Origin of the sequence: Paractinoplanes maris (assembly GCF_023544465.1) — a bacterium.
Taxonomy (GTDB): Bacteria; Actinomycetota; Actinomycetes; order Mycobacteriales; family Micromonosporaceae; genus Actinoplanes; species Actinoplanes maris.
Map to the genome: position 1 here is coordinate 518,581 of NZ_JALPVL010000006.1, position 57,671 is coordinate 576,251.

The window sequence follows — 57,671 nt, forward strand, 5'->3', positions numbered from 1 at the left end:
GGTCTGGTCAATGAGAAGCAATCGGTCCTGGGAGTGATCGAGCTGCCCTTTCTGGGCAGCCGATACTCCGCAGCCGAGGGCCACGGCGCAGAGTCCGACGGTCAGCGCATCAGTGTCAGCGGCGCGAGAGACGTCAGCGAGGCTGTCGTGGCGATTGGTGACTACGCCGTCGGCGCCGGTGCCGAGGAGAAGAACGAGTTCCGATTCGCGTTGACGCATCGGCTTGCCGCGCGGGTCCAGCGCATCCGGATGCATGGGTCGGCGGCCATCGATTTGGCATGGCTCGCCGCCGGAAAAGTAGACGCCGTCGTCATGTTGGCGAACAAACCGTGGGACACCTCGGCCGGAGTCGTCATCGCGCGCGAGGCCGGCGCGTTGACAGTTGACCGCGATGGAGCCCCCCACAGCTTGGACGCTCGGGCTACCGTCGCCGCCAACTCCCACATCTTGCCGTCGATCCTCGCTCTGATCGCCGGCGACAACTCATCCGAGTACAAACCGCAAACCATATGATCCGGCCAGGGCGCGGACCTGGCGGCGTACGGGATGGCTCAACCGCGGTTGAGCGGGATGCCGTGGGTGGCGGCGGTGGTCAGCACCTGGTGGATCTGTTCGGCTGAGATGCCTCGGGTCGGGATCTGGACGAAACGCCCGCTGCCGATGCCGAGCACCAGCTGGCCGGGCAGGTGGTCCACGTGGGTGAAGGCGTTCCAGGCGTACGCGTGCCGGCTCTCGACCGTCGAGCAGGCCACACCGTCGGCGCTGACTTCGATGGTTGTCGGGCCGCCGTCGCGCAGGGCTCGCCGGGCGCCGCCGTTGAGCAGGAACATCGGTACGACCACGGCCAGAGCGACGCCCGCGAGCAGCAGCGTGTAGTTCAGTCCGTCACCGTGCAGGTGGCGGAGCAGGGCCAGGCCGAGGAGAGCCCACCCGGCCAGCCGGGCCAGCAGCACCGGCCGGCGGAGTCTGTGGCGCAGGGCTTCGGCGGTCAGGTGGGGGTCCGGTCGCACGATGATCTGCAAAAACACTCCCAAAAGGTAACTTTCGGCAAGCGTTGACAGGCATCGGCTGCTCGGCCGACCGGGTCCGGCCGGTCGGCCGCAGGTGAGTGCTTAAGCGCCGAGCTTCCATGAGAGGGTGTGCGCTATGGGCGCGATCAAACCATGGCATCTGCTGATCTTGATTTGTCTGTTCGTGGCCGTGACCGCGCTCGTCACGGTGATCATGGTGACGCTGGCCAAGCGCCGGAAATAGATCAGAGCAGGGCCTGGGCGACGGCTCGCCACTCCTCCCGCGGCAGGTGCGGGCTGGGCTGGGCCGAGAGCACCTGCACGGCCACCTGATCGGCGCCGGCCTCGAGATGGGCGTCGACGCGAGCCCGGACGGCCGCCGCGTCGCCCCACGCCACCGCCCAGTCGACCAGGCGGTCACTGCCCTCGCCGGCCAGATCATCGTCGGTGAAGCCGAAGCGGCGCCACGAACTCGTGTAGTTGGGCAGCGACAGGTACGGCTTCAGCACCCGCCGGGCCACCGAGCGCGCCACCACCGGGTCGGTGCCCAGGAAGACCTTCTGCTCCGGGATCAACAGACGGTCGGCGCCGAGGATCTGGCGCGCCTGGGCCGTGTGCTCGGGCGGCATGAGATAGGGCAGCGCCCCCGCCGTCAGTTCGCGTGCCGTTGCCAGCGCCTTGGGCCCCAGGGCGGCGATCATCAGCTCGCCCGCCGGCACCCGGCGCAAGCCGTCGGTGAGGAACGCGCGGAGCTGGGTCAGCGGCTTCGCGTAGCTCCGTCCGACTGAGGCCGCGGTGGGTGCGTGTCCCGAACCGACGCCCAGGTAGAAGCGGCCCGGGAACTGCTCGTGCAACCGCTCCTGACCGGCCGCCAGCGTCTCGGCGTGGCTGTGCCAGATGTCGACGATGCTCGTGCCCACGACCAGGCTCGTCGTGGCGGCCAGGATCGATTCCGGCAGGTCGAGGTTGTCGGGCGGGCTGCCGCCGATCCACACCGAGCCGTAGCCCAGGCTCTCGATCTCCAGCGCCGCCGTGGCGACGAGATTCGGATCCTGGGGCCAGATGTGGCGGGAGACCCAGATTCCGTACCGCCCGAGGTTGTTCACGACTTCGATCGTACGATTACGGACGACCTGACACGCCGGAGAGGAACCCGCTCGTGTATCTGATGATCTCGAAGTATCTGGTGCCGCTCGAGCAGGTCGACGAGGTGCGGGACGCGCATCTGGCCTATCTGGAGGGTCTGGAGGCGCAGCACCTCGTGGTCACGGCCGGCCGCCAGGACCCGCCGGCCGGCGGCGTCGTGCTGCTCAACGTCGACGACGAGGCCCGTGCCCGCGAGTTGATCGCCCAGGACCCGTACGTGGTGCGGGGTGTCGCCGAATACTCGGCCACCGGCTGGCTCCCGACCCGGGGCGCCCTCAAGGATTTCCCGAAACCCTAATCGGGCTCGATGTCGTCCCCCGTGAGCAGCCCGCGCAGGGTGAGCTCGCGGGCCACCTCGGGAGGGCACTCATCCACGATCACCGCGGTGCCGACGTAGGCGGCGCCGAACAGCGAGCGCAACGCCCGGGCCTGGGCACCGGTGGCGGCCCAGTCGTCCACCACGAGCACCCGGTCGTCCGGTCGCACCAGCTCCTGCCGGACGCCCAGGTGCTGGGTCTCACCCCGGTGATCGGCGGGGACCTCGGCCCAGATCATCGGCTCGGCGATCGGACGCCGCGCCCCGGCGCGGTAGGCCTCGACGAAGCCGGCCCCGAGGGCCCGGGCCACCAGCGGGCCGACCAGGAACCCGGTGACCTCGGGCGAGACCACGACGGTGGGCCGCTCGGCGCGGAAGAGGCCGGCCAGCCCCTCACCCAGTCCCGCGAGGATCGCCGGATCGCGCCACCAGCCGGAGCGATCGCTCACCAGATAGCCGCTGCCGTCGCCCGGGTCGGTCCAGCGGAACGCCGCCCGCAGATGATCACGCAGATCGGTTGTCACGCGGACATCCTGTCACTGCCCGGTCGTCCCCTTCGGCCGCGCGGTCAGAACCCGCTCAGACTAGGGGTCAAGTTAGTGCCGTCGGTCGCCTCGATCGTGCATGCTGTGTCGCGTAGCCATGCCTGACCTGCCGCCGGGCCGACGCCCGCTCAGCCCTGGATCCCGCGCCGGCCTCGGCGCGGCTGTCGTGCTGCTCGCCGCCGTGTCCGCGGTGGAACTGCTGGACGGCCGGGCGGCCGACTTCGTCGGGCTCTTCGCGGCCGTCCCGTTTCTGGCCGCCGTCTTCGCTTACTGGCAGACGGTGCTGCTCGTCGGAGTGCTGGCGACGATCGTCGGCATGGTCTTCGTGGGCACCGCGGGCCCGCTCACCATCTCGGGCGCGGTCAACATCGTCGGCATCCTGCTCGCGACCGGTATCGCCGCCGCGGTCGCCACGATCCGGCAGCGCCAGGCCGAGCGGATCGTCGAACTGCAACGGCTGGCCGCGGTCGCCCAGCAGGCCGTGCTGCGGCCGGTCGGTCCCCAGGTGGGCGCGCTCGCGGTCGCGGGCCGCTACATCTCGGCGACGGCCGCGGCCGACATCGGCGGCGACCTCTATGAGGCGCTCGATACGCCGTACGGGGTCCGGATCATCATCGGTGACGTCCGGGGCAAGGGCCTCGACGCGGTCCGCCTGGCCAGCATCGTGCTGGGCTCCTACCGGCACGTGGCCTACGAGCGGGCCGACCTCAAGACGATGGTGACCGACCTCGACCGGGCCGTGGCCCGCAGTGTCGGCGACGAGGATTTCGTCACGGCGGCGCTGGTCGAGGAACGCGGCGGCACGCTGACGATCGTCAACTGTGGACACCCGGCGCCGCTGCTGCTGCGACGGGGCAAGGTCATCCCGCTGGAGCCGCCGGCACCGGCGCCCCCGCTGGGCTTCATGCCCGAGGTGAAGGCGCGGGTCGAGCGGCTCGAGCCGGGCGACCGGCTGCTGCTGTTCACCGACGGACTGGGCGAGGCGCGACGTGACGGCGAGTTCTTCCCGACCGCCGACCGGGCGTGGCGGCTGCTCGGCCACGGCACGGTCGGCGACGGTCTCGCTTCGCTCGAGACGGCCCTGGTCGACTGGGTCCACGGCCGCCTCGAGGACGACATCGCGCTGGTGCTGCTGGAGTACGCCGGCCCGGACGACGGCGCGACGGTGCCGATGCCGAGCTGGGAAGTCGGCGCGGCCGGAAGCTAGGCCGCGGGTGCTGCCGGTTCGGGCTCCGCGGGAGCGGGCTGGCCCAGAGGAGCCGGCGAGACCGGCGCCGACGCCAGTTCGGGACGGCGGTGCCGCCCGACGTAATGGCGTGGCTGGCTCGCCTGGCGGGGCTCCGGAATGAGGCTCTTGATAGCGGCGAACATGGCGCGCCCCCTTGGCGGCTCGTCGAAGCAGAAAAGCTTCGTGTCTATCCGGAGCAACGAGCCGCATTCCGTGCCGATACGTCAGGGGCGCATGGGAGTCCGCAAATAGCCGAACGGCCATCCTGCTGGCCACCCGATCGGAGGCGTTTGATGTGCGAACCGACGGACAGGCCCCTCGCGAGGGTGGTTGGTCACGAAACGGCTCGCGGGTTGTCCGTTCCTACCGATCAGTAATACAGTGGCTGTTACTGACGGGTAACTCCAGACCGGCGGCGTTCGGAGAGCGGGGCCAAGCACCATGACTCACTACAAGAGCAACCTTCGGGACCTACAGTTCAACCTGTTCGAGGTCTTCGGGGCTGACCAGGCGTTCGGTCAGGCGCCGTATGAGGACATCGACGCGGACACCGCACGCGATGTGCTGACCGAGGTCAACCGCCTCGCCACCGAGGACCTGGCCGCGAGCTATGTCGAGGCCGACCGCAATCCGCCGGTCTTCGACCCCGCCACGCACACCGCCCCGCTGCCGGAGGCGTTCAAGAAGTCGTTCGACCAGTGGATGGCCAGCGAGTTCTGGCGCCTCGACCTGCCGGCCTCGCTCGGCGGCACGCTCGCCCCGCGCGCCTTCTGGTGGAGCCTCGCCGAGAACGTGCTCGGCGCCAACGCCCCGGTGTGGATGTATTCCTCCGGCCCGTCGTTCGCGTCCGTCGTCGACGCCGAGGGCACCGAGGAGCAGAGGAAGTGGGCCAAGCTCTTCGTCGAGAAGCTCTGGGGCTCCACAATGGTGCTGACCGAGCCGGACGCCGGTTCCGACGTCGGTGCCGGCCGCGCCCGGGCGATCCCGCAGCCCGACGGCTCCTGGCACATCGAGGGCGTCAAGCGCTTCATCACCTCGGGTGAGCACGACCTGAGCGACAACATCATCCACTACGTGCTGGCCCGTCCGGTCGGCGTCGAGGGTGTGGGCGGTCCTGGCACCAAGGGCCTGTCGCTGTTCATCGTGCCGAAATACCACTTCGATGCCGAGACCGGTGAGCTGGGCGAGCGCAACGGCGTCTACGCCACCAACGTCGAGCACAAGATGGGCCTCAAGGTCTCGAACACCTGCGAGCTGACCTTCGGCGAGCACGGCACCCCGGCCAAGGGCTGGCTGCTCGGCGACAAGCACCAGGGCATCCGCCAGATGTTCATGATCATCGAGTACGCCCGGATGATGGTCGGCACCAAGGCGATCGCGACGCTGTCGACCGGTTACCTGAACGCGCTCGAGTACGCCAAGAACCGCGTCCAGGGCGCCGACCTCGTGCAGAACGACGACAAGGCCGCCCCGCGCGTCACGATCACCCACCACCCCGACGTACGCCGGTCCCTGATGCTCCAGAAGTCGTACTCGGAAGCCCTGCGCGCCCTGGTCATCTACACCGCCACCTGGCAGGACAAGGTCGCCATCGCCCAGGCGGCGGGCGACCTCGAGGCCGCGAAAGAGGCGAGCAAGGTCAACGACCTGCTGCTTCCGCTGGTCAAGGGCGTGGGCTCCGAGCGGGCGTACGAGTTGCTGGGCCACGAGGCGCTGCAGACCTTCGGTGGTTCAGGCTTCCTGCAGGACTACCCGCTCGAGCAGTACGTGCGCGACGCGAAGATCGACACCCTGTACGAGGGCACGACGGCGATCCAGAGTCTCGACCTGGTCTTCCGCAAGATCGTGAAGGACCAGGGTGTCGCGCTGGCCTCGCTGGCGTCCGAGATGCAGGCCTTCGTCGAGAGCGAGGCCGGCAACGGTCAGCTCAAGCTCGAGCGGCTCGGTCTGGGCAAGGCGCTCGGCGAGATGCAGCAGATCCTCGGCGCGACCATGGGCTGGCTCGGCGCAGTCCAGGGTGGCGAGGCCCGGGAGCTCTACAAGGTCGGTCTGAGCTCGCGGCGCGTCCTGCTCGCCCTGGGCGACGTGGTGCTCGCCTGGCTGCTCCTGCGCCAGGCCGACGTCGCGCTCAAGGCCCTCGGCGGCGACGTCTCGGCAGCCGACAAGAACTTCTACGAGGGCAAGGTGGCGGCCGCGCGGTTCTTCGTCCGCGAGGTGCTGCCGCGGGTCGGTTCCGACCGGCGCATCGTCGAGAACGCCACGCTGGACATCATGGACCTCTCCGAGGACGCCTTCTAAGACCTTCGCGGGACGGGCGACGCCCCTCGTCCTTCCCGCTGCATATGCAGTTCCCCCCAGGAAAAGGCCGGCCGCCGCCGGCCTTTTTCCGTTGCCCCCTCAGCCGCGCGCGGTGTGCCGTTCGAGCAGGCTCATCGAGCGCGGCTCGAAATCGGCCCACGATCCCTCGCCCCGGTGGACGGCCAGGCCGGCCGTCTTGAGCTCGACCAGCCCGCCGTCGTACTGGTCGTCGGGGATGAGCATCAGCGACACCTCGGAGACCGTGGGATTGTGGCCGACGACGAGCACCGTACGGATCGTGTCGGGCACCTTGCGGACCAGGTCGAAGACCTCGGTCACCCCACCGTGATAGAGCCCCTGGTCGTAACGCACCTCGGGCGCCCCGCCGCCCGGTTGCGCCTGGGCCAGCGCGATCGACGCGCCCTGCCACGTCTGCCGGGTGCGGGCGGCTGGCGAGCACAGCACCAGGTCCGGATGCAGCCGCTCGTCGGCCAGCCAGGCGCCGGCCGCGTCCGCGTCGGTCTCCCCGGTCGTCGTCAGCTTCCGATCGAAATCGGGGAGATCGTCCGGCCGTTCGGCCTTGGCGTGGCGCAGGATCACAAGGGTCCTCAGGGTCATGCGTCCAGCTTGCCTGATTGAGTTTTCCGACGCGTGGGTAAACCGGGTCTGGAAAAGCATTGACCACGGTGAGGATCAAGGAGGCCCGCGATGGGCATCGGCGGAAGCATTTTCCTGCTCGCGTTGGGCGCCATCCTGGCGTTCGCCGTCAACGCTGACATCAGCGGGATCGACATCAACATCATCGGGTGGATCCTGATGGCGGCCGGCCTGATCGGCCTGGTCATCACGCTCTGGTACTGGAACAGCCGCCGGCGCACCGTCGTGACGCGACAGAGCGCCGCCCCGGTCGCGGGCAACCCGGCGTACCCGAACCAGCAGGTGCGCAGCGAATACCGCGAGACCCGCAGCGAGGACGCCCCGCCGCCCCCGCCCCCGGGTTACTGATCTCCTGACTCGCGACGCCGGCAACCGCTCATCCCCCTGGCGGTTGACCGGCGTCGCGCTGTGTCAGCCCTGTGCGGCGGCCAGCTCAGCCTTGATCGACGTGGCCAGCGGCGTCGCCGGACGGCCGAGCAGCTTCTCCAGGTCTTCGCGGGGCACGTGGAGCGCACCCTGCGAGGCGGCCCGGTCGACGTCGGCCAGGATTGCGGCGAATCCCTCGGGCACGCCCACGCCGACGAGCATCTCGCGGTACTTGTCCTCGCCCAGATCGGTGTAGGTCACCGGCCGGCCGGACTGCTTGGCGATCTCGGCCGCCAGCTCGGTCAGGGTGAACGCCTCGCCACCCAGCTCGTACACCTTGCCCTCATGGCCCTCGGTGGTGAGCACGGACGCGGCCGCTTCGGCGTAGTCGGCCCGCGGGGACGCACTGATCTTGCCGTCGCCGGCCGCGCCGAAGAGCCCGTGGGCCAGCGCCTGCTCGACGCTGTAGTTCTCGACGTACCAGCTGTTGCGCAGGAACACGTACGGGAGACCGGCGTCCTTGATCCACTGTTCGGTGGTGAGGTGCTCGGCGGCCAGCTTCATGTCGGTCGTGTCGGCCTTGGGCGCGCTGGTGTAGACGACCACACCCACGTTGGCCGCCCGGGCGGCGTCGACCACGTTGCGGTGCTGGCCGAGCCGGTTGCCGGCCTCGCTGCCGGAGATGAAGAAGACCTTGTCGGCGCCCTCGAACGCGGCCCGCAGCGCCTCCGGGTCCTCGTACGCGACCTGCTTCGTGGTCACCCCGAGGTCGGCGATCTTGTCGATCTGACGGCCCAGACCGACGATCTCGCTCGCCGGCACGCCTTTGGCGAGAAGCGACTGGATGGTGAGCCGGCCGAGGTGCCCGGTGGCGCCGGTGACGACGATGGTCATGCTGTCCTCCATGGTTGTTCTGACAACAACTAGCCAACGTCGCTGCTCAGCGGTCACTTCCCGATGGATAGAAGGCACCTTGAAGTGCAGTACTCACCCGAGGGATAGTAATCCGGTGGAAGCCAGCGCGTACGCGAAGAACTGTCCCAGCCGGCAGATCCTGGACCGGATCGGCGACACGTGGAGCGTCCTGGTCGTGATGATGCTGGCCGACGGCCCGCAGCGATACACGGCGCTGTCCCGGCGGATCGAGGGGGTGAGCCCCAAGATGCTCACGCAGACCCTGCGCGGCCTGGAGCGCGACGGGCTGATCGGCCGCACGGTGCACGCCGAGGTGCCGCCGCGGGTCGATTACGCGCTGACCGAGCTCGGGCGCAGCCTGCTCGATCTGGTCGGCGCCCTCGAGAAGTGGGCCGAGCTGCACATCGACGACGTGCAGGCGGCCCGGGTCGCTTACGACAACCCGGGCGTACGGATGACGTCCCGCTCGCTTTGACCGCTCGCTTCGGCCGCTCGCTCGCTTCGGCCGCTCGCCGGCCGCTCGCTTGACCGCTCAGGCGTAGAGCGCGAAGTAAATGGCGATGTGGTGGCAGAGCGCCGCGACCAGCGTGCAGGCGTGGAAGAACTCGTGGTGGCCGAAGACCTCGGGCCACGGGTTCGGGCGGCGCAGGGCGTAGAAGACCGCACCGACGCTGTAGATCACTCCACCCACGGCCAGCAGCACCAGGCAGGTGACGCCGCCGCGGTGCAGCACGTCGGGCAGGATCGCGACGGCGCCCCAGCCCAGCGCCAGATAGAGAGGTGCACCGGCCCAGCGGGGCAGGTGCGGCCAGATCGTCTTGAGCGCCACGCCGCCGAGCGCGCCCCCCCAGATCAGGCCCAGCATCAGCGTCGCCTTGCCCTGCGGCAACAGCTCGAGGCAGAACGGCGTGTAAGTGCCGGCGATGAAAATGAAGATCATCGAGTGATCCAGCCGGCGCATGATCTGGTAGCCGCGCTCGGTCCAGGTCCGCCGGTGATAGAGCGCGCTGATGCCGAACAGTCCGCACACGGTGATGCTGTAAACCAGGGTGCCCAGGAACGGCTCGATGCCCGGTCGAGTGAGGGCGATCGAGCACAACACGATGCCGCAGACCAGCGCGACGAAGAACGCGTATTGATGCAACCGGCCGCGCAGCCTCGGCTTACCGAGGTCGGCCGGCCTCATCCGGAACGGGGCGGAGGTCGTCACGTCATTCAGGTTACGGTATCGTAAGTTACTCGTCAGTAGTAAGTGTGGCACGTCGCATTCGATGATGCGCGGTCCTACTCCGTCCCGCCCGGAAAAGGCAGGATGTCGCCATGAGGGTGAGACGCGCCGGGGCTTCCGCGGTGCTGCTGGAGTGCGCCGGCGGCGACGAGGTCGAGGCGTGGCGCCGCGAAATCGTGAGGCGGCGGGCGGCGGGCGAGCTGCACGTGATCGACATCGTTCCCGGGGCGGGCACGCTGCTGCTGGACGGCGTGGAACCGGATCTGGCCGAGGCGCTGGCCCACTGGCCGCCGCCGCCGGTCACCGCACAGCGGCCGGGACCGTTGGTGGAGATCCCGACCGTGTTCGACGGGGACGATCTGCACTACGTCGCCGAGCTGTGGGGGCTGTCCGTGTCAGCGGCTGTCGCGCGTCTGACCGAGACGACACTCACCGTGGCGTTCTGCGGGTTCTCGCCCGGTTTCGCGTACATGCGAGGTCTGAGCGGCGAGGTGCCGCGGCTCGACGCTCCGCGGCCGCGGGTGCCGGCCGGGTCGGTCGCTCTGGCCGGCGAATACTGCGGCATCTATCCCACCGCCTCGCCAGGTGGATGGCGGCTGGTCGGCCGCACCGAGGTGACCCTTTTCGACGTACGGGACGATCCGCCGGCCCGGCTCAGCCCGGGCACCAGGGTGCGCCTGGTGATCGCGTGATCACGGTCGTTCGGGCAGGCCCGCTGACCACCATTCAAGATCAAGGGCGTTCCGGGTACGCCCACCTCGGGGTGCCTCGCTCGGGCGCCCTCGATGCAGCGGCCCTGCGGCGGGCGAACAGCCTGGTCGGGAACCCGCCGGAGGCTGCCGGTCTCGAGACCACGCTGCTGGGGTGCGCGCTGCGTTTCGACGAGCCCGCCGTGGTCGCGGTGACCGGCGCCCACGCCGTGATCAAGCTCGACGGGCTGTCCGTGCCGGCCGGGGTGATCGAGGTGGGGGCGGGCTCCGTGCTCGACGTGGGCAAGGCAACCCGAGGCGTACGGTCCTATGTGGCCTTGGCCGGCGGCCTGAACGTCGAGCCGGTGCTGGGCAGCCGCTCGACCGACACGTTGTCGGGGTTGGGTCCACCCAAACTGGCGAACGGCACAATCCTCGCCCTCAGCCCACACCACTCACCTTTCCCCTCGCCCCCAGCCGCCCCCTCTCTGCCCGCCCATTCACCACCTCCGGCCGACGGGGAGAACGGGTTGCTCGCGGATGAGGTGGTGCTCGGGGTGTGGCTTGGCCCGCGGGATGACTGGTTCTTGGCGAGCGAACTGTTCGAGAACGCGTACCAGGTCAGCCCGATGAGTAATCGGGTCGGATGCCGCCTGACCGGCGCGCCCGTGACGCGGGTCCGGGAGGGCGAGTTGCCGTCGGAAGGTGTGGTGCTCGGGGCGATCCAGGTTCCCGCCGATGGGCAGCCGCTTGTCTTTCTGGCCGACCATCCGACCACCGGCGGCTACCCGGTGATCGGGGTGGTCGACGATGTGACGGCGCTCGCGCAGGCGCGCCCGGGGAGTACGGTGCGGTTTCGTGAACTCCGTTGATCTGAACGCCGACCTGGGCGAAGGCTTCGGCCGCTGGGCACTGGGCGACGACGACGCGTTGCTGGGCGTGGTGACCTCGGCCAACGTCGCGTGCGGGTTCCACGCGGGGGATCCGTCCACGATGCACCGGATCTGCGGTGCGGCGGTCGAGCGGTCGGTGGCGATCGGGGCACAGGTCGGCTATCGCGATCTGGCCGGATTCGGGCGGCGGCGGATCGACTACGACCTGGACGAGCTGCGCGACGACATTCTGTACCAAATGGGGGCACTCGAAGCGTTCTGCCGGGTCGCCGGCGGGCGGGTGGCCTACGTGAAGCCGCATGGCGCGCTCTACAACACCGCGGCCGTCGACGAGGGTCAGGCCGGCGCGGTGGTGGCCGCCGTCCGGGCCTACGACGCGGCCCTGCCGGTGCTGTGCCAGCCGGGTTCGGTCTTGTCGCGCCTCGCCGCTGGGGCCGGGATCACCGTGGTCGGGGAGGGCTTCGCCGATCGCGGCTACCGCGCCGACGGAACACTGATGCCGCGTTCACTGCCGGGCGCTGTTGTGCACAACCCGGACGAGGTTGTCGCCCGCGCGGTACGGATGGCGGTCGAGCAAGTGGTCGAAACCGCCGACGGCGAACTGGTGCCGGCGCCGGTGGCCTCGATCTGCGTACACGGTGACACCCCGGGCGCGGTCCAGCTGGCCACCCGGGTCCGCGCCGGACTGACCCGTGCCGGCTTGGTCGTGGAGCCGTTCCGCCCGTGACGCCTGTGGATAACTCACGCTGACGGCTTGACAACCAGGTAGCTTGGGCCCGCCCCCTGGTCGGGCGGGGTGGGCTGGTTGTTGGGGGTGCCGGCCGGACCGGTGCGATCAGGCGTCGTCGAGGCCGCGCAGGATGAGCGGGAGGCGGTTCGGGCCGTCGGGGGTGACCACGATCGGGACGCCCCAGTCCTGGCGGGTCAGGTGGCAGGCGGCGAATTCGACGTCGACGTCGCACGTCGCGGCCTGGGCGACCACCTGCAGCACACCCTCCGTGACGTTCGGATTGATCACCAGGGCGCGGGACAGGTCGGTGGTCGAGCCGGCGCCCTCCAGCAGCAGCTCGGGTGGCGACGCCGAGACCTCGAGCCGGGTCGACGGGCCGAACTGGGTGTCCAGCTTCTGGCCGGGCGCGGGGGTGAACACCACGTCGAGGGTGAGCGGGCCGGGAGCGACCGGGGAGGCCGGGCGCTCGGTGCGGTGGCGCTCGCCGGTGACCGTGCGGACCGCTCCGGGGGCGAGCCGGGTCAGGCGGTGCGCGCCCGACTCGACCACGAGTACGTCGCCGGTGCTGGTCACCAGGACGTCGCTCGGCTCGGCCAGGCCGGAGTCGACAGTGGAGACCTCGTCGGTCTGAGGGTCGAAGCGCCGGATCGCGCCGTTGTAGGTGTCGGCGACCAGCACCGAGCCGTCGGGGAGTGCGGCCACCCCTAGCGGGTGCTGGAAGAGCGCCTCCTTGGCCGGGCCGTCCACGTGGCCGAAGTCGAACAGGCCCTGGCCGACGGCGGTGTGCAGGACACCCCGCTCGATGTAGCGCAGCGCCGAGGTCTCGCTGTCGGCGATCCACAGCCGGTCACCGCCGACCGAGAGGCCGGAGGGCTGGGCCATCCAGACGTCGGGGATCGGGCCGTCGCGCAGCGATTCGACCGTCGTGCCGGCGTAGACGCCGACCGTGCGCTTGATCGGGTCGAACCACCAGAGCTGATGGATGCCGGCCATCGCGACGATCACGCGGTCGTCGTACCAGGCGACGTCCCACGGGGAGGAAAGATCGGTGGCCAGCGCGTCGTGGGCGTGTTCGTCGACGGCCGTCCGCCACGGGCGGCCCGACCCGGCGACCAGGGTGATCTCGCCGTCGGCCAGGCGCAGCCCGCGCAGCTGGTGGTTGACGGTGTCGGCGACCACCACGTCGTAACCGGCGACGGACGCGACCTCGGGCGGCAGCAGGAGCAGGCCCTGCGGCTCGCTGAACGGGCCGCCCCGCTCGCCCGTGCCGAAGCGGCGGACCAGCGTCTCGCCGTCGGCCTCGACCTCGACGATCGAGTGCCGGGCGGTGTCGCTGACCAGCAGGTGACCGCCGGGCAGCTCGAGAGCCTTGCCGGGGAAGCGGAAGACGGTGTCGGCGGCGGGCGGCGGAACGTACGGGCCGTCGCCGCGATGCAGCGTGCCGTCCGCGGTGTGCTTGGCGATCAGCTCGTCGACCAGCCGGGACAGGCCCTCGGCGTGGCCCTCGCCGGCCATCGACGCGACCAGGTAACCGGTCGGGTCGACCACCGCCAGCGTGGGCCAGGCCTTCGCCGCGTACTGCTGCCAGAGATGCATGTCGGCGTCGTCGACGACCGGGTGGTGCACGCCGTACCGTTCGACGGCCGCGGCCAGCGCCTGGTGATCACGCTCGTGCTGGAATTTCGGCGAGTGGACGCCGATCATCACGACGGCGTCACCGTATTTCTGCTCCAGCGGGCGCAACTCGTCCAGCACGTGCAGGCAGTTGATGCAGCCGTAGGTCCAGAAGTCCAGGATGACGATCTTGCCGCGCAGGTCGGCCAGGGTCAGCTCCCGGCCACCGGTGTTCAGCCAGCCACGGCCCCGCAGTTCGGGCGCCCGCACACGTGCAGTCATCGCACCATCGTGCCGTACCGGATGGTCCGGTACGACACGAAGGTGGTCAGGATGACAGCGTCAGGAGTTCGGCTTGAGGCAGAGGACCTGGTTCTTGCCGTCCGAGGTCTTGTTGACCACGTACGGCTGCTGCGGGTCGGCGCACTCACCCTTGTCGGCCACAATGGACACGACCTGGAACGCCGTGGCGTCCGAGCACTCGGACTTGATGGCGGCCTCGCCCTCGCGCTTCACGCACTCGCCCTGGATGACCGACAGCGAGTTGTCCTTGCCGCCCGCCACCAGATAGACGATGCCGAACACGATGCCCAGCAGCAGCAGCGCGCCCACCACGACCGCGATCAGGATCGGAAGCACGCGGACGTGCGGTGTCTCGGCCTTGGCCGCCGCAGGCTTCGCCTCGGGCTTGAAGCTGTCGAACCGGCCCTGGTCGGCCTCGACGCCCGGCCAGCTGGTCGTCTCCTCCGGGGTCGGCGGCGTGACCGTGGCCCGGCTGGTCGAGCCGGGGAAGTTGTCGAATCCATCCGGCGACTGCGGGCTCGGGCCGAAACCGTCCGGCGACGGCGGGCCGAAGCCGTTGGACCGAGGCTGGGTGGCCGGGTCGAAGCCGTTGAGACCCGGGGGCATCGGCGGCAGCGCCGGCGCCGGCACGTAGGGCTGCTGGTCGCGGCCCGCGATGTCGGTGGTCAGCTCGCTGAAGGGCTCGCCGGGCCGGGGCCCGGGCGCACCGGGCCGGTCGGCATAGGGCGAACCGGGCGGTGCCGGCTCCGGCGCCGCACCGGGCATGGCCGGCGCCGACGGCATACCGGTCGGCGGGTTGCCGGGGCCGCCGGCCGGGATCACCCGGGCACTCGCCGAGGCACGAGCAGTGGCCCGGGCGGGCGACTGCGGCGCGACACCGGGTGCACCGGACTCGTTGGCGTCGTTCGACGACCCCGGGTACGCCGGCGAGCCGAACGCGCCGGAAGCCGGCGCGGAACGGTCCTCGCCCGGCCGGGGGCCGAACGGGGAATCGGCCGGGAAAGTGCCGCCCTGGTCGTCGCCGCGGGCCGGCGGCTCAGCCGGGGCGTCGTCGCCGGAGTCGTCGGCGGGGGCCGGACGGCCGTAGACCCGAGCCTGGGGCGCGGCGGACGGCGGCGGGATCTCGGACGGGTCGACCGGAGTCGCCCGGCCGGGCGTGGGCACCGAGGCGCTCGCGGCGACCGGACGGGCCGAGCCCAAAGCCGGCGGGTTCTCGGCCGGGTCACGCGGCGCCGGCACGGCGCCGTTGCGCGACTCGGCGGCCGCGGAGGAGCCCAGGGCACCGAGTGCGGCACCCGGCACCCGCTGCGGATAGCCGCCGGGGTGGTCGTCGGACTGTCCACCCGGCCGGCCGAAGACCTCGTCACCGGACTGCTCGGCGCGCTGTCCGAAGACGTTGTCACCCTGCTCGGCGCGCTGTCCGAACGGGTTGCTGTCTTGCTCGGGTCGTTGTCCGAACGGGTTGTTGTCCTGCTCGGATCGCTGCCCGAAGACGTTGCCACCCTGCTCGGGCTGCCGCCCGAAGGCGTTGTCACCCTGCTCGGGCCGCTGTCCGAACGGGTTGTTGTCTTGCTCGGACCGTTGCCCGAAGACGTTGCCACCCTGCTCGGGCTGCCGCCCGAAGGCGTTGTCACCCTGCTCGGGCCGTTGTCCGAACGGGTTGCTGTCTTGCTCGGGCCGCTGTCCGAACGGGTTGCTGTCCTGCTCAGGCCGCTGTCCGAAGACGTTGTCACCCTGCTCGGGGCGTCGCCCGAAGACGTCGCCGCCGGGGTGGTCGTCACCGCCCGGGCCGAAGGAGCCCTCGGACCGCGCGGCGCCGTAGGCGGCACCCGGCTCGCGCCGCACGCCGAACGGCGAGGGCGGCTGGTCGGCGCCGGCGTCCGGCCGGTTGCCGAACGGCGACTGCTCGTCGTCCCCCGGCTGGTCGGCGCCGAACGGTGAGACCGGACGGGCGGACCCGTACGTCGGCCGAGGATCACCCTGGTCAGCCGGGCGAGCCGAGCCGAACGCGGGACCGCCGCTGCCGGGAGCGGCCGGTGCCACTTCGTTGTCGGTCGAGCCGAACGGCGAAGCCGAGCCGTAGGACGTGCCCTCGTTGTCACCGCCGTAGGGCGCGGCGGGCCGAGCCGAGCCGTAGGTGGGGCTGCCGCTGCCCGGTGTGGCCGGACCGGAGTCGTTGTCGGAGCCGTAGGGCCCGGCGGGACGGGCGGAGCCGTAGGTGGGGCTGGCTGGACCGGAGTCGTTGTCGGAGCCGTAGGGCCCGGCGGGGCGAGCGGAGCCATAGGTAGGGCCGCCGCTGCCGGGAGTCGCCGGGCCGGAGTCACCCTCGGACCGGCCGAACGGGGAGTCGGGGCGGGCGGACCCGTACACCGGGGCGTCGTTGTCAGCGCCGAAGCTGGACTCGGGACGGCCGTACGACCCTGGGCGGGCCGAGCCGAACGCGGGCGAGCCGCTGCCCGGAGCCGCCGCGGCCGGGTCACCCTCGGGCTGGCCGTAGGGCGTGGCGGTGCGGGCGGAGCCATAGGTAGGGCCACCGCTGCCGGGCGTGGCTGGGCCGGACTCGTTCCCGGACTGGCCGAAGGGCGGCGTGGGGCGGGCCGAGCCGAACACGGCCGGACCGTCGCCGGCCGGCCGGGCGCTGCCGAAGACCGGACCGGCGGGCGCAGCCTCATCGGAGCCGGAGCCGGAGCCGGAGCCGGAGCCGGAGCCGGAGGTGCGGCCGAACGGGTCGGGCAGACCGCCACGCTCGGAGTCGGCGTCCCCAGGGGTCGGGCTGGGCGGCTGTGCGCCACCGTCGGCCGGGGACGAGGAACGGCCGAACGGGTCGGCGAAGGGCTCGGACCGACCGTACGGGTCGGGTGCGGACTCCGGCGCGGGCGCGCCGAAGGCGCTGAAGCCGTTGGACCCCGCAGAACCGGCAGCCGGCTGACTCGGGTAGCTCGCGGGGGGCCCGAAGGGCGTCTGCTGGCCGCGAACCGGCAGCTCACCGGCCGCGCGGACCGGCAGCTCGTCGGACGGTGCACCGGTGGCCCGGACCGGCAGGTCACCGGCCGCGGGCGAAGGCGGGGCCCCGCCCTCGCTGCCGCGGCGGATCGGAAAGGCCGAGCCGCTGCCGCCACCGCGCAGCGGGAATCCACCGCTGTCGCCGGGACGACCAGGCGGCGGGGCGTCGGGCAGATCGGTCAGCGTGGCCCCGGGAACCCGGACGCGCTGGTCGCCGAACGGGGAGAGGCCGGGCGACCGACCGGCGGCCGGGTCGGCCTGCTCCCGGTCGGCCGGCGCGCGCTCGGCGGAGCCGCGCGAGGCGGCGGCGAACCCGTCGAACCCGTCGACCGGGTCGCCAGGAACGGCGTTGGCGTTGCGCTGCGGCAAGGGGGCGCCGGGACGCTGGATGAAACTCTGCTCGAGCGGTGCCCGGGACGGCGGCGACGGCGGCGGACCCCAGACGGACTGCGGCTGCTCGGCCGGTGCGGGCGGAGTCTCGGGCGACGGGGCGCCGAAGCCGGCCGGCGGCGGGCCGAAGGACTCACCGGGCGAAACCGAACCGTACGGCGACGCGGCGCCTCGCTGAGGCAGGCCGCCACCCTCGGCGGGCGAGGGAGCCGGGGCCGGCTGACGCTGCGGGAGGGCACTGCTCTCCTCGGGCGCGGGCACGCGAGCCGAACCGTACGACGTGCCGGCGGCCGGGCGCGGGCCGTCGGGGCCCTGGCCGAACGTGGGCACGGCAGGCACCACGAACGGCGAGCCGCCGTTGGGCGTGGCCTGCGGCGGAGGGCCGTAGGAGCTGGGGAAACCGTCGGCGGGCGCCGGGGCGGAAGCCCGGCCCGAAACTCGCTGTCCGTCCGCGTCCGGCGGGAAGCCGTCCGGCGAAGGACCGCCCGACGTGGCCTCGGCCGGCTGTGAGCCGGCGTAGTGCCCCTCGGACGTCATGAGCGCCTCCTCGTTTCATGCGGCCGTGCCAGCTCTGCACGGACGCCGGCCACCACCGGCGTCGTGCCCAGCTCTGAGGCCAGGCCGTGCGGGGTTTCCGACCGCCGGTCGGGAGCCCCGGCCTCGCGCCGACCGGCCGAGCCGGCTCGATGACCGTGCCCCACCGTACCGGGCGATCGCGCACGGAGGAATCCCGGCGTACGCCCGGGAGGGGAACCTCGAAGAGAACTGTGACAATGCCGCGAAAAGGCGAACGGCCCGTCCGGAGGGGGATCCGGACGGGCCGTGGCGCCGTTGAGGTCAGAAGCTCCGGCGCTGGGCGAAGATGGCGATCTCGTCGCGCATCGACTGGGTCGGTGCGGTCATCCAGGCCCGGTCGATGGCGCGGTTCTGGCGGTTGATCAACCGGCGCTGACGAACGCGATCGGCGATGCTCATTACCTTTTCACTTCCCTCGGGCCGGGTTGTCCGGCCCATCGTGGTGCTTGTCCCGTCGTGACTCCATTGTGCGTCAGAACGGGACAAGCGACCAACGATTTGGGGGGTGACGTCGCGCACGTGCCTAACGATCGTAGGTCAAGAAATTCGGTTGCCTACGAAACTTCGGACGTGCCTAGGTCCACGACAGTAGTGCGCCCTCGGGATCGGTGAGGAAGTCGCCGACGTCGCGCAGAAACTTCGAACCCAGCTCGCCGTCGACGATCCGATGGTCGAAGGAGAGCCCGAGCGTCGTCACCTGGCGCACCTTGATCTTGTCTTTGTGCACCCAGGGCATCGGCCGGATCGCCCCGAAGGCCAGGATCGCCGACTCGCCCGGTGGCAGGATCGGGGTTCCCGTATCGATTCCGAACACTCCGACATTCGTGATCGAAAGGGTCCCACCGGCCATGTCGGACGGCGAGGTCTTTCCGGACTTCGCCACCTGGACCAGAGTGTTGAGCGCCTCAGCCAGTTCCCGCAGGCTGAGACGGCCGGCGTCCTTGACGTTGGGCACGATCAGGCCACGCTCGGTCGCCGCCGCGATGCCGAGATTCACGTACTCCTTGACGACGATCTCGTTGGTCTCGGCCGACCAGGTCGAGTTGACCATCGGGTGGCGCCGGACCGCGAGCAGCACGGCCTTGGCCACCAGCAACAGCGGCGAGATGCGCACCTCACGGAACTCACGCCGGCTCTTGAGCTTGTCCAGCGCCTTCATCGTGCGGGTCACGTCGACCGTGAGGAACTCGGTGACGTGCGGCGCGGTGAAGGCCGACGCGACCATGTTCGCCGCCGTGAGCTTGCGCACGCCCTTCACCGGGATGCGCTGCTCACGGCTCGCGTCGAAGACCGCCGCGGCCGGGGTGCTGGTCACGGCGGGTGCCGCGACCGGCGCTTCGGCCGGGGTCGCGGCCGCTTGGTGTACGTCGTCCCGGGTCACCGACCCGAGCGGGCCACTGCCGGTGATCGTCGTGAGGTCGACGCCCAGATCGCGCGCGAGCTTGCGCACTGGCGGCTTGGCCAGCACCCGGACCCCGCTCGGCGCGGGCGCCACCGGAGGCGGAGGCGGTGGTGGAGCCACCGGCGTCGGCGGCGCCACGGGAGCCGGCGCGGTGGCCGCGCTGCCGTTCGGCGCCCCGATCCGGGGTCGCCTCTTCGCCGTGGTCGTCTTGGGTCCGTAGCCCACCAGCACAGCCGTGCGGCCGCCGGGCGCGGGACCGCCGATCATGCCGGGCTCGACGGAACCCTCGGCCGGCGCGATCTCGACCGCGGCCAGCGACTCGGCCGACGGCGCGGGACCGGGCAGATCCGACGGCAACGGCCCGGCTGCCGGGTCGGTGTCGATCGCCACGATGGGCGCGCCGACCTCGACCGTCGTGCCGGCCTCGACGTAGATCTTCGAGACGACGCCGGCCCACTTGGCCGGGATCTCGACCGCGGCCTTGGCCGTCTCGACCTCGACGATCGGCTGGTTGAGCTCGATCGTGTCGCCCACCTTGACCAGCCAGGACAGGATCTCGCCCTCGGTGAGACCCTCGCCGAGGTCGGGCAGGTTGAACTCCTTGACGCGGGACATCGGCGTCACCAGCCGAACGAACGGTCGACGGCGTCCAGCACCCGGTCGAGATCGGGGAGGTACTCCTCCTCGACCCGGGCCGCCGGGTACGGGATGTCGTATCCGGTCACCCGCAGCACCGGCGCCTCGAGGGAGTAGAAACACTGCTCCTGGATGCGCGCGGCCAGCTCGGCGCCGAGGCCGATGTTGCCCGGGGCCTCGTGGACGACGATGGCCCGGCCGGTCCTGCGGACCGAGGCGTAGATCTTCTCGTAGTCGACCGGCGAGATCGTGCGCAGGTCGATGACCTCGAGATTGCGCCCGTCCTCGGCGGCGGCCGAGGCCGCGTCCAGGGCCGTGCGCACCATCGGGCCATAGGCCAGCACGGTCGCGTCGGTGCCCTCGCGGACCACCCGGGCCGAGTGCAGCGGGAAGGCGCCGGACAGGTCGGCTCCGAGCTCGACCTCACCCTTCTCCCAGTAGCGCCGCTTGGGCTCGAAGAAGACGATCGGGTCGTCCGAGGCGATCGCCTGCTGGATCATCGTGTACGCGTCCGAGGGGTTCGAGCAGGTCACGACCTTGAGGCCGGGGGTGTGCGCGAAATACGCCTCGGGCGACTCGGAGTGGTGCTCGACCGCGCCGATGCCGCCGCCGAACGGGATCCGGATGACGATCGGCAGCCGCACCTTGCCCTTGGAGCGGTAGAACATCTTGGCGACCTGGGCGACGATCTGGTTGTAGGCCGGGAAGACGAACCCGTCGAACTGGATCTCGCACACCGGCCGGTAGCCACGGATGGCCAAGCCGACCGCGGTGCCGATGATGCCCGCCTCGGCCAGCGGGGTGTCGATGACCCGGTCCTCGCCGAAGTCCTTCTGCAGGCCGTCGGTGATGCGGAAGACGCCGCCGAGCTTGCCGACGTCCTCGCCCATGATGACGACCTTGTCGTCGCCCTCCAGCGAGCGGCGCAGGCCGTGGTTGAGCGCCTTGCCCAAGGTGATCGTCTCAGCCATCAGTGGTCGCTCCCCTCGAACGAGGCGTGGTAGTCGGCGAACCGGGCGCGCTGCGCGTCCACCTCGGGCGAGCCGTGCGGGTAGACGTGGTCGAACATGCTGACCGGCTGGGGGTCGGGCATCTCCAGCACCTTTTCGCGCAGCTCGAGGGCAAGGGTCTTGGCCGACTCGTCGACCGCGGCGAAGAAGTCGTCCCCGGCGATCTGCTGCTTGGCCAGGAACGCCCTGAGCCGCGAGATCGGGTCCTTGGCCTTCCACGACTCGACCTCGCTGGCGATGCGGTAGCGGGTCGGGTCGTCGGAGCTGGTGTGCGCACCCATCCGGTAGGTGTAGGCCTCGATCAGCGTCGGGCCCTGGCCGTTGCGCGCGTTGTCCAGCGCCGCCCGGGTCACGGCGAAGCTGGCCAGCACGTCGTTGCCGTCGATGCGGACGCCCGGGAAGCCGAAGCCGGCCGCGCGGCGGTAGAGCGGGATGCGGGTCTGCCGCTCGAGCGGCTCGGAGATCGCGTACTGGTTGTTCTGGCAGAAGAAGACCATCGGGGCGTGGAAGACGCCGGCCCAGACGAATGCCTCGTTGACCTCGCCCTGACTGGTCGCGCCGTCGCCGAAGTAGGCGATCACAGCCTCGCCGTCGGGGGTGCCGGTCTTGCCGTCCATGGTCACGCCCATCGCGTAACCGGTCGCGTGCAGCGTCTGCGAGCCGATCACGATGGTGTAGCCGTTGAAACGGTGCTCGTTGGCGTCCCAGCCACCCTGGTCGACGCCGCGGAACAGGCCGAACGGCATGATCGGGTCGATGCCGCGGGTGTAGAGGACGCCGTGCTCGCGATAGGTCGGGAAGGCCATGTCCTGCGGGCGCAGTGCGCGGCCGGAGCCGACCTGGGCCGCTTCCTGCCCCAGCAGACTGGCCCAGATGCCCAGCTCACCCTGGCGCTGCAGGGCGGTCGCCTCGGCGTCGAGGCGGCGGACGGTCACCAGGTCGTGGTAGAGGCTGCGGTATTCCTCGTCGGTGAAGTCGACGGAATAGGTCGTGCCGTCGGCGGTGGTGACGCTGTCGATGCGCTCACCGTCGGGGGTCAGCAGTTGGACGAAGCCGCCTGCCGGGGCGTCCGCCCCGACGTCGCTCACGCCGTTTGCCATCCGTGTCTCCCTGTTCATCTCTGCGCCCGCGACGGGTGTTGCCCGTCCGCGCGACGGACCGGTGGTCGTCGCGCCTGGCCCGGGTGAGGTTGCCGCGCGACGTTTCGGCGCGGGCCTGGACCCCGCCGGGGAGTGACGGTCCCCACCTCGTGCCCCGCTGGGTCGGCGGAAGCGACGGCGGCGGTGCCGTCGCCCCCATCCTGACAGAGAACGTGAGCCTCATTACAGGTCAGGTCGATCACAGTCGCGAAATTCCTCGGTTATATCGGTGCCCGTATTTGTCCAAATAAGCGGCTTTCGTACGGTCACTACCGTACGAACGACCTCTTTACGCCGCTGCCGATGGCCTCATGCGTCGTTCTCCCCGATGACCGTGACGGATCGGTGTTGATCATTGCAACCGGCCGCACCCGTCCATGCCGACCCAGAGGGGGAGCCCGCAGGTGCCGGACGATCACGACGACGATCTCGTGCCGCCGATGAAGGTGATGCGCAAGCGGCTCAACGGGGTCTACCGGGCCGACAGCGGATTCAACGGGCCCACGCGTCGCTACGTGCTCGTGGTGGCGATGCTGGTCGGGCTGGCCTCGGTGCCGACCCTGGCCGCGATCACGGCGGGCTCGCGGGAACTGTCGGGCGGGCGGACGGACACGATGGACATCCCGTTCCTGCCACCGGCCTCGTCGGGGCCGGTCGGGCCACCGTCGTCCTACACGTCTCCGTCCTCGCCGGCGCCGGTTTCTCGAGCGCCTGCTTCGGAAGCTCCTTCCCAGGCGCCGGATGACGGTGCCGGATCGGCTCGCGGAGCGTCGCAGAGCGCGGACGCCGCAATCCGGGCCGGGCAGTTGCTCGGCCAGGCCGGCCGGCGGGAGCCGGTGACGCCGGGAGCGCGCGGTGATTCGTCGGGTTCGCGAGGTCGGGCGCCGTCTGCCGGCGGGGGCCCTGATGGCGTACGGGATGGGGTCTCTCGCGACGACCGGGACCGAAACGGCGGGAACCGTGGCGACAGCGGGCGCGGCGACCGGAATCGTGGGGACGGGGCTCGCGGTGACCGGAATCGCGGTGGCGGGAATGGCAGCGACGGCGGCCACCGCGACGAGCCCGCCCGCTGGCCCGCCAAGCCTGCGCAGCCCACCAAGCCGGCCAAGCCCACCAAGCCCACCAAGCCCACCAAGCCCACCACGCCGGCCAAGCCCACCAAGCCGGCCAAGCCCACTCAGCCGGGCAAGCCTGCCCGCCCGGCTGAACCGGTGATCCCTGCCGAGCCGGATGATCCCGAACTGCCGTCAGTGCCCGGCGAGGATGCCGACGACGAGCCACCCCCGCGCCACGAGTGGCATCGGCGAGCCCGGCCACCGGCTCACGATATGCCCGACCCCAACGACTCGAACGACAGCGATTCGCATGACGGCGGCTCCAGCGATGGCAATTCGCATGACGGCGGCTCCGGCGATGGCGATTCGCATGACGGCGGCTCCGGCGATGGCGATTCGCACGGCAGCGATCCGCACGACAACGACTCGGGCGATAGCGACTCGGGCGATAGCGACTCGGGCGACAGTGACTCGGGCAGCGACTCGGGCGACAGTGACTCGGCCAGCGACTCGCATGACGGCGACAGCGACAGCGACAACGACTCCGGCGACAGCGACGGCGACTCGGGTGATGACGAGCCCGCCGACGACTCCGGACGCAAGCCGGCCTGGTCCGATCGCCCCGCCTGCCACGAGCGGCGCGAATGCGGTGACAAGCCGTCCCGCCACCACCGTCCCGACCGGCAGCAGAGCCGCCGGTGCGAGGAGAAAACCAACCGTCACCGGTCGCGAGACCGGTCCGAACACAGCCGGAGGTCAGCTGTGGCCGAACGTCCGCACAACATCCGACCGACCGCCATCCTCGAGCGCGGCTTCGCCAACGGCGGCAACCACGGGAACCGGGTGAATCCCGAGGCGCGCGCCGAGGAGAATCAGAACCGCTCGTATCGCGGCAGCCATCGAGCGGGCAGCCAGCACCACGCCGAGGATCAGACAGCGGAAGAGCAACGCAGCTCCCGGGTGGGCCGGCACCACGCCGACCACAGCGAGGACCTCAGCGGCCGCTGGTGATCAGCTGCCGTCGAGGCGGTGGCGGTTGGCCTCGATCCAGGCGTCGATGGCGTCGGTGTCGTTGGGGTCGACGCCCTCGGAGATCAGCTGGGCCACCGCCGCGGTGGCCGGGCTGCGCTTCTCACCCGTCGCGTAGAGCCGCGCGAACTCGGGGATCATCTCCTCGACCACGAGGTCGGTCTGCTCGGCGGCCGCCTCGGGCAGGTCGCGCCGGCGCAGCGCGTAGGCCGACCAGGCCCGCGTGACCCGGGGCAGCATGGCCGCGTCGTCCATGTCGAGGACCGCGCGCCGATGCACCCAGTCGAGCAGGAACAGCCCCGCCACCGCCGGGCTCCACCGCAGCGGGTCGGGGTCGGGCAGGCTCGCCGCGTGGTCGAGGATCAGGCTCAGGCAGAAGTGCAGCGACGCCAGCTCGTCGTCGGCGTGCACCCGGTCGAGCCCGAACCGGGCTGCCTCGGGCGAGGCCAGGAAGTCGCGGACGAGGTCGGTGGTGCTCACCGCGGCCGGCTCGGTGAGCGCCGGCATGACCGCCGGTGGCAGCAGGGCCAGCCGCGCGCCGGCCAGCGCCCGGTCGGTGGCCAGCGAGCCCTCGGACGGCAGGTCGGTCAGGCCGTCGGTGATCTCGAGGTGGCGGTCGATCTCGCCCCGCAGCCGGCCCGGATCCTCCTCACGGAACCAGGTCAGGTCGTCGTCGGCGCACATCTGCCGCACCTGCTCGAGGATCCGCTCGGCCGAGGAGCCGACGAAGATGTCCTTGGCGATGCCGATGTTGTGGTCGACCAGCGCGACGACCGCGTGCTCGGGGCCGCCCTCGTCGACGTCGTCGTAGGCGTAGGTGACCAGATAGGACGTCTGGTCGCCGTAGACGTCGCCATACGCATAACAGCCGGTGGGCCGGACCCGCCCCAGCTGGGTGGTCCACGACGGAGCCTGCGAACCCGGTTTGACCTGGGCCGTGCCCTCGGCGTCGGGCACGAGCGCGGCGAAGACCTCGCGGATCGTCGTGGCCGAGGCGGTGCGCCGGCGGGTGGTCGCGGCCAGGAAGTCACCGACGAAAGCGCGGACGGCGGTGGCACGGTCCTCCTGGGCCACCGCATACACGCTGCCGAGCAGGGCGGTGCCCAGCATCTCGGCGTCCAGCGCGCAGCCGAGCTTCGCCACGTCGCGGGCCGCGTGCAGGACCGCCTCGTACGGAGTCTGGGGTGCGGGCATGTCGCGAGCCTACCCGGCACGGTGCGTGCTGGTACTACTACGAACGCACGGTGGTCAAAGCTTCACGCGCTTGTGCGTACGCATTCAGTACCTCCCGGACCGGCGCCACCACGTATTCGCGCCCGACCTCGGACACCGACGCCCGTAGTCGTTGCTCGGCCCGCTTACGGGCGCGCCGCGATCCCCATTCCACCAGCGGCCGGGTGACCAGCCACAGGAGTACCCCGAGCAGCAGGCCGCCGACCAGCAGCACGGTGGGCAGGGGCACGATGCCGACCTCGGGATTGTCTAGTTCGGGCAGTCCGAGGATGCGCAGCACGTACCCCGCGGCCAGCCAGCCCAGCCCGAAGATCGCAGCCGCGAGGAACAGCCAGTGCAGGCCGCCGACGGCCCGCCACCAGAGCGGGGCCTTGGCCAGGCCGAGCTCGGTCCGGCCGACCGCGCGGTCGAGCGCGTCGGGCAGGTCGGCCGCCCGGGAGCGGGCGGCGTTGGCCAGCGCGGGCTTCCAGACCTCGGGCAGCGGAGCCGCGGCCCGGCTGGACACCGCGCGCACGGCCAGCCCGACCGCCGATTTCTGGGCCGCGTCGGCCTCGGGCAGTGAGGTGCGCGGCACGATCTCCTGCGAGATCGCGTCGGTCTCGGTGGGCTTGTCGTCGAGGTGCAGGCGGCGCAGCGGGTCGGGCCGCAGCCGGCGCAGCCCCCGGGTCAGCGGCCAGCCGGTGGCGGCGGCGGCCCGATGCCGATAGGCGGCGGCCGACGCGTCGGCCACCGCACCCACACCGGCCGAGGCGGCGAGCGCGTCGGTCAGCTGGCGCACGGTGGCCCGATCGACCTCGTCCTCGGCCGCGGGCGGTCCGATCATGGCGGTCAGCGGATCGCCGACCGCGTCGAGGTCACCGGCGACCCGGCGCAGCGCGGCCTGCCGCTCGGCGACCGTGGTCTCGAGCGATCCCCGCAGTTCGTTGAGCATGCCGGGCTGCTTGGCCGAGGTGGCCAGCACCGGCGCCTCGCCCAGGCCGTCCTCGGTGAGCAGCCGTTTCAGGTCTTCCAGCACCAGCACGGTGTCTTGAGTGGAGAGCCGGTCGGCCTGGTTGAGCACCACCACGGTGACCGCGGCGTGCGAGCGGAACTGGGAGAGATAGGCCTGGTGCAGGATCCGGTCGCCGTATTTCTGCGGGTCGACCACCCAGACGATCAGGTCGACCAGGCCGAGCAGGCGGTCGACCTCGAGCCGGTGACCGCGCTCGACCGAGTCGAAGTCGGGCAGGTCGAGCAGCACGAGCCCGCGCATCGAGGCCTCGTCGTCGCCGTCCAGCGCGCTCTCCCGCATGAACCGGTGACGGGGCAGCACGCCGACCCAGTCGAGCAGCCGGTTGGCCGGCTCCAGCGGGCCCCAGACGCAGGCGTGGGCCACCCCGGTCGTCGGCCGCCGCACGCCGACCGGCGACAGCTTGAGCCGGGCCAGGGCGTTGAACAGGCTGGACTTGCCGCTGCCGGTGCTGCCGGCGAGCGCGACGACGGTGTGGTCGCGGGACAGCGAGAGCCGGTTGCCGGCCCGCTCGACCAGCGTGTGGGCGGCCACCAGGTCGCTGTCGGGCAGATGGGGGTCGACCAGGCGCAGGAACCGGCTCAGCGCCTCGAGCCGCACCACCAGCCGCTCGGCGTCCACCCGTTCGTCGCCCGCCATCGCCTCGCGCACCTTCTCGATCAAGCTCACGCCGTGCTCTCCGTCAACGCGAGCTCGGTACGGGCAGTCTCCACGTCGGCCGCGGCCTGCCGCAGGCGGGCCCCCGGCTCGTCCTCGAGACCGACCGCGGCGAGCCGGTCGGTGAACCGGGCGGCCTCGGTGTCGAACAGCTTGCCCGCGCGCAGCAGCAGATCCTCGCGGGCCTGGGTGGCCAGCGTGCGGATGGCCTGATCGCCGAAGATCGCCTCGAGCACCTTTTGCGCGGCGACCGCGCTGCCGGCCCCGGCGGCGACCTCGAGCCCGGTCGGGATGAACGCGGTCGAGGTGAAGACGGCGATCATCACGGCCAGGCCGGCCCCGTTCACCGCGTACGCCGCGCCCCGTGCGACCACGCGTTTCTCCGCACCCTCCTGGCGGACCAGACCGAGCACCCACTGCTGCCAGTCGCGGACCAGGCGGTCGGCCCGGTCGGGCAGGTCGGGCGAGGGACGCTGCAGGTCGGGCGCGAGCAGGGCCGCTCCGGCCGGGTGGGCCTGCCAGGCCGCGTACGCCTGCTCGGCCGCGTCGGTGGCAATCCCGCGCAGCAGCGTGACCAGCTGCGACTCGAGCGCCGTCTGGAGGTTGCGACCGGGCAGCGGACGGCCGGTGAGCGCCGAGACGAACCGGTCGCGCAGCTGGCCGACCTTGCTCTCGAGGGTCTTGAGGAACTCGCCGGTGCCGACGAACTCCTGCCACCGGGCCAGCACCTCGCCGCGCATCAGGCGGCCGTCCCGCAGGCCGTCGGCCATCGTCTGGCGCCCGGTGCGGTAGGCCGCGGTGACCCGGTCGCCCAGCGCCTTGGCCGCCCGGGCCTGCTCGTCGGCGGCGTCGGCCAGACCGGTGACGGCCGGGCCGAGCGAGATGAGCGCCCCGTCCAGCGTCTGCCGGACCACGGCGGCGCGGGCGTTGCTGTCGGCCGCCAGCCGCCCGAACCAGTCGTGCAGCGGGGCGATGACGTCCTCGGCGATCAGCCCCTGGCCGTCCAGCCGGGTCTCGGGCAGCACGAACAGCGGCGCGGCGCCCAGGTCGCGGACGTTGAGCATGTCCTGCAGGTGGGTGGCGATCTCGGCCGCGGCCTCGGCGGGCACCCGGTCGAGCACGAGTGCGATCACCGTGCCGCGCAGCCGGGCCGTGGTGAGCAGCTCCCACGGCACCGCGTCGGCGTACCGGGCCGCGGTGGTGACGAACAGCCAGAGGTCGGCCGCGGCCAGCAGCTGTGCCGCGAGCTTGCGGTTGCGGTCGACCACCGAGTCGATGTCGGGGGCGTCCAGGAAGGCCAGACCGGCGCCGAGCGCGGGGGCCGAGACGACCTGCAGGGCGGTGGCGTCGTTGCTGGGCTCGCGGGTGCGCACCAGGCCGGGCAGCAGCTCACCCTGCTGGAACCAGGGCAGGTCGGCCGGGTTGCTCACCAGCACCGGCGAGCGGGTGGTCGGGCGCAGCACGCCGGCCGTGCTCACCGGGGCGCGGACGAGGCTGTTGACCAGTGTCGACTTGCCGGCGCCGGTGGACCCGCCGACGACCACCAGCAGGGGCGCGTCGAGCCGGGCCAGGCGGGGCAGCAGGTAGTCGTCGAGCTGGGTCACGAGCGCCGAGCCGACCCGCTGAGCCTCCTCGGAGGAGGGCATGACCAGCGGGTACGCCGTGTCGCTGATCACCGTGCGCAGGCGGCCGAGCGCCGCGGCCAGCTGGTCGACGCCGGACGACTCCTCGGCGGGGGCGGGCAGCGCGCGGGCGTCCGCCTCGCCCAGGTCGGCGGGACGGTTCTCGGGCATGGCTTCGGCTGGGGCCGTGGGGGCCTCGGCTCCGGGTTCCTCATGTGACTGACGGGGCACGTCGGATTCCGTACGATCCAAGGGGTCCGCCGTATCGGCGGTAGTCGGGCTGACCTGCTCTTTCTTGCCCTCTGAGCCGTCGGCGGAAACCGTCTCGGGCTCTCGCATGGCGGCGGGTGCGGCGGACAGGGCCGACGGACCGACCGCGTCACCGTGCGTCGTCACGGGTAAAGAGTGCCTGATCTATGCATGCAGGACAACAGGTGCCGGTATGCCGTGACCGGACAGGTATCTACCGAACTGTTGCGGCACGGGGAAACCGCTGGGAAACCTGGCAGGTTGCTGGCAGTTGCGCCGAGGTGACTCAACTTCGACTTGACGGTTGGCATGCCCGTGGCATCATTGAGTCGGTTCCACTCAACCTTGTTCGACCTGAGTCATCAAAAGCTGTGAAGCGAGGATCACCATGGCACGTGCGGTCGGTATCGACCTCGGCACCACGAACTCCTGCGTCAGTGTTCTGGAAGGAGGCGAGCCCACCGTCATCGCCAATGCGGAGGGCTCACGGACGACCCCGTCGATCGTCGCCTTCGCCCGCAACGGTGAGGTGCTCGTCGGTGAGGTCGCCAAGCGTCAGGCGGTGACCAACCCCGACCGGACCATTCGCTCGGTCAAGCGCGAGGTCGGCACGAACTGGTCGATCGACATCGACGACAAGAAGTACAACCCGCAGGAGATCTCGGCCCGGGTCCTGATGAAGCTCAAGCGCGACTCCGAGGCCTACCTCGGTGAGACGGTGACCGACGCGGTCATCACCGTCCCCGCCTACTTCAACGACGCCCAGCGCCAGGCCACCAAGGAGGCGGGCGAGATCGCCGGCCTCAACGTCCTGCGCATCGTCAACGAGCCCACCGCCGCGGCGCTGGCCTACGGCCTGGACAAGGGCTCCAAGGAGCAGACCGTCCTGGTCTTCGACCTCGGCGGCGGCACCTTCGACGTCTCGCTGCTCGAGCTGGGCGACGGCGTCATCGAGGTCAAGAGCACCTCGGGCGACAACCACCTCGGTGGCGACGACTGGGACCAGCGGGTCATCGACCACCTGGTCAAGACGTTCCGCGGTGAGCACGGCATCGACCTCGGCAACGACAAGATGGCCCTGCAGCGTCTCCGCGAGGCCGCCGAGAAGGCGAAGATCGAGCTTTCCGCCGCCTCGACCACCAGCATCAACCTGCCCTACATCACGGCCGGCCCGGACGGCCCGCTGCACCTCGACATGTCGCTGAGCCGCGCCGAGTTCCAGCGCATGACCCAGGATCTGCTCGACCGCTGCAAGGGCCCGTTCGAGTCCGCGATCAAGGACGCCGACGTCAAGCTGGCCGACGTCGACCACGTCATCCTGGTCGGTGGATCGACCCGCATGCCGGCCGTGGCCGACCTGGTCAAGAGCATCACCGGCAAGGAGCCCAACAAGGGCGTCAACCCGGACGAGGTCGTCGCCGTCGGTGCTGCCCTGCAGGCCGGTGTGCTGCGCGGCGAGGTCAAGGACGTCCTGCTGCTCGACGTGACCCCGCTCTCGCTGGGCATCGAGACCAAGGGCGGCATCATGCACAAGCTGGTCGAGCGCAACACGACCATCCCGGCGCACCGCTCCGAGGTCTACACGACCGCCGAGGACAACCAGCCCTCCGTGCTCATCCAGGTCTTCCAGGGCGAGCGCGAGATGGCGGCGTACAACAAGAAGCTCGGCACCTTCGAGCTCAGCGGCATCGCTCCGGCGCCCCGCGGCGTCCCGCAGATCGAGGTCTCGTTCGACATCGACGCGAACGGCATCGTGCACGTGTCCGCCAAGGACCTGGGCACGGGCAAGGAGCAGAAGATGACGATCACCGGCGGCTCCGCGCTGCCCAAGGACGACATCGAGCGCATGATGCGCGACGCTCAGGACCACGCCGACGAGGACAAGAAGCGCCGCGACGACGCGGAGACCCGCAACCTGGCCGAGCAGCTCCAGTGGCAGACCGAGAAGTTCCTGGCCGAGAGCGGCGACAAGCTGCCCGAGGACAGCAAGAACAAGATCGGCGAGGCGCTGGGCGAGCTCCGGGGCGCGCTCGGTGGCACCGACATCGAGAAGATCAAAGAAGCCCACGAGCGTCTGTCGCAGGTCTCCCAGGAGGCCGGCTCGCAGCTGTACTCGCAGGGTGACGCCGCGCAGGCGGCGGCCGGCGGCGCCGGTCCGCAGGACGCCCCGGGTGCCTCCGGTGGCTCGGCCGGTCCGGCCGGCGGCACGCCGAACTCGGGCCCGTCCGCGGGTGGCGCTGACGACGTCGTCGACGCCGAGATCGTGGAGGACGACAAGAAGTGACTGCCACGGACGACGAGAACGACGGTCAGACGACCGAGCGGGTCGTCATCCGGGACCGCCGCAAGATTGACACCGAGTCCAAGGCTCCCACGGCCAAGGGCAAGGCCACGGTCGGCGCCCACCGGGCGTCCGATGCCGAGGAGGTGGCTCCCGAAGTGGAAGAGGACGAGGAGCAGCAGTCCGAGGAGGAGCCGAAGGCGGCGCTGGGCGCCGAGCTGGAGGCCCTGCGGACCGAGCTCGACGAGCGGACGCACGACCTGCAGCGGGTGACCGCCGAGTACGCCAACTACCGCAAGCGGGTCGACCGCGACCGTGGGGCGGCGGCCGAGCAGACCACGGGCGCGGTGCTGACCGCGCTGCTGCCGGTGCTCGACGACATCGACCGGGCGCGCGAGCACGGCGACCTGGTCGGCCCGTTCGCCTCGGTGGCCGAGTCGCTGACCACGGTGACCGGCAAGCTGGGCCTGGTGGCCTTCGGCGAGAAGGGCGACCCGTTCGACCCCAACCGCCACGAGGCGGTCGCTCACCAGACGTCCGCGGACGTCACCGAGCCGACCTGCGTCGAGGTCATGCGCCGCGGTTACAACCTGGGCGAGCGGCTTCTGCGACCAGCCATGGTCGCGGTGGCCGACCCGGAGTGATCTCACACGTTCGTCCCGTCCGCCGCACCGCGGCGGGCGGGACCAACCGCAGGAGGGGGGAGGCGGGATGAGCTCGAAGGACTGGCTCGAGAAGGACTTCTATGCCGTTCTCGGCGTGCCCAAGTCCGCTCCGACCGACGAGATCAAGAAGGCTTACCGGAAACTCGCCCGGGATCTGCACCCGGACCGCAACCCCGGTAACAAGGAGGCGGAGGAGAAGTTCAAGGCCGCCTCCGAGGCGTACGACGTGCTCTCGGACGACAAGAAGCGCAAAGAGTACGACGAGATGCGCTCGCTGTTCGGCTCGGGCGCCTTCCGCCGGGGTGCCCGCCCCGGCGCCGGTGGCACCCAGTTCGACCCGTCCGACCTGTTCGGCGGATTCAGCGGGGCCGGGGCGGCGGGTGGCGCGGCCGGTGACCGGCGGTTCGGCGGCGCCGGCTTCTCGGACATATTCAGCTCGATATTCTCGGGCGGTGGGCCTGGTGGTGGCGCCGCCCGACGAGGTGGTCCGCGTCGCGGACGCGATGTGGAGACCGAGGTGACGCTCGACTTCGCGCAGGCGGTCAGGGGCACGACGTTGCCGTTGACCCTGCGCTCGGCCGGCGAGTGCGAGATCTGCCACGGAAGTGGGGCCAAGCCCGGCACGTCGCCGCGGACCTGTCCGCAGTGTCAGGGCAGCGGTCTCATCTCCCGTAACCAGGGGTCGTTCAGCTTCTCCGAGCCGTGCCGGGACTGTCAGGGCGCGGGGTCGATCGTCGACGAGAAGTGCCCGGAGTGCCGGGGCACGGGCGGCATCACCAAGAACCGCACGATCAACGTGCGGTTCCCGGCCGGGGTCGCCGACGGTCAGCGCATCCGGCTCAGCGGCCGGGGCGAGCCGGGCGACCGCGGTGGTCCCGCGGGCGACCTCTATGTGCAGGTCGGGGTGCGGCCGGACGAGTTGTTCGGGCGTACCGGTGACGATCTGACCCTGGTTGTGCCGGTGACCATCGCCGAGGCGGTGCTGGGGGCCGACCTGCGAGTGCCGACGCTGGACGGCCCGGTCACCCTGCGGGTGCCACCGGGCACGCCGAGCGGCCGCAAGCTGCGGGCGCGCGGCAAGGGAGTGACACGCAAGGACGGTCCACCCGGGGACCTGATCGTCACGGTCGACGTGCAGGTGCCGGGCGGCGTCACGGGGGAAGCCAGGGACGCCCTGGAGCGATTCGCCAAGCTGACCGCGCCCGCCGGGCGGGAGCGGCTCGAGGCTCGGGTGCGCCGCAACACTCAGGGCAACTAGCGAGAGTTTGATGGAGGTGCCCCATGCATGAGGAGATCAGCATCTCGGTCGAGCAGACCTCCGACGCCAAGGTCCTGATCATCTCGGTCGCGGCTCGCCTCGCCGGGATGCACCCGCAAACGCTCCGCCAGTACGACCGGCTCGGGCTGGTGCAGCCGGGCCGGGCCGGTGGGGGCGGACGCCGGTACAGCGAACGGGACGTCGCGCTGCTGCGGGAAGTGCAGAAGCTCAGCCAGGAGGAAGGCGTCAACCTGGCCGGGATCAAGCGCATCATCGGCCTCGAGCAGCTGGTGGGCGACCTCCAGCAGCGGGTGCGCGAGCTCGAGCACGAGCTCACCGACGCGTACACCCGGATCGCTCAGCTCGAGAGCCCGTACGGCCGGGGTGACCTGGTGCGTCAGGAGCGCCCGTCGACCGCGCTGGTCGTGTGGCGCCCCCGGCGGGCCCCCGACAGATAGGCCTGCGACAAGGCAGAGCCCCGCGAACTCGCGGGGCTCTCGCTGTCAGCGTCCGTTGTTGAACAGGCCGAGGCGGCGGGGGTGGCGCACCAGGCCGCCCTCGATCCACTCGGAGTAGTCGAAGATCTCGGGACGGTTCAACAGCACGCGGCAGTTGTGCGCCCAGATCGACATCGGCTCGTCGCCGACCTCCTCGGCCCGCTCGACGAATTTCTTGAGCCGCCTCTTACGCTGGCCGGACGCGTTCTGCCGGACGCCGTCGGCCGCGTAGATATACAGACAGTGCTGGGCGAAACGGCGGGCCGGGCACTGCCTGTCCATGGCCAGCTCGAAGAGGGTGGGCGCCAGCACGTCGCCGGCGATCAGCAGGTCCCAGTCGGGAGGCATGCCGCTGAGCGGCACGGCCTCCGGATGGTAGGCCCATGCCTGTAGCTCCTCCGGCCGAGGATCGACCGGATTGGCGAATCCGAAAAAAGTCGACTCACGCACTGTCACGTCGCCGCCCGAGAAAGTCCGATAACACGTAGTTGTCGCAGGGGAAAGTATCGCGCCGACCTAGTCCCGCGAAAGTGTCAAGAGCTTACAATCGGATACCGGTCAGTAGCTTTGAGCAGCCGAGACGTCAGTCCTCCGCCGCCAGAGGCTGCACCGCGGGCCGCGATGGCTGCCGCCACCTGCGGATAAAGGTCTTGAACCAGTCGTAATCGGGCAACCGGGCGAGCAGCGGGCCGGACACCACAGTGATCAACACGTACGCCGTGGCCAGCGGGGCCAGCCGGGGCTCGACCCCCGAGGCGACGGCGAGCCCGGCGATGACGATCGAGAACTCGCCGCGCGGCATGAGCGCGAGCCCGGCCCGCAGCCGGCCGGGCACGGCGATGCCCACCCGGCGGGCCGCGAAATAGCCGGTCGCCACCTTGGTCAGCATGGTGACCACGGCCAGGCCCAGCGCCGGCAACAGCACGGGCGGCATGTCGGCCGGATCGGTGGAGAGCCCGAAGAAGACGAAGAACACCGCGGCGAACAGGTCGCGCAGCGGTGACAGCATCTGGGTCGCGTGATGGGCGACCGGGCCCGAGATGGCGATGCCGACCAGGAACGCGCCGACCGCGGCCGAGACGTTCAGTTCCTCGGCCACCCCGGCCACGAACAATGTCAGGCCGAAGACGCCGAGCAGCAGCGCCTCGGGGTCGCGAGCCGAGATCAGGGCACTGATCTGCCGCCCGTACCGGATCGCGACGACCAGCACCGCCACCACGGTGACCACCGCGACGCCCAGCGCCTTGAGACCGCCGAGCAGACCCACGCCGGCCAGCACAGCGGTGACCAGGGGCAGGTAGAACGCCATGGCCAGGTCCTCGATGACCAGCACCGAGAGGATCACCGGGGTCTCGCGGTTACCGAGCCGGCCCAGATCGCCCAGCACCTTGGCGATCACCCCGGAGGACGAGACCCAGGTGATGCCGGCCAGCACCAGGGCGGCCCGCCAGTCCCAGCCCATCAGGAAGGCGAAGGCGGCGCCGGGCAACGCGTTGAAGACCGCGTCGAGCAGCCCGGCCGGGGCCGCGGCGCGCAGGTTGCCCACGAGCTCGCCGGCCGAGTATTCGAGACCCAGCATGACCAGCAGCAGGATGACGCCGATGGAGGCGCCGATCTCGATGAACTGCTCGCTGGCCGAGAGCGGGATGAAGCCACCGTGCCCGAAGGCGAGACCGGCCAGCAGATAGAGCGGGATGGGCGAGAGGCCGAAGCGGCGGCCCAGCCGGCCGAGCATGCCGAGCGCGAAGAGCAGCGCGCCGACCTCGATCAGGAGGATCGTCGTTTCGTGCATCAGTCGTCGGAGTCGCCGGCCAGGATGGCGGTCACGCCGTCCAGGCCCTGGCGGGTGCCGACCGCGACCACCACGTCGTTCGCCTCGAAGACGAACTCCGGCCCGGGGGAGGGGACGACCTCGCGGTCGCGCATCACGGCCACGATCGAAGCGCCGGTGCGGGTGCGGGCCCGGGTGTCGCCGAGCTTGCGCCCCACGAAGGACGAGCCGGCGGGCAGGGCGATCTGCTCGGTCAGCAGACCGGACGCCTGCTGCCGCAGACCGGCGAGCTGACCCAGCATGAGCGAGGCGCCGAGCACGTCGGCCAGGGCCTCGGCCTCGTCGTCGGTCAGCGGGATCGCCGCGAGACACGAATCGGGGTCGTCGACGTCGTAGAGCACCAGGTCACGGCGGCCATTGCGATGCGAGACCACGCCGACCGTACGCCCCGAGGACGTCACCAGGTCATGCCGGACGCCGATTCCCGGCAACGGAGTCTGTTCCACCCGTACACGCACGATCACCACGGTAACTCAGGCGTCACCCGGTCCCGGTCAGCACGGCCTCCGGCCGCTCGTCCGGGACCATCCGGCGGGTGCGGCGGGCCGCGAGGATCAGCAGGAGGCCGAGCACCGCCAGGGCCAGATTGATCCCGTACGCGAGCCGGTAGTCGAAGTGCTGAGCCAGGCCGAACGCCGGTGCGGCGAGGATCTGGCCGATCGGGAACGTGTTGGTGATCAGCGTCGTGGCTCGTCCGGGGTGGCCCGGCAGGAGGTCCTGCATGTAGGTGATGCTCAGGCCGCCGACCGCCGCGATGAAGGCGGCGTTGAGGATCTGGGCTCCGGCCAGCACCCAGACCGAGCCGGCGGTCACCGCCACGGCCTGATAGGCGATGCCGAAGACCACCCCGATGAGGATGAGCGAGCGCAGCGGCAGCCGGGTGCCGAGCGCGCCGAAGCCGAGCAGCAGCGGGATCTCGAGCGCCGCGCACAGTCCCAGGATCAGGCCGGCCCCGCTCACCGAGCCGCCCAGCTCGACGCTGACGAACAGCGGCATCGCCTGCACGCCCAGCACCATCGTGGTCTGCACGACGGTGAAACCGGCGACCAGCAGATAGATCGTGGAGCGAGGCGCCTCGGGAACGTGCTTCTCGACGCTCTCCGTGTGCCCGGCCGGTGGGCCGATCTCGGGCAGCCAGCGGTAGACGATCACCGCGGCCAGGCCGTACATGATCGCGACCAGGCCGTACGTGTAGGCGAAGCCCCGAGCGGCGAGCAGCAGCGCGGCCAGCGGTGGCCCGGCGACCCATGCGACTGAGAAGAGCATGCGCAGGGTGCTGATGCCCATCGCGGCCCGCTTGGGGTCGCCCTGCTGGAGCACCTGCCGGGCGTACGCGAAGCTCTGCGGGAAAAGGGCGCCGGCCAGCGAGGTCAGCGTGACCGTGACCGCGAGCAACACCCAGTAGTCGCGGATGAACGCGGTGAGCACCGCCCCGGCCATGCCGGCCAGCGCGGCCGACAGCAACAGCTTGCGGCGGATCGGACGACGGTCGGAGAGACGCCCGGCCAGCGACGAGACCAGGACGCCGGAGAGTGGCGCGACGACCAGGAAGATCGTGGTCCGCAGCGGGCCGGCGTGCACGCCGTCGCTGAGGAACAGCGCGAGGAACGGGCCGATGAACGAGGTGCCGATCCCGACGGCGATGAAGATCAGGGCAAGCGGAAGCAGACGCCGCGACATCGAGCCGTGCTGGGACTCCGAGCCGTGCGCCGTTGGTGGAACGGCCATGATTCCCTACGTTACGGGCCTGCTCGTGGGCGCGCCGAGGTCCGTGGCGACTCTCACGACCTTTCGTTGTCGACCTGGCGCCATCGGCATAGAGTTGAGTTCAGTACGCTCAAGTTCTGCGGTGGGAAACCATTCGAGGGAGCACATGAACGCCGAACGCTTGACCACCAAGAGCCGCGACGTGATCACGGGGGCGGTCGCCGACGCCGGTCGGCGTGGGCACGCCACCGTCGAGCCGTGGCACATGTTGCTGTCGTTGCTGGACACCGGTGGCTCCACGGCGCCGGCCCTGTTGCGCGCGGTCGGGGCCAACCCCGCTGACGTACGCCGGGTCGCCCTGCGCGCCGTCGAGCAGCTGCCCTCGGCCCGGGGCGCGAGCACCGCCGAGCCCAGCCTGTCCCGTGAGTTCGTCAACGCGATCGGCGAGGCCGAGCTGATCGCCCAGCCGCTGGGCGACGAGTACATCTCGACCGAGCACCTGCTGGCCGGCCTGGCCCGGGTCGGTGGCGCCGTCGGCCGTGCGCTCAAGGACGTCGGTGCCACCGAGGAGTCCCTGGTCGCCGCGTTCCCGCAGGTGCGCGGGGGCGAGCGCCGGGTCACCAACGCCGATCCCGAACAGACCTACAAGGCGCTGGAGAAATACAGCGTCGACCTGACCGCACTGGCGCGTGAGGGCAAGATCGACCCGGTGATCGGCCGCGACGCCGAGATCCGCCGGGTCGTGCAGGTGCTCTCCCGCCGTACGAAAAACAACCCGGTCCTCATCGGCGAGCCCGGCGTCGGCAAGACGGCGATCGTCGAGGGCCTGGCCCAGCGCATCGTGGCCGGCGACGTGCCCGAGACCCTGCGCGACAAGAAGCTGGTCTCGCTCGACCTGGGCGCGATGGTGGCCGGCGCGCAATATCGCGGGCAGTTCGAGGAACGGCTCAAGAGCGTCCTCGAGGAGATCCGCAACTCCAACGGCCAGGTCGTCACGTTCCTCGACGAGCTGCACACGGTGGTCGGCGCGGGCAAGGGCGAGGGCTCGATGGACGCCGGCAACATGCTCAAGCCGATGCTGGCCCGCGGTGAGCTGCGGATGGTCGGCGCGACCACGCTCGACGAGTACCGCGAGCACATCGAGAAGGACCCGGCCCTCGAGCGGCGCTTCCAGCCGGTGGTGGTCGGCGAGCCGACGGTCGAGGACACGATCGGCATCCTGCGCGGGCTCAAGGGCCGCTACGAGGCCCACCACCGGGTGCAGATCACCGATGCCGCCCTGGTCGCCGCGGCCAGCCTGTCCGACCGCTACATCAGCGACCGGTTCCTGCCCGACAAGGCGATCGACCTGATCGACGAGGCCGCGTCCCGGCTGCGCATGGAGATCGACTCCCGCCCGGTCGAGCTCGACCAGCTCCAGCGGCAGGTCGACCGCATGCGGATCGAGAAGCTGGCGCTGGAGAAGGAGACCGATCCCGCTTCCCGCGACCGGCTGGCCCGCCTCGAGTTCGACCTGGCCGACCGCGAGGAGGAGCTCACCGCGCTCAACGCCCGCTGGGAGCGTGAGCGCGGCGGCCTCAACCGGGTCGGTGAGCTCAAGAAGCAGCTCGACGAGATCAAGGCCTCACTCGAGCGGGCCCAGCGCGACGCCGACTGGGAGACCGCCTCGCGGCTGCAGTACCAGGAGATTCCGGCCCTCGAGTCGGAGCTGGCCAGCGCGGCCGCGGCCGACGAGGAGACCGAGGCCGAGCCGCCGATGGTCAAGGAGGAGGTCGGCGCGGACGACATCGCCGAGGTCATCTCGTCGTGGACCGGCATCCCGGCCGGCCGGATGATGGAGGGCGAGACCACCAAGCTGCTGCGCATGGAGGAGTCCCTGCGGGCCAACGTGGTCGGCCAGGCCGAGGCGGTGGCCGCGGTGGCCAGCGCCGTGCGGCGGGCCCGGGCCGGCATCGCCGACCCCGACCGGCCCACCGGCAGCTTCCTGTTCCTGGGCCCCACCGGTGTCGGCAAGACCGAGCTGGCCAAGGCGCTGGCCGGGTTCCTCTTCGACGACGAGCGCGCGATGGTGCGCATCGACATGAGCGAGTACGGCGAGAAGCACTCGGTCGCCCGGCTCGTCGGTGCCCCGCCCGGATACGTCGGTTACGAGGAGGGCGGCCAGCTCACCGAGGCGGTGCGGCGCCGGCCCTACAGCGTGGTGCTGCTCGACGAGGTCGAGAAGGCCCACCCGGACGTCTTCGACGTGCTGCTCCAGGTGCTCGACGACGGCCGGCTCACCGACGGTCAGGGCCGGACGGTCGACTTCCGCAATGCGATCCTGGTGCTGACGTCGAACCTCGGTTCGCAGACGGCCGACATCACCATGGGCGACGAGGAACGGCGCGACGAGGTGCTGGCCGTGGTGCGCGGGCACTTCAAGCCCGAGTTCCTCAACCGGCTCGACGACATCGTGGTGTTCCACGCTCTGACCCGGCAGGACCTGGCGTCGATCGTCGACATCCAGCTCGGCCGGCTGCGCAAGCGCCTGGCCGAGCGGCGGCTCACCCTCGAGGTGACCGGCCCGGCGATCGACTGGCTGGGCGAGCACGGGTACGACCCGATCTACGGCGCCCGCCCGCTGCGGCGGCTGGTGCAGTCGACGATCGGCGACGGGCTGGCCCGGGCCCTGCTGGCCGGGGAGATCCGCGACGGTGACACGGTCGTGGTCGATCTCGGCGAGGGCAAGGACGGCCTCGTGGTGACGCGCGGCCTCTGATGCGAAGAAGGGGTCCCGGGCATGTGGCCCGGGACCCCTTCTTCGCGTTCGTCTTACGTTGTGACCGGTCTCTGCCGGTAGGCCTGCGTCATCAGGACGTCGGTGACGACCTGCTCTCCGTCGGCGGACCAGATGCGGATGGCGTCGCGGTGCAGCTGATACCGGACGTCTTCGAATCGGGTTCTCGTGTCGTCATGGTGAACGACGGTCAGAGTGTCGGCGTGGGGCATGGGACTCACCGGTCCTTAACAGGTCTGGGGCCGCCGCGGTGTGGTCACGCGGCCGGCGTAACGGGACTCTTGCCCGGCGTCGGTCTGCCTCGGCCCAGGCGCGTCTGGCGCGGGGCGGGCGACTCGTGCGGGCAGCGGGCATCGCGGGAGCTCGGTGCTGCCTCGTCGGTGCCACGGACGAAAGTGTAGGGATCACAGGCGACCCGTGTCGCCCCTCGATCGAGCGACCTATTTGCGGATATTTCGGTCATCGTCGGCCGATGTTGCCACAGATTGGGCAGCCGCACCGGTCGGTCGCGGAGTTGGCGGTCGCCCGATACCGTGAATGGATCAAGATTTGGGGGCATTGTGACCGTTCCGAGCAATCCCGCACCCGGTTACCCGGCACCTGGGGCCCGGCCGCGTCCGACCATCGTGACCGTCGCGGTCTACCTGCTCTACGTGGTGGCCGCCATCCAGGTGATCAACGCGCTGCTGACCTTCTCGATCTCGGGCACGCTGACCGACGCGGTGCGTGACGCCTACGCCGGCACCGAGGCGGCCGGCGCCGAGTCGTTCGTGACCTTCATCTTCATCGGCGGCGCGGTGGTCAACCTGCTCATCGGGCTGGGGTTCGCGGTGCTGGGCTACTTCGACGGCCGCGGCAAGAACCCGTCGCGGATCGTGACCTGGGTGATCGGTGGCATCTCGCTCTGCTGCTTCGGCGCCAGCCTGGGCAGCACGGCGCTGGTCGGCTCGGTCGGCGGCGACACCACGGCCGGCGGCCCGTCGCAGGACGAGGTGCAGCGGCAGCTCGACGCGGCACTGCCGTCCTGGTACACGCCGGCCACGACCACGCTGTCGGTGCTCGCGCTGCTGGCCATCCTCGGAACGGTCATCCTGCTGGCGCTGCCGGCGGCCAACGAGTTCTTCCGCAAACCGTCGGCCGCGGCCTGGGACCCGTCGGTGCCCTATCCGCAGTATCCGGGCGGTTCGGGGTACGGGCCGGGGGGTTACGGACAGCCCGGTTATCCGGCTCAGCCTGGTCAGTCGCCCTACCCGCAGCAGCCGTACCCCGGGCAGCCGCAACCTGGGGCCTCCTATCCCGGGCCGTCCTATCCTGGGCAGCCTTCGTCCGGGCCTTCGTATCCCGGGCAGCCCTCGTCCGGGCCTTCGTACCCGGGGCAGCCTTCGTCCGGGGCGTCGTATCCCGGGCAGCAGGGGCAGCCGGGGCAGCCGGCTCCGGGGCTTCCGCCCTATCCCGGTCAGGAGTCGCCGCCGAGCGGTTTCCCGCCGGCCTCGGACCCGTACGCCCCGCCGCCGTCCGACCCGTCGACCGGTGACGACCGGCCACCACGGCCACCGGCCGATCCGGCCTGAGCGGGTTCACCCCACGCCCGCGGTCGCGCCCGGGTAGGTTCGGCGCAACGAATCACCGCGGGGAGTCGTCGATGTCGTACCCAGTCCAGCCGCCGCCGATCGCAGCCACACCGCCGGCCCCGCCGTCGACGGGCCGGCCGCCCACGGTGACGGCCGCCGCCGCTCTGCTCTGGGTGATGGCCGGCGTCGGGCTGGTCTACGCGATCGCGACGCTGGCCATCGTGCCCGGCACGATCAGCCGCTTCCGCGAGGTCACCGGCGGGCCACAGGTGTTCCCCGGCGAGAACGACCCGGAGTACTACGTGGCGGTCGTCTGGCTGGGCGCGGCGATCGCCCTGGCCCTGGCCGTGATCGCCTTCGCGCTCTTCGTGGTGGTGGGGCTGTCCCTGCGCCGGGGCAGCAACGTCGCCCGCATAGCCACGCTGGTCGTCTGCCTCCTGGGCATCGCGGGCGGCACGGCCGGGGTGCTGACGGTTGCGGCCCAGCGCAGCGGGCAGAGCGCGCCCTGGTCGCTGGGTGCCCAGCTGAGCGAGGCCTACCCCGACGGCTGGATCGGTGCGAACGCCGGCCTCTCGGTCGCCCAGATCCTGGCGTACGCGCTGGTCGGCATCCTGATCCTGACGGCGCCCCGGGCCTTTTTCCGCCGCCCGGCCGCGCCCTCGGCACCCCAGCCGGCGTATGGCGTCCCCTACGCGGCGGGCTACGGCGCCCCGGCCGGCGCCCTCCCCGGCAACTACCCGGTGCCCGCCGGCTATCCCGGTGCCGGCTACCAGGCTCCCGGCGCGGCCGGGCATCCCTCAGCCGGTTACCCCGGTGGCGCGTACGCGCCCGGCGGCTATGCCCCTGCACCGCACCCAGGTGGCCATGTCCCACCGTCGAATCCGGGGAGCACCTCCGGCGGCTACGCCCCACTGTCGAACCCGAGCGAAACCCCTGGCGCCTACGCTTCCGCGCCAAATCCGGGCGACACGCCTCCGCCCCCACTTCCCGACCACTCGCCCTACGCCCGCCCCGTCGGCCACGCCCCCGACGCCGGCTTCGCTCCACCCACAACACCGACCCAGCCGGCGCCGGCCCAATACCCACCGGCCGATCCCCACTCGCCGTATGCCCGCCCGGCACCCGCGCCGTCCGGGCACAACCCGGCCTCCCCGCCAGAACAGCTCCCTACTTCCCACCCAGCGCCCGGCTCGGAGCAGCTCCTGACTTCGCACTCGGCGCCCGGCCCGGAGCAGCTACCGACTTCCCACCCCGCGTCCGCGCCGGAGCCGCCGACGGCCTCCAACGATGTCTCGGGACTGAATTCCCCGCCGGCGCCCGGCAGTCCCACCACGGTCGACGCTGAGCCCGCCGCCGACCGTCCCCACGAGCGGTAGGCAGAAGCCCGAGCTACCCGCTGCTGAACCCCCGTCAGCGCTCCGCGCGACCGTCACTCGCGCTCCAACGCCGCCGCGTTGCCGTCTGTGTTCCGGTCACCGTGGCTGCTGTCCTGTTTGCCATCGTCGTGTTCAGAGCCGCCGTGGACAGTCGGCAGGAACTCCGGGTGGTCGGGACCGCGCGATCCGGGGAACGACACGACATGCATCCGCGCTTGGCGGGTTCGGGGGCCGGTTTCCGGTGAGGGTGCCCAATGTCGCATGATGAGTTCCGGACACAGGACGGTCGTGTTGTTACCGACCAGTTACCCCCTCATATTGATGGAGTCACCCCTCATATTGATGGGTATGGGTCACCCGAACGGGTAGCGTTGTTCTCCGGCCTCGTCCCTCAATCGGCTGTCCGTATAACGCACCGGGGCCGGTTGGAGGGGGTTTTTCGCTGGATGGGTAAACGTCCGCCGCCGCGATTCACAGCACCTTCTCAGCCCCTCGACCGGGTGATCTGTCGGCCAGGTGCCATGTGACCCGCGGCATAGGAGCTTTGAGCTGCATCGATGTTCCTGGCATGGGGCGAAAGGGACCACCGCATCTGTAAGGTTTCTTTTTAGATCGACCCAATGCTGTGCGTCAATAGTTACGTTGCGCACTGCCAGGGCGAAAGGTTCCGGTTTCGTTCCAGCAAGTACGCTCGATACATGCAAGCACGCCACGACCTGCGTAAATTCATCACTGAATTGCCCGTCGCGCAGCGTGGCGCCGTGCTTTCATCGGGTCGTGAACTTCCGGTACCGGGCCGCCCGGTCCAGGGGAACACGCGGGGTTGCGAGATGACGACGCCGGGGCTGGTGCGGGCTCCCGGCGAAACGGATCAGGAACCCGAATGGGATCGACGAATTAACAATGTGGGGCGTCTCACTCCCGGGGCGGGGATCGAGACCTCGACACAGATGGACAGCGTCCTGATGGCGGCTGAGGCGTTGCAGGAGGCAGAGACCGAAGTCGGTACGCCGGTTCTGGTTGCATCGGAGGCTCGGGTTGCCGGGCAGTCCCGACCGGCCAACCCGGTGATCGACGTCGGCCTTACGGCCTGAAAGTTAGCCGGTTCGTTCCTGCGCACATGCAGGAGAATCGATGCAGTGGGTGGAAGGATGGAGATCGTGGGAACTGCGTTGGCGGAAATGACAATGCCTCAGATCTCGCCGCTTGCCGGCGAGCCAATTGAACGTGCCGACGCCGAGCGGCTGGCGGGTGTGCTCAAAGCACTTGCCGACCCGGCGCGGCTTCGACTGCTCAGCCTCATCCAGTCCGCAACGGACGGTGAGGCGTGCGTCTGCGACCTCACCGCTCCGCTCGGGCTGTCTCAGCCGACGGTGAGCCACCACCTTCGGATCCTGACCGAGGCTGGTCTGCTCGAGCGGGAGAAGCGGGGCGTGTGGGCTTACTACCGCCTCGTGCCGTCCGCCATCGCGACCATCGCGGACCTTCTGACCCCGCCTCGCAAGCGGGCCACGAAGAAGGCGCGCTGACCGCTCAGCAAGAGAATCGCCTGGCGTCACCGGCATCATGTGGGGCGTGACGCCAGGCAGCAGACCTCTCCGCCTCCAGTCCACCCCCAGGACCTTCAGGAGTAACGGGTGAACTACGTCCACGGCGATCTGCGCGACCAACTCGCGTTCGTGGGTTTCGACGTGGTCCAGGCCGGCCTCGTCGCCGGATCGGGCGGGAACCTCTCCGCCCGGATCCCCGACGAGGACGCGATCTGGATCACCGGCAGCGGTTCGTGGTTGGGCCGGCTGAGCCGGACCTCCTTCGCCGCCGTACGGGTCTGGGACGGCTCGCCCGCGTCGGTCGGCACTGTGCCGCCGCCGCTGATCGAGCCGACCAGCGAGCTCGCACTGCACCTGGCGTTGTATCGGGCTCGACCCGACGTCAACGCCGTGATCCACCTGCATCCGCAGACCGCACTCCTGCTCGATGCACTGGGTGAGCACATCCGGATCGTCACCACCGACCACGCGTATTACCTGCGCCGTGTGTCGACGGTGCCGTTCCGGCTGCCCGGCACGACCGAGTTGGCGGCCCTGACCGCCGCGATGGCCGCCGACGGCACCGACTGTCTCGTGCTGAGCCAGCACGGGTGTGTGGTGCTCGGCGACACGGTCGAACTGGCGCACAAGCGCGCCCGCAACCTCGAGGAAGCAGCGGAACTCACCTACCGGGCGCTCTCCGCCGGCCGTTTGGAGAACCTCCGCGACTGCCCCGAGGAGTTCCTGGACCGCCTGTACGGCACCACCGCCGTCACGGTCTGACAAACCCCGACCGGCCGCTCGACGCACCGCCCCCACGGCGCAGAGCGGTCCGGCCATCCCCACCGACGTGTGAAACAGCAGCGCCCGGCACGACCCTGTTTCAGGGCCGCGCCGGGCGCTGCTGTGCTGAGAGGGCCGGGCTTCGTGCAGCCGGTCGAGCTTGCGACCGTGCGGGGTCAAGGCGTATCTGGTGGATCATGTGGGGCTGCGGCGTGGCCCAGCCCGCGCCAGCCCGCCGCATGCGCGCCAACTAGGCCTCTTTGGCCACGCGCCTCAGTGGCGGCGGTGGGAGCGAGGGTTGCGGGGGTCGTCCTCGTCCTCGTGGCGGGCGGCCTCGACCAGGCCGGCGATGCTCGCGGCAGCTACGACGCCGATCGCGGCGGACGGCTCGGGCTCGGCGCCGGGGCCGGCCTTCTTCTTGTGGCGGCGCTCGCGGATGATCTCGATCAGGATGGGGAGCACCGAGATCAGGACGATCAGCGCCACGACCGGCAGGATGTAGCGGTCGATGTGGTCGCCGATCGCGTCGTAGATCTGCTGGGCCAGCAGGTGGCCGACGATGATGATGCCGTCGGTCCAGAGGATCGCGCCGACGATGTTCCACAGCAGGAACTTGCGGGCCGGCATGCCCAGCGTGCCCGCGACCGGGTTGAGGAACGTGCGCACGATCGGGATGAACCGAGCGAGCACCACGGCCTTGGCCGGGCCGAACTTCTCGAAGTAGTACTCGGCCTTCTCCACGTACTCGCGCTTGAAGAGCTTCGAGTCGGGCCGGTCGAACATCCGCTTGCCGTAGCGGGCGCCGAGGAAGTGACCGAGCTGAGCGCCGAGGATCGCGCAGATCGGGGCGCCGATCAGCAGCCCGACATACGACAGCTGGGTGCCCTCACCGAAGATCGAGTCGGCGACCGGGGAGGCCGCGACACCGGCGAGGAACAGCAGGGAGTCGCCGGGGAAGAAGAACCCGACGAGCAGACCGGTCTCGGCGAACATGATCGCCCAGACACCGACCAGGCCGAAGGTGTGCAGCAGATCCTTCGGATCCATGGGGTTGAAGGCGAGGGTGTCGCCGAGCGCGCGGATGTCCACGGTGAGCCAGGGTACCGCCAGAGTCCTACGCCTTTCGTGTCCAGTTCCTGTGCGGAAGGTATCCCGTCCGAGAAGAGCGCGGGCCCCGGCGGAAATCCGCATTCCGCCGCCCGTTCGTGCAGCTCACCGACCCGAACGGCTCTGGCCCCCACGAACCGACCAGCCCCGGTCGCCATGAAGAAAGCCGCCGCGAAACCGACCAGCCCGGGTCGCCATGAACAAAGCCGCCGCAAAACCGACCAGCCGCGACCGCCGTGAACGAGCCTGCCGGGAAACCGACCAGCCCCGGTGGCCGTGAACAAGGGCGCCGCGACGAGAGGCCGAGGTGCGGGCGCCGCGGAAGGAGACGGCACCCGCACCCTCTGGCGTCACAGCCGTGGGTCGACGGGCTCGGACTCGATGGCCAGGATCGCGAAGACCAGCTCGTGCCGCCGCCACAGCGGCGCCCCCTCGGCCAGCCGGTCGAGCGCGGCCAGACCCAGCCCGTGCTCCCGCAACGCCATGTTGCGCTTGCGCCCGAGGTTGCGCTTGCGCAGCCGCCCGAGCTGCTCCGGCCGGGTGTATTCCGGCCCGTAGATGATGCGCAGATACTCCCGCCCCCGGCATTTGACCCCGGGCTGGATCAAGCGCCCCTTGGCGTCGACCGCCTTGAGCCCGCCCCACGGCTTGACCACCATGCCCTCACCGCCGGTCGCCGTCAGCTCGAGCCACCACTCGGTCGCCGCCGCCTCGGCAGCGGGGTCACCCAGGTCGACGATCATGCGGCGGGTCGGTGTGAACAGCGACGGATCGGCCGCCACCAGCTTGTCGGCCAGCGCGAGATGCCACCCGTGGTCGCGGTCCGCATACGAGACCCCGGCTCCGGCGAGCACCGCGAACGGCGCCAGCGTGACCCCGGTCAGCCCGTCGGTCGGCTTCACGTACGCCCGGTAGGCCGCCGAGTAGCCGTCGATCTCGGCCGACCGCAGCGCCAGCCGGTCACGCAGCCCGGCCACGTCGAGCCCGCGCGTGGCGACCCGGTCGACGACGTCGAGGGCGGCCGGCAGTGCGGCCCGCCCGGCGGCGCCGACACCGGCGTAGCGCTCCCGGATCAGGCCCGCCGCCTTGGCCGACCAGGGGAGCAGCTCGGCGTCGAGGAGCAGCCAGTCGCTCTCCAGCTCGTCGAAGATCCCTCCGGCGGCGGCTCGCACCCGGGCCAGCAACTGCCCGTCGAGCTCGGCGCCGAAGAACGGCCGGCCCGTACGCGTCCAGATCGCATCGCCGGCGCCGGAGCGCGACACCCGGACCACCGCCCGCGAGCCCATGTGCTTCTCCTCGCACACGACCCGCTCGGCTCCGGCCTGACGCAGGTCGTCGAGCGCGGTCGCCGGGTGCTCGAGATAACCGTCGAGCACCGACGTCGAGCACGGCGCCATGGTCGGCGGCAACCACACCAGTTTCTCCGGGTCGAGCGCGAACCGGCTCATGACTTCGAGCGCCGCCGCCGCGTTCTCGGCGGCCACGGTCACCCGGCCGTACCCGTAGTCGAGGTGCCGCCGCCCGGTCACGTCGGCGATGTCGAGGCCGTCGTCCGGCCGCTCGGCCGGGGCCAGGGGGCGGACCGGCGCGTAATACTCCCGCTCGGCCGGCACCGTCACCAGCTCGCGTGACGGCCAGCGCAGGGCGGTCAGCGCACCACCGAAGACGCAACCCGTGTCGAGGCAGATCGTGTTGTTGATCCACTCCGGTTTCGTGGTCGGGGTGTGGCCGTAGACCACGGCGGCCGAGCCGCGGTAATCCCGCGCCCACGGGTAGCGGACCGGCAGACCGTACTCGTCGGTCTCGCCGGTCGTCTCGCCGTAGAGCGCGAAGCTGCGCACCCGGCCCGAGGCCCGCCCCTGATAGGCCTCCTTGAGACCGGCGTGCGCGACCACGAGCTTGCCCTCGTCGAGCACGTAGTGGCTGACCAGGCCCTCGATGAACGCCCGGGCCGCCTCGACGAACGCGGGCGGCTCGAGGGCGAGCTGGTCGAGCGTCTCGGGCAGCCCGTGAGTGAGCTGCACGTTGCGCCCGTTGAGCTTGCGGGCCAGTTTCTGCTCGTGGTTGCCGGGCACGCACAGCGCGTGCCCCGCGGCGACCATGCCCATCACCAGGCGCAGCACGCCCGGTGAGTCGGGACCGCGGTCGACCAGGTCGCCCACGAAGATCGCCTGCCGGCCGGCCGGGTGAACGGCGTCGACCGGTCGCGCGGACTCGTCGCGGATCAGCGTGTAGCCCAGCCGCTCGAGCAGCGTCTCGAGCTCGGCCCGGCAGCCGTGCACGTCGCCGATGATGTCGAACGGCCCGGTCAGCTCGCGCTTGTCGTTGAAGAGCTTGTCGTAACGGATCTCGGCCGCCGCGATCTCGTCGGGACCGCGCAGCACGTGCACCTTGCGGAAACCCTCGCGGCTCAGCGAGCCCAGGGTGCGCCGCAGGTCCCGGTGCATGCGGCTGAGGACCGGGCGGCCGAAGCCGCGGTCGGCCCGGGCCTCGGTGCGCTCCCAGGCCAGCGCCTCGGGCACGTCGAGGACGATCGCCACCGGCAGCACGTCGTGCTCCCGGGCGACCCGCACCAGCTCGGCCCGGCCGTGCGGCTGCAGGTTGGTCGCGTCGACCACGGTGAGCCGGCCGGCGGCGAGCCGCTTGCCCGCGACGAAATAGAGCGCCTCGAACGCGTCGGCCGAGGCGGACTGGTCGTTCTCGTCATCGGCGACCAGGCCGCGGAAGTAGTCGGAGGACAGCACCTGGGTCGGTGTGAAGTGGGCGCGGGCGAAGGTCGACTTGCCCGAGCCGGAGATGCCGACCAGCGCGACGAGCGCGAGCTCCGGAATGTCGATCATGCGGTCACCTCCGCGGGGACGAGAGTGAACAGCGCGAGCTGGGTCGGGGAGCCGGTGGCCTCGTCGACCTCGCCGACGGGACGCAGCGAGACCGCGTAGCCGTAGGTGCCGGCGACGTGCGACGCCCAGGCGGCGAACTCGGCCCGGCTCCACTCGAACCGGTGGTCGGAGTGCCGCAGGCCGGTCAGGCCGGGGTAGTTGACGTTGTATTCGGCATTCGGCGTGGTCACCACGACCAGGCCGGGGCGGGCATGGCCGAACACGCTCGCCTCGAGCGCGGGCAGCCGCGGCGGGTCGACGTGCTCGATGACCTCCATGAGCACGGCGGCGTCGTAGCCCCGCAGCCGGTCGTCGCGATAGGTCAGCGCGGACTGCCACAGCTTGAGCCGGTCTCGCTGCCGCTCGGGCATCCGGTCGAGGCGCAGCCGGCGGGCCGCGATCTCGAGCGCCCGGGCCGACACGTCGGTGCCGACGACCTCGGTGTAGCGCTTGTCTTTGAGCAGGGCGGTGAGCAGCGCGCCCCCGCCGCAGCCGAGATCGAGCACGCGGGTGGCGCCGGCCTCGGTCAGGGCGGCGAGCACGGCCTCGCGGCGCTGCTCGGCCAGCGACTGCCGGCGGACGACGGGGAGCTCCGCCTCCTCGTCGGCGGGCGGCTCGGCGGCCTCCTCGCCCTCGAGCATCTGCAGCGCGGTGGTGGTCAGGGTGCGCTTGTGCACCAGGTAACGCCGGGCGATCAGCACCTTTTCCGGGTGGGTGGCGAGCCAGCCCGCCCCGGAGCGCAGCAGTTTGTCGATCTCGTCGGGGGCGACCCAGTAATGCTTGGCGTCGTCGAGGACGGGGAGCAACACATACAGGTGGTTGAGGGCCGCGGAGAGGGGGAGCTCACCACTCAGCTCGAGATCGACGTAGTGACTGTCGCCACCGAGCGACGGCTCGAGCGGGATCGGGGTGGCCGTTACCGACCAGCCCAGCGGCTCGAACAGGCTGGTGGCCAGCTCGGTCGAGCCGCGCAGCACGGGCACCCGGATCTGCAGCGGGAGCGCGGTGGTGACCAGCTCTGGGCGATCCTTGGAGGCGCCGCGGAGCGCGCTGCGGAAGACCTTGGCCAGCGCGCCGGCCAGCAGACTGGAGGCCGCGTAGGGCCGATCGTTGACGAACTGACCGAGCGCGAACGCGTCATGCCGCCCGCGCAACCGCTGCGGGTCGACGTCGAGCAGCAACGCCGCCGTGCACCTCTGTTCGGTGGCCTCGGGATACAGCACGTAGGCCGTCCCGGTCGGCACGTCGAACCGGTGCACCCGGTCAGGGTGCTTGACCAGCAGATAACCGAGGTCGGTGGCCGGCCGGTGGGTGGTCGAAACGGTGAGAAGCACGCCCTAGATGATGGGCGCTCGCCGCGATCCCGGTCGACCTATTTGCCGACCTGTGGACGACGACGCCGGAACGGTCCCGGTGAGCCTGTGGACAACCCGGTCGACCGGCGGACGGCCAGCAGGAGTCCGACGGCGACCAGCGCGATCCCACCGAGCGCGGTCCACCCGGCGGCGGGTCCGGTGATCGGCAGCGCGGTGCATCGGGCGCCCGGGGAGGTGACCGTGAGCTGGGCGACGTTCTTGGTCCGGTGATCGGAGTCGTCGGACCACTGGTCGGGCACCTCGACCCGGCCGGGATCGCCGCAGTCGTCCGCGACCTCGACGCGGACCGGATAGGTCACCCGCCGGCCGGCCGCGAGGCTCCGGACGAGAGGGCAGTAGAGCACGCTGCCGTCGTCGGATTCGGAGAAACAGTCGTCGGCGTACTCCAGGGCCTCGACGTTGCCGGGCAGCGAGGCGACGACGGCCAGCTGGTTGTTGGGGAACAGCTCGGGGTGCAGGGTGCCCGGTCCGAAGTTGACCATGCCGGGCGAGAGGGTCAGCGAGGCGCCGACCGCCGCGCTGCGGCGAGCTCCGACCGCGACCAGGTGGGGCCATCCCCGGCCGCCGACCGTGAGGGTGAGACCCGACGAGTTGTTCTCCGGGCTCACATCGGTCTGCGGCTTCGCGACCGACCCGGAGGCCAGCGGCTCGAGGGTGAGCGCGGGGCCGGTGCCGGGGACGCCGTCGGTCTCCGGGAAGATCGCGTTCGCGTCGTCCCATTCCGCCCGGGTCAGCCAGTACTCGGTGATCTCCACCTCGCTGCCGGGAATGGCGTCGGCCGGCGAGCGCAGGGTGAGTGGCTTCGAGAAACCGTAGGAGTGGCCGGGTTCGAGCTCGGTGTCGAAGACGCAGATCACCGCGGTGCCGTAACGGCAATTGCGATGGGTCGACGAGCCGAGCAGGCGACGATCGGCGTCCAGGACAAAAACGGCGCCGTCGATCGTGGTGGAACCGGCGTTGCTGATCACCGGCCTGGCCGTGGCCGTTTTGCCCGGCGGGACTTCGACCTGGCGATCCGGGCCGGCCGCCAGATCGACGCCCTCGCCCACCCGGAACATCGACGTCCCGGTCCGCGTCTCGCCGTCCCCGATCCTCGCGGTGACGGTGACCTCGGCTTCGTCGCCGACCTGGGCGGCGTCGCGCGCGGAGACGGTCACCAGCCCGAGCGGCTCCAGCGACGTGGTGCCGAAGAACGTCGAGGTCCACGAGCAGACGATCTTCGCGCCGGTCGGACGGCAGGGCGGGGCCACCGGGGCCGAGGAGGAGCCGCCGTCCAGGTCCGGCAGGTCGAGCGGGCTCCGCAACGACGCCACCTCCGCCTCGGCGAACGCGGCCGCGGCGCCGAGGTCGACAGTCACCTGCAGGCGCTGCCCCGCGCCGGGGGTGATGTTGCTGGTGCGTACGGCGAGCAGGGTGATCTTGTCGGGGCCTCGCGGGGCCAGGGTGACCGATCCCAGGTGCGGTTCGGCGATCGCCGCGGTGGGCGCGGCTGAGGCGGGACGCATCGGCAGCAGGACGAGAAGCAGCGCGATCGCGAGCACCCGGGAGATCAAAGACATGATCGGAGCGTAAATCGCCCTCTATGTCCTATGAGCCGGTTTCGCTCGGACAGTTACGGGGTCATTTCCCAACGCCCGAGCGGCTACGGAATACTTGGCCGCTGGAGGACAGCGCGGTCCTGCCCTCTGTCTGACAACGCAAAGAGCAAGGAGCGCACCGATGCCCATCGCTTCTCCCGAGGTCTACGCCGAGATGCTGGACCGCGCCAAGGCCGGCGCGTTCGCCTACCCGGCGATCAACGTGACGTCCTCGCAGACGCTCAACGCGGCCCTGCAGGGTTTCGCCGAGGCCGGCAGCGACGGCATCGTCCAGATCTCCACCGGCGGTGCCGAGTACGCGTCCGGCCCCACCATCAAAAACATGATCACCGGTGCCGTGGCCCTCGCCGAGTACGCCACCGAGGTGGCGAAGAACTACCCGGTCAACATCGCACTGCACACCGACCACTGCCCCAAGAACAAGCTCGACGCGTACGTTCGCCCGCTGCTCGCGCTGAGCAAGGAGCGCGTGGCCAACGGCCGGGCGCCGCTGTTCCAGTCGCACATGTGGGACGGCTCGGCCGTGCCGGTCGACGAGAACCTGCAGATCGCCGAGGAGCTCCTGAAGGACGCCGCGGCCGCGCACATCATCCTCGAGATCGAGGTCGGCGTGGTCGGTGGCGAGGAGGACGGTGTCTCCGCCGCGATCGACGACAAGCTCTACTCGACGGTTGAGGACGGCCTGGCCACCGCGGCCGCCCTGGGCCTGGGCGAGAAGGGCCGCTACATGACGGCCCTGACCTTCGGCAACGTGCACGGCGTCTACAAGCCGGGCAACGTCAAGCTGCGCCCCGAGATCCTCAAGGAGATCCAGGAGGCGGTCGGCGCCAAGTACGGCAAGGAGAAGCCGTTCGACCTGGTCTTCCACGGCGGTTCCGGTTCGCTGCTGTCGGAGATCCACGGCGCTCTGGACTACGGCGTGGTCAAGATGAACATCGACACCGACACGCAGTACGCGTTCACCCGTCCGGTCGTCGACCACATGATGAAGAACTACGACGGCGTTCTGAAGATCGACGGCGAGGTCGGCAACAAGAAGGCCTACGACCCGCGCGCCTGGGGCAAGCTGGCCGAGAACGGCCTGGCGAAGCGCGTCGTCGAGGCGTGCGAGCACCTTCGCTCGGCCGGCACCACCCTCTCGAAGTAATCAGAAGTAGTCGAACGGTGACGGCCGGTCCCCGATGAGGGGGACCGGCCCGTCTCGTCTTGCACGGTTACTCAGCGGTATGTATACGATCGATCCTTCCCCTCGGGAGGAGGACCAAGATCTTGCTCGGCATCGAGGGGTATGAACCCGAGTGGCACTACGATGCCGAGGCGCTGGCGGCGGTCCACCGGACGAGGTTCGTGCGGCTCATCGGGCGGAAACTGCGATCGAGCTGGCTGATGTGGGACATCGCCGAGCGCGGCTGGTTCGCGGACGGCCCGGTGATCCTGGATTTCGGCCATACGCACGTCGAGATCACGCATCGTAAGTTCGACGAGTGCGCCATCACCTGGGATCAGATCGATCTCAACGTGCCGATCGACTGGTACGAGCACTTCGACTGGCGCGCCGACCCGCACGCGGCCCTGCGCCACGCCCGGGGCACGGTGCTGCGCGCGGTCAACATCATCGAGCTGGTCACCGTGGCCGAGTGGCGGCCCCGGGTGCTGCACGCGGTCGAGTTCCTCTTCGACGGGGCCCGGCTGGCCATCTTCAACGCGATGGACGAGAACGGCATCACCGACGTCCCCGAGGACGAGCTACCCGTGACCAACTGGCGGCGTGTGCACGTCGCCTGACGGCGAGGCGGCCAGCGCGGCCATCGCCTCGTCGATCGAGTCGGTGACCACCACCAGATCCGACTGGTCGCCGTGCGGGCTCTTGGCCAGCAGCGGCCGCAGCAGCTCCTCGACCGGCAGCTCACGCCAATGATCGACGCCCAGGAAGACGAACGCGCCGGACGGCCCGTCGGTCTGGTAGAAGGTCTTCGTCGCGGCCTGGAAGATCTCCTGCACGGTGCCGGCCCATCCCGGTGCGAAGACGATGCCACCCCGGGACAGCCGCAGGATCGAGTCCTCACGGACGGCGTTGGAGAAGTACTTGCCGATCTGCCCGGCGAACAGGTTGGCCGGCTCGTGGCCGTAGAGCCAGGTCGGCAGGGCGAGGCCACCGTGCAACAGGCGTCCGACCACGTCGGTCACCGGGGCCGCCGGCGCGGGATAGGCCGCGCGAACGGCCAGGGCCGCCGCCGTGTACGGATCGTGGTCGGCGAAGTGCGGCGCCGCGCCCAGCATGCCGATCGCCGCGTCGAGCTCGGTCGCCGGCCGGGCCGAGAAGTACGCGCCGAGGTTCGCCGCCTCCATCACGCCCGGCCCGCCACCGGTCACCACGAGCCGGCCGATCGAGGCCAGGCGCCACGACAGGGTCGCCGCCATCCGGTACGCCGCCGAGCCGCGCGGCGCCGCATGCCCGCCCATGATGCCCACCGCGCCGGCCCGGCCCCGCGCGTGCACCCAGGCGGCCAGCGCCTTGCCCAGCGCGTTGTCGATGCCCGCGTCGTGCAGTCGCTGGGCGATCGCCTCGCGGATGTCCGGGGCGGCTCCGCCGTGCGCCACGAAGTGGTCGTAGACCGTCGTGTCGTACATGCCCGCGAAGCCGTCGGCGGCGAAGCCGAACGACAGGTCCTCGGGGGTGTAGAGGGTGGACGGGTGGGTCGGGTAGGGCCGCGCGTCGAACGGCGGGATCAGGTGGGCCCCACGCCGGATCAGGTCGATCTCGACGTCGTCGCTCGCCAGCCGGCAGCCGACGAAGAGTGTGCCCTGCACGTCCACCTCACCCAGAGCGGGCGGGTCGAGGTCGAGACGCAGACCGAGAACGACCAGGCCGGCCAGCGACTTGGTGGCGAGGTGGAGATCGAGCTCCGTCCGAGTCTCGATCTCGGTGGCGGTCGCATCGAAAGGGATGGTTCCGCCGAGTACTGGCTGTAAAGGGTCGCCGGGCATGATCGTAGGGTAGCCACTGTGCGAAACGTCGCGGGATCACTCTTCGGGCTGGCTTACGGGGACGCGCTCGGCAAGCCGACCGAGTTCCAGGACTACGCCACCATCGTTGCCACCTACGGCCCGCAGGGCCCACGCCACCTGACCGGGAATCCGGCGCTGGTCACCGACGACACCCAGATGGCCCTCGCGGTCGGCGAGGCGATGCTGGCCGCCGAGGAGTTCACCCCCGAGACGCTGGAGCCGCTGCTGCGCCGGGCGTTCCTCGACTGGGTCGAGAGCCCCGACAACAACCGCGCTCCCGGCAACACCTGCCTGCAGGCGTGTGCGGCGCTGTACGCGGGTGGGCCCTGGCAACTGGCCACGGTGGCCGGGTCGAAGGGCTGCGGGGCCAACATGCGCGTCACCCCGGTCGGGCTGCACCCCGGTCTCGACGAGGACCAGCGCTCCGGTCTGGCTCAGCTGCAGGCCGGTCTCACCCACGGCCATCCGACCGGGTTGGCGGCGAGCGAACTGACCGCGTACGCGTGTGCCTGGTTGGCCGGTGGTCTGAAGCCCCGGGACTTGCTCGCGGCATTGCGCGAGCGGGCCGACAGCCAGCGAACCGTCTATCGGGAGGCCTGGCTGGGCGATCTCTGGAAGCGGTCGACCGCCACTACCGCCGAGGCGTTCATCGCGCGCGGCTGGGACGAGACCGCGGCTGCCCTCGACCGGGTCGGCGCCGCACTGGCCGCCGGGCGCTTCGACGGTGACCCGTGCCTGGCCACCGGGGCCGGTTGGATCGCCGAGGAGGCGCTGGCCACCGCCCTGTACTGCTATCTGATCTCCCCGGACGAGCCGGTGGCTGTGCTGGGCCGGGGTGCGGCGTCGTCCGGCGACTCCGACTCGATCGCCTGCCTGGCCGGCGCGTTCGCGGGCGCCGCGCTCGGCGTCGAGGCCTGGCCGGCGCCGTGGCGCGAGCAGATCGAATACGCCGGACGCCTCACCAGGCTCGCCGACGCCTGGGATTGAGGACCCCGAGGCCGGCGTGGGTGACCGGAAGCAGGGGATAACGGAGTCGGTCGGAATGCATCGGGACCGGCCCGGTTGAATGAGGTCATGCAGAACCTGCTTCCCGAGCCTCCCGCGACCTTGCTGCCCGCCGACGTCGAGGCCGACAAGGCTCTCGCCGAGGCCACCGCGACCGGCACCACCGACGCCCTCAAGTCCGTCGCCGCCGACCACCCGGCCTACAGCGGCGGCTGGGCCGCCCTCGCAGCCGGCGCCCTGGCCGGCAACGACCCGGTGACCGCCTACGCCTTCGCCCGCACCGGATATCACCGCGGCCTGGACGCGCTGCGCCGCAACGGCTGGAAGGGCCACGGCCCGGTGCCCTGGTCGCACGCGCCCAACCAGGGCTTCCTGCGCTGCCTGCACTCGCTCTCGCAGGCCGCGGCCGAGATCGGCGAGGCCGACGAGGCCGCCCGCTGCGCCCAGTTCCTCCGCGACAGCGACCCCGCCGCCGCCGACGCCCTGAGCTAGAGCCCCTCCGCTACGGCCGCCGCGATCTTGAGCCAGGCGTCTCTCGTACTGCTGGAGAGGTGGCCGTAGCGGATCGGCTCACCCGAGTCGATCAGCTTCTCGTACGGGGCGAGCAGCACCGCCCGGGTCCGGGCCGCGAAGTGCCGCTGGATGGCCGGCAGGTCGATGTCCTTGCGGGTCGGCGGCATCGACACCACACTCACCGCCTGGCGCACGAGGCGTTGCCGGCCGCTCTGCTCGAGGTGGTCGAGCATCCGCGCCGCGGTCTCGGCCGAGTCGTTACGGGCCGACATCGTGATCACCAGCTGGTCGGTCGCATCCATCGCCGCCTGCCAGTTCTGGGCCCGCACATTGTTGCCGGTGTCCACGAAGATCAGCTTGTAGAACCGGCTCACGATCTCGCGGATCTCGCCGAACGCGTCGGCCGTCAGCATCTCGCCCGCGGTGGCCGACTCGTCCGAGGCGAGCACGTCGAACATGCCCTCGCCCTGCGCCCGCACGTATTGCGACAGGTCACCGACCCGCCCGTGCGAGCCCCGGAACAGGTGCAGGTCGCGCATCATGTCGCGCACTGTGCGGGCGTGGAAGTCCTGCTGGGCCCGCATGCCGAGGGTGCCCTGAGTCTCGTTGTTGTCCCAGGCCAGCACGTAGCCGCCGCGTTTCTGCCCGAACGTCATGGCCAGCAGCAGCACGGCCACGGTCTTGCCGGCCCCGCCCTTGGGATTGACCACGGTGACCTGGCGCAGCCCGCCGAAATTGCGGCGGACCATCTCGACGTCCTGTTTGTACTCCTGCTCGCGCTTGCCCGGCGCCAGCTTGACCAGGCCCATCGTGCCCTTGCGGAGGATCGCCCGGGCACCCTGGGTGGCCACCGGGTCGGCCGGTTTGGCCATCCGGCGGCGGGCGAACTCCTCGGCCGTCGGCGTGCCGTCGGAGACCCACGGAAGATCCTGGAACGGGTCGGTCGAGGGCGGGGCGGGAGC

The 57,671-nt window shown here is 70.9% G+C and carries 49 protein-coding genes (2 of these 49 only partly in view); 24 read left to right on the plus strand and 25 right to left on the minus strand.

Going from position 1 to position 57,671, the window contains the following annotated elements; all coding sequences use genetic code 11:
* Positions 1-513, plus strand: partial view of an inositol monophosphatase family protein gene (locus NAG42_RS20285; RefSeq protein WP_250031999.1) — the 3' portion only. 303 nt of this gene lie to the left of the window's left edge; 513 of the gene's 816 nt are visible here — the last part of the coding sequence; its start codon lies beyond the left edge, outside the window; the stop codon is at positions 511-513.
* A gap of 38 nt (positions 514-551) precedes the next feature.
* On the opposite strand, the gene NAG42_RS20290 is transcribed toward NAG42_RS20285, so the two are convergent.
* Together NAG42_RS20290 and NAG42_RS20295 are read right to left on the minus strand one after the other, a co-directional pair.
* Entirely contained in the window at positions 552-1,028 is a 477-nt protein-coding gene (locus NAG42_RS20290) for a YcxB family protein (protein ID WP_250032002.1), read from the minus strand.
* 227 nt (positions 1,029-1,255) lie between these two features.
* Positions 1,256-2,116: an LLM class F420-dependent oxidoreductase gene (locus NAG42_RS20295; RefSeq protein WP_250032004.1), complete on the minus strand. Its 861-nt coding sequence runs from the start codon at positions 2,114-2,116 to the stop codon at positions 1,256-1,258.
* 62 nt (positions 2,117-2,178) lie between these two features.
* Here NAG42_RS20295 and NAG42_RS20300 point away from each other — a divergent pair, with 62 nt between their 5' ends.
* Positions 2,179-2,454, plus strand: coding sequence for a YciI family protein (locus tag NAG42_RS20300; RefSeq protein WP_250032151.1), 276 nt, complete (start codon positions 2,179-2,181; stop codon positions 2,452-2,454).
* Here NAG42_RS20300 and NAG42_RS20305 read toward each other — a convergent pair.
* A complete protein-coding gene (locus NAG42_RS20305; protein WP_250032006.1) occupies positions 2,451-2,996 on the minus strand; it encodes a phosphoribosyltransferase in 546 nt (181 codons plus the stop codon). The genes NAG42_RS20300 and NAG42_RS20305 overlap by 4 nt on opposite strands.
* 100 nt (positions 2,997-3,096) lie before the next feature.
* Here NAG42_RS20305 and NAG42_RS20310 point away from each other — a divergent pair, with 100 nt between their 5' ends.
* Both NAG42_RS20310 and NAG42_RS20315 read left to right on the plus strand, forming a co-directional pair.
* Positions 3,097-4,224 carry a PP2C family protein-serine/threonine phosphatase gene (locus NAG42_RS20310; RefSeq protein ID WP_250032008.1) on the plus strand — a complete coding sequence of 376 codons (1,128 nt, stop codon included), beginning with the start codon at positions 3,097-3,099 and terminating at the stop codon, positions 4,222-4,224.
* 462 nt (positions 4,225-4,686) lie between these two features.
* Entirely contained in the window at positions 4,687-6,543 is a 1,857-nt protein-coding gene (locus NAG42_RS20315) for an acyl-CoA dehydrogenase (protein WP_250032014.1), read from the plus strand.
* A gap of 99 nt (positions 6,544-6,642) precedes the next feature.
* Here the strand turns inward: NAG42_RS20315 and NAG42_RS20320 are convergent, their stop codons facing one another.
* Complete coding sequence (locus NAG42_RS20320; protein ID WP_250032015.1) at positions 6,643-7,161, minus strand: SixA phosphatase family protein; 519 nt, start codon at positions 7,159-7,161, stop codon at positions 6,643-6,645.
* A gap of 90 nt (positions 7,162-7,251) precedes the next feature.
* On the opposite strand from NAG42_RS20320, the gene NAG42_RS20325 reads away from it, so the two are divergent.
* A complete protein-coding gene (locus tag NAG42_RS20325) occupies positions 7,252-7,548 on the plus strand; it encodes a DUF6458 family protein (RefSeq protein ID WP_250032017.1) in 297 nt (98 codons plus the stop codon).
* Positions 7,549-7,611: 63 nt separating this feature from the next.
* Here NAG42_RS20325 and NAG42_RS20330 read toward each other — a convergent pair whose 3' ends face one another.
* Entirely contained in the window at positions 7,612-8,460 is an 849-nt protein-coding gene (locus NAG42_RS20330) for an SDR family oxidoreductase (RefSeq protein WP_250032019.1), read from the minus strand.
* A gap of 115 nt (positions 8,461-8,575) precedes the next feature.
* Between NAG42_RS20330 and NAG42_RS20335 the strand changes: the two genes are divergently transcribed.
* Positions 8,576-8,956, plus strand: a complete 381-nt coding sequence (locus tag NAG42_RS20335; protein ID WP_250032021.1) for a winged helix-turn-helix transcriptional regulator — start codon at positions 8,576-8,578, stop codon at positions 8,954-8,956.
* A gap of 57 nt (positions 8,957-9,013) precedes the next feature.
* On the opposite strand, the gene trhA is transcribed toward NAG42_RS20335, so the two are convergent.
* Positions 9,014-9,691, minus strand: coding sequence for a PAQR family membrane homeostasis protein TrhA (trhA, locus tag NAG42_RS20340; RefSeq protein WP_250032023.1), 678 nt, complete (start codon positions 9,689-9,691; stop codon positions 9,014-9,016).
* A gap of 110 nt (positions 9,692-9,801) precedes the next feature.
* On the opposite strand from trhA, the gene NAG42_RS20345 reads away from it, so the two are divergent.
* The 3 genes from NAG42_RS20345 to NAG42_RS20355 are packed head-to-tail and all read left to right on the plus strand — an operon-like array spanning position 9,802 to position 12,018.
* On the plus strand, positions 9,802-10,401 hold the full coding sequence (locus tag NAG42_RS20345) for a 5-oxoprolinase subunit B family protein (protein ID WP_250032024.1): 600 nt from the start codon (positions 9,802-9,804) through the stop codon (positions 10,399-10,401).
* Positions 10,299-11,270, plus strand: a complete 972-nt coding sequence (locus NAG42_RS20350) for a 5-oxoprolinase subunit C family protein (RefSeq protein ID WP_438872420.1) — start codon at positions 10,299-10,301, stop codon at positions 11,268-11,270. Before NAG42_RS20345 ends, NAG42_RS20350 begins: the two co-directional genes overlap by 103 nt.
* Positions 11,257-12,018, plus strand: coding sequence for a LamB/YcsF family protein (locus NAG42_RS20355; RefSeq protein WP_250032027.1), 762 nt, complete (start codon positions 11,257-11,259; stop codon positions 12,016-12,018). The genes NAG42_RS20350 and NAG42_RS20355 overlap by 14 nt, the downstream gene beginning before the upstream one ends.
* A 108-nt stretch (positions 12,019-12,126) precedes the next feature.
* On the opposite strand, the gene NAG42_RS20360 is transcribed toward NAG42_RS20355, so the two are convergent.
* From NAG42_RS20360 to pdhA, 6 genes are all read right to left on the minus strand, one after another.
* Positions 12,127-13,917, minus strand: a complete 1,791-nt coding sequence (locus tag NAG42_RS20360) for an NHL domain-containing thioredoxin family protein (protein WP_250032028.1) — start codon at positions 13,915-13,917, stop codon at positions 12,127-12,129.
* Between the two features lie 60 nt (positions 13,918-13,977).
* Positions 13,978-17,868, minus strand: coding sequence for an LppU/SCO3897 family protein (locus NAG42_RS44190; RefSeq protein ID WP_284045551.1), 3,891 nt, complete (start codon positions 17,866-17,868; stop codon positions 13,978-13,980).
* Between the two features lie 300 nt (positions 17,869-18,168).
* Positions 18,169-18,306, minus strand: coding sequence for a hypothetical protein (locus NAG42_RS20370; RefSeq protein WP_250000655.1), 138 nt, complete (start codon positions 18,304-18,306; stop codon positions 18,169-18,171).
* A gap of 175 nt (positions 18,307-18,481) precedes the next feature.
* Positions 18,482-19,924 (minus strand): dihydrolipoamide acetyltransferase family protein, encoded by a 1,443-nt coding sequence (locus tag NAG42_RS20375; RefSeq protein ID WP_250032029.1) that lies wholly within the window; start codon positions 19,922-19,924, stop codon positions 18,482-18,484.
* Positions 19,925-19,929: 5 nt separating this feature from the next.
* Complete coding sequence (locus tag NAG42_RS20380; RefSeq protein ID WP_250032152.1) at positions 19,930-20,919, minus strand: alpha-ketoacid dehydrogenase subunit beta; 990 nt, start codon at positions 20,917-20,919, stop codon at positions 19,930-19,932.
* A complete protein-coding gene (gene pdhA / locus NAG42_RS20385) occupies positions 20,916-22,055 on the minus strand; it encodes a pyruvate dehydrogenase (acetyl-transferring) E1 component subunit alpha (RefSeq protein WP_250032030.1) in 1,140 nt (379 codons plus the stop codon). The genes NAG42_RS20380 and pdhA overlap by 4 nt, the downstream gene beginning before the upstream one ends.
* A 563-nt stretch (positions 22,056-22,618) precedes the next feature.
* On the opposite strand from pdhA, the gene NAG42_RS20390 reads away from it, so the two are divergent.
* Complete coding sequence (locus NAG42_RS20390) at positions 22,619-24,160, plus strand: hypothetical protein (RefSeq protein ID WP_250032031.1); 1,542 nt, start codon at positions 22,619-22,621, stop codon at positions 24,158-24,160.
* On the opposite strand, the gene NAG42_RS20395 is transcribed toward NAG42_RS20390, so the two are convergent.
* The 3 genes from NAG42_RS20395 to NAG42_RS20405 are packed head-to-tail and all read right to left on the minus strand — an operon-like array spanning position 24,161 to position 28,870.
* Entirely contained in the window at positions 24,161-25,372 is a 1,212-nt protein-coding gene (locus NAG42_RS20395; protein WP_250032032.1) for a hypothetical protein, read from the minus strand.
* A 37-nt stretch (positions 25,373-25,409) separates the two neighbouring features.
* Positions 25,410-27,059: a GTPase gene (locus NAG42_RS20400; protein WP_250032155.1), complete on the minus strand. Its 1,650-nt coding sequence runs from the start codon at positions 27,057-27,059 to the stop codon at positions 25,410-25,412.
* Positions 27,060-27,085: 26 nt separating this feature from the next.
* The gene (locus NAG42_RS20405; protein ID WP_250032033.1) at positions 27,086-28,870 is read right to left on the minus strand and encodes an ABC transporter; all 1,785 of its coding nucleotides are present in this window, start codon (positions 28,868-28,870) and stop codon (positions 27,086-27,088) included.
* A gap of 466 nt (positions 28,871-29,336) precedes the next feature.
* On the opposite strand from NAG42_RS20405, the gene dnaK reads away from it, so the two are divergent.
* From dnaK to NAG42_RS20425, 4 genes are all read left to right on the plus strand, one after another.
* Positions 29,337-31,232 carry a molecular chaperone DnaK gene (dnaK, locus tag NAG42_RS20410; RefSeq protein ID WP_250032034.1) on the plus strand — a complete coding sequence of 632 codons (1,896 nt, stop codon included), beginning with the start codon at positions 29,337-29,339 and terminating at the stop codon, positions 31,230-31,232.
* Positions 31,229-31,873 carry a nucleotide exchange factor GrpE gene (gene grpE / locus NAG42_RS20415; RefSeq protein ID WP_250032035.1) on the plus strand — a complete coding sequence of 215 codons (645 nt, stop codon included), beginning with the start codon at positions 31,229-31,231 and terminating at the stop codon, positions 31,871-31,873. Before dnaK ends, grpE begins: the two co-directional genes overlap by 4 nt.
* A 67-nt stretch (positions 31,874-31,940) precedes the next feature.
* On the plus strand, positions 31,941-33,152 hold the full coding sequence (gene dnaJ / locus NAG42_RS20420; protein ID WP_250032036.1) for a molecular chaperone DnaJ: 1,212 nt from the start codon (positions 31,941-31,943) through the stop codon (positions 33,150-33,152).
* A gap of 23 nt (positions 33,153-33,175) precedes the next feature.
* On the plus strand, positions 33,176-33,610 hold the full coding sequence (locus NAG42_RS20425) for a heat shock protein transcriptional repressor HspR (RefSeq protein ID WP_250032037.1): 435 nt from the start codon (positions 33,176-33,178) through the stop codon (positions 33,608-33,610).
* A gap of 45 nt (positions 33,611-33,655) precedes the next feature.
* Here NAG42_RS20425 and NAG42_RS20430 read toward each other — a convergent pair whose 3' ends face one another.
* The 4 genes from NAG42_RS20430 to NAG42_RS20445 form a co-directional block, all read right to left on the minus strand.
* A complete protein-coding gene (locus NAG42_RS20430) occupies positions 33,656-34,105 on the minus strand; it encodes a hypothetical protein (protein WP_250032038.1) in 450 nt (149 codons plus the stop codon).
* A gap of 127 nt (positions 34,106-34,232) precedes the next feature.
* Positions 34,233-35,441: a cation:proton antiporter gene (locus NAG42_RS20435; RefSeq protein WP_250032039.1), complete on the minus strand. Its 1,209-nt coding sequence runs from the start codon at positions 35,439-35,441 to the stop codon at positions 34,233-34,235.
* Positions 35,441-35,938, minus strand: a complete 498-nt coding sequence (locus tag NAG42_RS20440; protein ID WP_250032040.1) for a cation:proton antiporter regulatory subunit — start codon at positions 35,936-35,938, stop codon at positions 35,441-35,443. Before NAG42_RS20440 ends, NAG42_RS20435 begins: the two co-directional genes overlap by 1 nt.
* A gap of 22 nt (positions 35,939-35,960) precedes the next feature.
* Positions 35,961-37,208: a sugar efflux transporter gene (locus tag NAG42_RS20445; protein ID WP_250032041.1), complete on the minus strand. Its 1,248-nt coding sequence runs from the start codon at positions 37,206-37,208 to the stop codon at positions 35,961-35,963.
* A 145-nt stretch (positions 37,209-37,353) separates the two neighbouring features.
* Here NAG42_RS20445 and clpB point away from each other — a divergent pair, with 145 nt between their 5' ends.
* The 6 genes from clpB to NAG42_RS20475 all read left to right on the plus strand — a co-directional run bounded on the left by clpB (position 37,354) and on the right by NAG42_RS20475 (position 45,222).
* Positions 37,354-39,945 (plus strand): ATP-dependent chaperone ClpB, encoded by a 2,592-nt coding sequence (gene clpB, locus NAG42_RS20450; protein WP_250032042.1) that lies wholly within the window; start codon positions 37,354-37,356, stop codon positions 39,943-39,945.
* A 578-nt stretch (positions 39,946-40,523) separates the two neighbouring features.
* Complete coding sequence (locus tag NAG42_RS20455; RefSeq protein ID WP_250032043.1) at positions 40,524-41,534, plus strand: hypothetical protein; 1,011 nt, start codon at positions 40,524-40,526, stop codon at positions 41,532-41,534.
* Between the two features lie 71 nt (positions 41,535-41,605).
* Complete coding sequence (locus NAG42_RS20460; RefSeq protein ID WP_250032044.1) at positions 41,606-42,910, plus strand: hypothetical protein; 1,305 nt, start codon at positions 41,606-41,608, stop codon at positions 42,908-42,910.
* Positions 42,911-43,608: 698 nt separating this feature from the next.
* On the plus strand, positions 43,609-44,004 hold the full coding sequence (locus NAG42_RS20465) for a hypothetical protein (protein WP_250032045.1): 396 nt from the start codon (positions 43,609-43,611) through the stop codon (positions 44,002-44,004).
* Positions 44,005-44,061: 57 nt separating this feature from the next.
* Positions 44,062-44,439, plus strand: a complete 378-nt coding sequence (locus tag NAG42_RS20470; protein ID WP_092549981.1) for an ArsR/SmtB family transcription factor — start codon at positions 44,062-44,064, stop codon at positions 44,437-44,439.
* A 108-nt stretch (positions 44,440-44,547) separates the two neighbouring features.
* Positions 44,548-45,222 (plus strand): class II aldolase/adducin family protein, encoded by a 675-nt coding sequence (locus tag NAG42_RS20475; protein WP_250032046.1) that lies wholly within the window; start codon positions 44,548-44,550, stop codon positions 45,220-45,222.
* Positions 45,223-45,495: 273 nt separating this feature from the next.
* On the opposite strand, the gene NAG42_RS20480 is transcribed toward NAG42_RS20475, so the two are convergent.
* The 4 genes from NAG42_RS20480 to NAG42_RS20495 all read right to left on the minus strand — a co-directional run bounded on the left by NAG42_RS20480 (position 45,496) and on the right by NAG42_RS20495 (position 52,143).
* Positions 45,496-46,311 (minus strand): DedA family protein, encoded by an 816-nt coding sequence (locus tag NAG42_RS20480; protein WP_250032048.1) that lies wholly within the window; start codon positions 46,309-46,311, stop codon positions 45,496-45,498.
* Between the two features lie 368 nt (positions 46,312-46,679).
* Positions 46,680-49,169 (minus strand): polynucleotide kinase-phosphatase, encoded by a 2,490-nt coding sequence (locus tag NAG42_RS20485; RefSeq protein ID WP_250032050.1) that lies wholly within the window; start codon positions 49,167-49,169, stop codon positions 46,680-46,682.
* The gene (locus tag NAG42_RS20490; protein ID WP_250032051.1) at positions 49,166-50,542 is read right to left on the minus strand and encodes a 3' terminal RNA ribose 2'-O-methyltransferase Hen1; all 1,377 of its coding nucleotides are present in this window, start codon (positions 50,540-50,542) and stop codon (positions 49,166-49,168) included. The genes NAG42_RS20485 and NAG42_RS20490 overlap by 4 nt, the downstream gene beginning before the upstream one ends.
* A gap of 38 nt (positions 50,543-50,580) precedes the next feature.
* Complete coding sequence (locus tag NAG42_RS20495; RefSeq protein WP_250032052.1) at positions 50,581-52,143, minus strand: COG1361 family protein; 1,563 nt, start codon at positions 52,141-52,143, stop codon at positions 50,581-50,583.
* A 160-nt stretch (positions 52,144-52,303) separates the two neighbouring features.
* On the opposite strand from NAG42_RS20495, the gene fbaA reads away from it, so the two are divergent.
* Both fbaA and NAG42_RS20505 read left to right on the plus strand, forming a co-directional pair.
* The gene (fbaA, locus tag NAG42_RS20500; RefSeq protein WP_250032053.1) at positions 52,304-53,329 is read left to right on the plus strand and encodes a class II fructose-bisphosphate aldolase; all 1,026 of its coding nucleotides are present in this window, start codon (positions 52,304-52,306) and stop codon (positions 53,327-53,329) included.
* A gap of 122 nt (positions 53,330-53,451) precedes the next feature.
* Entirely contained in the window at positions 53,452-53,967 is a 516-nt protein-coding gene (locus NAG42_RS20505) for a hypothetical protein (protein WP_250032054.1), read from the plus strand.
* Here the strand turns inward: NAG42_RS20505 and NAG42_RS20510 are convergent.
* Positions 53,929-55,170, minus strand: a complete 1,242-nt coding sequence (locus tag NAG42_RS20510) for an LOG family protein (protein WP_250032055.1) — start codon at positions 55,168-55,170, stop codon at positions 53,929-53,931. The two genes, NAG42_RS20505 and NAG42_RS20510, sit on opposite strands and share 39 nt — an antisense overlap.
* 18 nt (positions 55,171-55,188) lie before the next feature.
* On the opposite strand from NAG42_RS20510, the gene NAG42_RS20515 reads away from it, so the two are divergent.
* Positions 55,189-56,178 carry an ADP-ribosylglycohydrolase family protein gene (locus NAG42_RS20515; RefSeq protein ID WP_250032057.1) on the plus strand — a complete coding sequence of 330 codons (990 nt, stop codon included), beginning with the start codon at positions 55,189-55,191 and terminating at the stop codon, positions 56,176-56,178.
* An 87-nt stretch (positions 56,179-56,265) separates the two neighbouring features.
* Complete coding sequence (locus tag NAG42_RS20520; protein ID WP_250032059.1) at positions 56,266-56,688, plus strand: DUF3151 domain-containing protein; 423 nt, start codon at positions 56,266-56,268, stop codon at positions 56,686-56,688.
* Here NAG42_RS20520 and NAG42_RS20525 read toward each other — a convergent pair.
* On the minus strand, positions 56,685-57,671 hold the 3' portion of the coding sequence (locus NAG42_RS20525; RefSeq protein ID WP_250032157.1) for a MinD/ParA family ATP-binding protein. Its footprint extends 819 nt past the window's final position; 987 of the gene's 1,806 nt are visible here — the last part of the coding sequence; the start codon falls outside the window, past its right edge — the gene reads right to left on this strand; the stop codon is at positions 56,685-56,687. The genes NAG42_RS20520 and NAG42_RS20525 overlap by 4 nt on opposite strands.

Bases quoted from the DNA above. Each gene is read 5' to 3' on its own strand.
- NAG42_RS20345 (WP_250032024.1), top strand. From the start codon at position 9,802: ATGAGGGTGAGACGCGCCGGGGCTTCCGCGGTGCTGCTGGAGTGCGCC.
- NAG42_RS20395 (WP_250032032.1), bottom strand. From the start codon at position 25,372: ATGCCCGCACCCCAGACTCCGTACGAGGCGGTCCTGCACGCGGCCCGC.
- NAG42_RS20465 (WP_250032045.1), top strand. From the start codon at position 43,609: ATGCAAGCACGCCACGACCTGCGTAAATTCATCACTGAATTGCCCGTC.
- dnaJ (WP_250032036.1), top strand. From the start codon at position 31,941: ATGAGCTCGAAGGACTGGCTCGAGAAGGACTTCTATGCCGTTCTCGGC.
- NAG42_RS20405 (WP_250032033.1), bottom strand. From the start codon at position 28,870: ATGCCCGAGAACCGTCCCGCCGACCTGGGCGAGGCGGACGCCCGCGCG.
- NAG42_RS20370 (WP_250000655.1), bottom strand. From the start codon at position 18,306: ATGAGCATCGCCGATCGCGTTCGTCAGCGCCGGTTGATCAACCGCCAG.
- NAG42_RS20330 (WP_250032019.1), bottom strand. From the start codon at position 8,460: ATGACCATCGTCGTCACCGGCGCCACCGGGCACCTCGGCCGGCTCACC.
- NAG42_RS20315 (WP_250032014.1), top strand. From the start codon at position 4,687: ATGACTCACTACAAGAGCAACCTTCGGGACCTACAGTTCAACCTGTTC.
- NAG42_RS20360 (WP_250032028.1), bottom strand. From the start codon at position 13,917: ATGACTGCACGTGTGCGGGCGCCCGAACTGCGGGGCCGTGGCTGGCTG.
- NAG42_RS20435 (WP_250032039.1), bottom strand. From the start codon at position 35,441: ATGCACGAAACGACGATCCTCCTGATCGAGGTCGGCGCGCTGCTCTTC.
- pdhA (WP_250032030.1), bottom strand. From the start codon at position 22,055: ATGGCAAACGGCGTGAGCGACGTCGGGGCGGACGCCCCGGCAGGCGGC.
- NAG42_RS20520 (WP_250032059.1), top strand. From the start codon at position 56,266: ATGCAGAACCTGCTTCCCGAGCCTCCCGCGACCTTGCTGCCCGCCGAC.
- fbaA (WP_250032053.1), top strand. From the start codon at position 52,304: ATGCCCATCGCTTCTCCCGAGGTCTACGCCGAGATGCTGGACCGCGCC.
- NAG42_RS20460 (WP_250032044.1), top strand. From the start codon at position 41,606: ATGTCGTACCCAGTCCAGCCGCCGCCGATCGCAGCCACACCGCCGGCC.
- NAG42_RS20325 (WP_250032017.1), top strand. From the start codon at position 7,252: ATGGGCATCGGCGGAAGCATTTTCCTGCTCGCGTTGGGCGCCATCCTG.
- NAG42_RS20320 (WP_250032015.1), bottom strand. From the start codon at position 7,161: ATGACCCTGAGGACCCTTGTGATCCTGCGCCACGCCAAGGCCGAACGG.
- clpB (WP_250032042.1), top strand. From the start codon at position 37,354: ATGAACGCCGAACGCTTGACCACCAAGAGCCGCGACGTGATCACGGGG.
- NAG42_RS44190 (WP_284045551.1), bottom strand. From the start codon at position 17,868: ATGACGTCCGAGGGGCACTACGCCGGCTCACAGCCGGCCGAGGCCACG.
- NAG42_RS20400 (WP_250032155.1), bottom strand. From the start codon at position 27,059: ATGGCGGGCGACGAACGGGTGGACGCCGAGCGGCTGGTGGTGCGGCTC.
- NAG42_RS20375 (WP_250032029.1), bottom strand. From the start codon at position 19,924: ATGTCCCGCGTCAAGGAGTTCAACCTGCCCGACCTCGGCGAGGGTCTC.
- NAG42_RS20470 (WP_092549981.1), top strand. From the start codon at position 44,062: ATGGAGATCGTGGGAACTGCGTTGGCGGAAATGACAATGCCTCAGATC.
- NAG42_RS20485 (WP_250032050.1), bottom strand. From the start codon at position 49,169: ATGATCGACATTCCGGAGCTCGCGCTCGTCGCGCTGGTCGGCATCTCC.
- dnaK (WP_250032034.1), top strand. From the start codon at position 29,337: ATGGCACGTGCGGTCGGTATCGACCTCGGCACCACGAACTCCTGCGTC.
- NAG42_RS20510 (WP_250032055.1), bottom strand. From the start codon at position 55,170: ATGCCCGGCGACCCTTTACAGCCAGTACTCGGCGGAACCATCCCTTTC.
- NAG42_RS20445 (WP_250032041.1), bottom strand. From the start codon at position 37,208: ATGGCCGTTCCACCAACGGCGCACGGCTCGGAGTCCCAGCACGGCTCG.
- NAG42_RS20310 (WP_250032008.1), top strand. From the start codon at position 3,097: ATGCTGTGTCGCGTAGCCATGCCTGACCTGCCGCCGGGCCGACGCCCG.
- NAG42_RS20300 (WP_250032151.1), top strand. From the start codon at position 2,179: ATGATCTCGAAGTATCTGGTGCCGCTCGAGCAGGTCGACGAGGTGCGG.
- NAG42_RS20350 (WP_438872420.1), top strand. From the start codon at position 10,299: ATGGCGGCTGGTCGGCCGCACCGAGGTGACCCTTTTCGACGTACGGGA.
- NAG42_RS20425 (WP_250032037.1), top strand. From the start codon at position 33,176: ATGCATGAGGAGATCAGCATCTCGGTCGAGCAGACCTCCGACGCCAAG.
- NAG42_RS20495 (WP_250032052.1), bottom strand. From the start codon at position 52,143: ATGTCTTTGATCTCCCGGGTGCTCGCGATCGCGCTGCTTCTCGTCCTG.